This is a genomic window from Roseiflexus sp. (genome assembly GCF_057785375.1).
Genome location: NZ_JBYNRX010000038.1, coordinates 1 through 56198, shown reverse-complemented (window position 1 = coordinate 56198; position 56198 = coordinate 1). Strand labels below are relative to the sequence as shown.

General features: G+C 60.4%; 56 protein-coding genes and 1 pseudogene (1 of these 57 running past the window's edge). 30 read left to right on the top strand and 27 right to left on the bottom strand.

The annotated features are described in order from the left end of the window. The 7 genes from AC3EA7_RS07230 to mnhG all read left to right on the top strand — a co-directional run. On the top strand, nt 1–1144 hold the final stretch of the coding sequence (locus AC3EA7_RS07230) for a putative monovalent cation/H+ antiporter subunit A (protein WP_488613363.1). 1241 nt of this gene lie to the left of the window's left edge; the window shows 1144 of its 2385 coding nt (coding positions 1242–2385); its start codon lies off the left edge, out of view; its stop codon occupies nt 1142–1144. A gap of 12 nt (nt 1145–1156) precedes the next feature. Beyond that, the gene (locus AC3EA7_RS07225) at nt 1157–1573 is read left to right on the top strand and encodes a Na+/H+ antiporter subunit B (protein WP_488613362.1); all 417 of its coding nucleotides are present in this window, start codon (nt 1157–1159) and stop codon (nt 1571–1573) included. Nucleotides 1574–1577: 4 nt separating this feature from the next. Continuing rightward, complete coding sequence (locus AC3EA7_RS07220; protein ID WP_488613361.1) at nt 1578–1925, top strand: Na+/H+ antiporter subunit C; 348 nt, start codon at nt 1578–1580, stop codon at nt 1923–1925. 276 nt (nt 1926–2201) lie between these two features. Continuing rightward, nucleotides 2202–3716, top strand: coding sequence for a Na+/H+ antiporter subunit D (locus AC3EA7_RS07215; RefSeq protein ID WP_488613360.1), 1515 nt, complete (start codon nt 2202–2204; stop codon nt 3714–3716). A gap of 9 nt (nt 3717–3725) precedes the next feature. After that, nucleotides 3726–4196, top strand: coding sequence for a Na+/H+ antiporter subunit E (locus tag AC3EA7_RS07210; protein ID WP_488613359.1), 471 nt, complete (start codon nt 3726–3728; stop codon nt 4194–4196). After that, entirely contained in the window at nt 4196–4459 is a 264-nt protein-coding gene (locus tag AC3EA7_RS07205; RefSeq protein ID WP_488613358.1) for a cation:proton antiporter, read from the top strand. Before AC3EA7_RS07210 ends, AC3EA7_RS07205 begins: the two co-directional genes overlap by 1 nt. Continuing rightward, nucleotides 4456–4887 carry a monovalent cation/H(+) antiporter subunit G gene (gene mnhG / locus AC3EA7_RS07200; RefSeq protein WP_488613357.1) on the top strand — a complete coding sequence of 144 codons (432 nt, stop codon included), beginning with the start codon at nt 4456–4458 and terminating at the stop codon, nt 4885–4887. Before AC3EA7_RS07205 ends, mnhG begins: the two co-directional genes overlap by 4 nt. A gap of 380 nt (nt 4888–5267) precedes the next feature. Here the strand turns inward: mnhG and AC3EA7_RS07195 are convergent, their stop codons facing one another. The 4 genes and pseudogenes from AC3EA7_RS07195 to AC3EA7_RS07180 all read right to left on the bottom strand — a co-directional run bounded on the left by AC3EA7_RS07195 (nt 5268) and on the right by AC3EA7_RS07180 (nt 9427). Then, a complete protein-coding gene (locus AC3EA7_RS07195) occupies nt 5268–6845 on the bottom strand; it encodes a class I adenylate-forming enzyme family protein (RefSeq protein ID WP_488613356.1) in 1578 nt (525 codons plus the stop codon). Nucleotides 6846–6897: 52 nt separating this feature from the next. Next, on the bottom strand, nt 6898–7386 hold the full coding sequence (locus AC3EA7_RS07190; RefSeq protein ID WP_488613355.1) for an acetone carboxylase subunit gamma: 489 nt from the start codon (nt 7384–7386) through the stop codon (nt 6898–6900). Between the two features lie 17 nt (nt 7387–7403). Then, entirely contained in the window at nt 7404–7934 is a 531-nt protein-coding gene (locus AC3EA7_RS07185; RefSeq protein ID WP_488613354.1) for a hypothetical protein, read from the bottom strand. Continuing rightward, nucleotides 7865–9427 (bottom strand): annotated as a pseudogene (locus AC3EA7_RS07180) (hydantoinase B/oxoprolinase family protein). Before AC3EA7_RS07180 ends, AC3EA7_RS07185 begins: the two are co-directional and overlap by 70 nt. Nucleotides 9428–9707: 280 nt before the next feature. On the opposite strand from AC3EA7_RS07180, the gene AC3EA7_RS07175 reads away from it, so the two are divergent. From AC3EA7_RS07175 to AC3EA7_RS07165, 3 genes are all read left to right on the top strand, one after another. Then, on the top strand, nt 9708–10409 hold the full coding sequence (locus tag AC3EA7_RS07175) for a hypothetical protein (RefSeq protein WP_488613353.1): 702 nt from the start codon (nt 9708–9710) through the stop codon (nt 10407–10409). 6 nt (nt 10410–10415) lie between these two features. After that, nucleotides 10416–10577: a helix-turn-helix domain-containing protein gene (locus tag AC3EA7_RS07170; protein ID WP_488613352.1), complete on the top strand. Its 162-nt coding sequence runs from the start codon at nt 10416–10418 to the stop codon at nt 10575–10577. A gap of 255 nt (nt 10578–10832) precedes the next feature. Then, complete coding sequence (locus AC3EA7_RS07165) at nt 10833–10985, top strand: hypothetical protein (protein WP_488613351.1); 153 nt, start codon at nt 10833–10835, stop codon at nt 10983–10985. A 14-nt stretch (nt 10986–10999) separates the two neighbouring features. Here the strand turns inward: AC3EA7_RS07165 and AC3EA7_RS07160 are convergent, their stop codons facing one another. The 3 genes from AC3EA7_RS07160 to AC3EA7_RS07150 are packed head-to-tail and all read right to left on the bottom strand — an operon-like array spanning nt 11000 to nt 13362. Beyond that, nucleotides 11000–12361 carry a TrkH family potassium uptake protein gene (locus AC3EA7_RS07160; protein ID WP_488613350.1) on the bottom strand — a complete coding sequence of 454 codons (1362 nt, stop codon included), beginning with the start codon at nt 12359–12361 and terminating at the stop codon, nt 11000–11002. Continuing rightward, nucleotides 12358–13080 (bottom strand): potassium channel family protein, encoded by a 723-nt coding sequence (locus AC3EA7_RS07155; RefSeq protein ID WP_488613349.1) that lies wholly within the window; start codon nt 13078–13080, stop codon nt 12358–12360. The genes AC3EA7_RS07160 and AC3EA7_RS07155 overlap by 4 nt, the downstream gene beginning before the upstream one ends. Nucleotides 13081–13131: 51 nt before the next feature. Next, nucleotides 13132–13362, bottom strand: coding sequence for an Lrp/AsnC ligand binding domain-containing protein (locus AC3EA7_RS07150; RefSeq protein WP_488613348.1), 231 nt, complete (start codon nt 13360–13362; stop codon nt 13132–13134). A gap of 318 nt (nt 13363–13680) precedes the next feature. Here AC3EA7_RS07150 and AC3EA7_RS07145 point away from each other — a divergent pair, with 318 nt between their 5' ends. From AC3EA7_RS07145 to AC3EA7_RS07125, 5 genes are all read left to right on the top strand, one after another. Continuing rightward, nucleotides 13681–13851 carry a hypothetical protein gene (locus AC3EA7_RS07145; protein WP_011956813.1) on the top strand — a complete coding sequence of 57 codons (171 nt, stop codon included), beginning with the start codon at nt 13681–13683 and terminating at the stop codon, nt 13849–13851. 156 nt (nt 13852–14007) lie between these two features. Continuing rightward, a complete protein-coding gene (locus tag AC3EA7_RS07140; protein ID WP_488613347.1) occupies nt 14008–15786 on the top strand; it encodes a long-chain-fatty-acid--CoA ligase in 1779 nt (592 codons plus the stop codon). Nucleotides 15787–15876: 90 nt separating this feature from the next. Beyond that, nucleotides 15877–17103 carry a CpXC domain-containing protein gene (locus AC3EA7_RS07135; protein WP_488613346.1) on the top strand — a complete coding sequence of 409 codons (1227 nt, stop codon included), beginning with the start codon at nt 15877–15879 and terminating at the stop codon, nt 17101–17103. A gap of 1 nt (nt 17104) precedes the next feature. Then, nucleotides 17105–18271, top strand: a complete 1167-nt coding sequence (locus AC3EA7_RS07130; protein WP_488613345.1) for an iron-containing alcohol dehydrogenase — start codon at nt 17105–17107, stop codon at nt 18269–18271. A gap of 483 nt (nt 18272–18754) precedes the next feature. Continuing rightward, the gene (locus tag AC3EA7_RS07125) at nt 18755–20224 is read left to right on the top strand and encodes a sensor histidine kinase (protein ID WP_488613344.1); all 1470 of its coding nucleotides are present in this window, start codon (nt 18755–18757) and stop codon (nt 20222–20224) included. Between the two features lie 603 nt (nt 20225–20827). Here the strand turns inward: AC3EA7_RS07125 and AC3EA7_RS07120 are convergent. The 4 genes from AC3EA7_RS07120 to AC3EA7_RS07105 form a co-directional block, all read right to left on the bottom strand. Beyond that, on the bottom strand, nt 20828–21436 hold the full coding sequence (locus AC3EA7_RS07120) for a cation efflux transmembrane domain-containing protein (protein WP_488613343.1): 609 nt from the start codon (nt 21434–21436) through the stop codon (nt 20828–20830). Between the two features lie 9 nt (nt 21437–21445). Then, on the bottom strand, nt 21446–21685 hold the full coding sequence (locus tag AC3EA7_RS07115) for a hypothetical protein (protein ID WP_488613342.1): 240 nt from the start codon (nt 21683–21685) through the stop codon (nt 21446–21448). Between the two features lie 416 nt (nt 21686–22101). Next, nucleotides 22102–22314, bottom strand: a complete 213-nt coding sequence (locus AC3EA7_RS07110; protein WP_488613341.1) for a dodecin family protein — start codon at nt 22312–22314, stop codon at nt 22102–22104. A gap of 30 nt (nt 22315–22344) precedes the next feature. Then, nucleotides 22345–22836 carry an aminoacyl-tRNA deacylase gene (locus AC3EA7_RS07105; RefSeq protein ID WP_488613340.1) on the bottom strand — a complete coding sequence of 164 codons (492 nt, stop codon included), beginning with the start codon at nt 22834–22836 and terminating at the stop codon, nt 22345–22347. 345 nt (nt 22837–23181) lie between these two features. Between AC3EA7_RS07105 and tyrS the strand changes: the two genes are divergently transcribed. Further along, entirely contained in the window at nt 23182–24456 is a 1275-nt protein-coding gene (gene tyrS, locus AC3EA7_RS07100) for a tyrosine--tRNA ligase (RefSeq protein ID WP_488613339.1), read from the top strand. A gap of 21 nt (nt 24457–24477) precedes the next feature. On the opposite strand, the gene AC3EA7_RS07095 is transcribed toward tyrS, so the two are convergent. Then, complete coding sequence (locus AC3EA7_RS07095; protein ID WP_488613338.1) at nt 24478–27981, bottom strand: cyclic nucleotide-binding domain-containing protein; 3504 nt, start codon at nt 27979–27981, stop codon at nt 24478–24480. A gap of 873 nt (nt 27982–28854) precedes the next feature. Between AC3EA7_RS07095 and AC3EA7_RS07090 the strand changes: the two genes are divergently transcribed. The 4 genes from AC3EA7_RS07090 (at nt 28855) to AC3EA7_RS07075 (ending at nt 34278) form a co-directional block, all read left to right on the top strand. Further along, complete coding sequence (locus AC3EA7_RS07090; RefSeq protein WP_488613337.1) at nt 28855–29616, top strand: SDR family NAD(P)-dependent oxidoreductase; 762 nt, start codon at nt 28855–28857, stop codon at nt 29614–29616. A 5-nt stretch (nt 29617–29621) separates the two neighbouring features. Further along, nucleotides 29622–32567: a phosphoribosylformylglycinamidine synthase subunit PurL gene (gene purL, locus AC3EA7_RS07085; RefSeq protein ID WP_488613336.1), complete on the top strand. Its 2946-nt coding sequence runs from the start codon at nt 29622–29624 to the stop codon at nt 32565–32567. Nucleotides 32568–32740: 173 nt separating this feature from the next. Beyond that, the gene (locus AC3EA7_RS07080; RefSeq protein WP_488613335.1) at nt 32741–33559 is read left to right on the top strand and encodes a DUF1444 family protein; all 819 of its coding nucleotides are present in this window, start codon (nt 32741–32743) and stop codon (nt 33557–33559) included. Further along, nucleotides 33559–34278, top strand: a complete 720-nt coding sequence (locus AC3EA7_RS07075; protein ID WP_488613334.1) for a hypothetical protein — start codon at nt 33559–33561, stop codon at nt 34276–34278. Before AC3EA7_RS07080 ends, AC3EA7_RS07075 begins: the two co-directional genes overlap by 1 nt. A 3-nt stretch (nt 34279–34281) precedes the next feature. Here the strand turns inward: AC3EA7_RS07075 and AC3EA7_RS07070 are convergent, their stop codons facing one another. Further along, nucleotides 34282–34935: an O-methyltransferase gene (locus AC3EA7_RS07070; RefSeq protein ID WP_488613333.1), complete on the bottom strand. Its 654-nt coding sequence runs from the start codon at nt 34933–34935 to the stop codon at nt 34282–34284. Between the two features lie 249 nt (nt 34936–35184). Between AC3EA7_RS07070 and AC3EA7_RS07065 the strand changes: the two genes are divergently transcribed. From AC3EA7_RS07065 to AC3EA7_RS07050, 4 genes are read left to right on the top strand one after another with little or no spacing between them, the layout of a single operon-like run. Beyond that, nucleotides 35185–35904, top strand: a complete 720-nt coding sequence (locus tag AC3EA7_RS07065) for an esterase family protein (RefSeq protein ID WP_488613332.1) — start codon at nt 35185–35187, stop codon at nt 35902–35904. Between the two features lie 30 nt (nt 35905–35934). Then, complete coding sequence (locus AC3EA7_RS07060) at nt 35935–36930, top strand: ATP-grasp domain-containing protein (RefSeq protein ID WP_488613331.1); 996 nt, start codon at nt 35935–35937, stop codon at nt 36928–36930. Further along, nucleotides 36930–38339 (top strand): hypothetical protein, encoded by a 1410-nt coding sequence (locus AC3EA7_RS07055; protein WP_488613330.1) that lies wholly within the window; start codon nt 36930–36932, stop codon nt 38337–38339. Before AC3EA7_RS07060 ends, AC3EA7_RS07055 begins: the two co-directional genes overlap by 1 nt. After that, nucleotides 38336–39475 (top strand): carboxylate-amine ligase, encoded by a 1140-nt coding sequence (locus AC3EA7_RS07050; protein WP_488613329.1) that lies wholly within the window; start codon nt 38336–38338, stop codon nt 39473–39475. The genes AC3EA7_RS07055 and AC3EA7_RS07050 overlap by 4 nt, the downstream gene beginning before the upstream one ends. 87 nt (nt 39476–39562) lie before the next feature. On the opposite strand, the gene AC3EA7_RS07045 is transcribed toward AC3EA7_RS07050, so the two are convergent. The 8 genes from AC3EA7_RS07045 to AC3EA7_RS07010 form a co-directional block, all read right to left on the bottom strand. Further along, nucleotides 39563–40555: a beta-ketoacyl-ACP synthase III gene (locus AC3EA7_RS07045; protein ID WP_488613328.1), complete on the bottom strand. Its 993-nt coding sequence runs from the start codon at nt 40553–40555 to the stop codon at nt 39563–39565. Nucleotides 40556–40635: 80 nt separating this feature from the next. Further along, on the bottom strand, nt 40636–40833 hold the full coding sequence (gene rpmF, locus AC3EA7_RS07040; protein WP_488613327.1) for a 50S ribosomal protein L32: 198 nt from the start codon (nt 40831–40833) through the stop codon (nt 40636–40638). 28 nt (nt 40834–40861) lie between these two features. Next, entirely contained in the window at nt 40862–41410 is a 549-nt protein-coding gene (locus AC3EA7_RS07035) for a YceD family protein (protein ID WP_488613326.1), read from the bottom strand. 275 nt (nt 41411–41685) lie between these two features. After that, nucleotides 41686–42105, bottom strand: a complete 420-nt coding sequence (locus AC3EA7_RS07030) for a hypothetical protein (protein ID WP_488613325.1) — start codon at nt 42103–42105, stop codon at nt 41686–41688. Between the two features lie 21 nt (nt 42106–42126). Beyond that, nucleotides 42127–42609 (bottom strand): pantetheine-phosphate adenylyltransferase, encoded by a 483-nt coding sequence (gene coaD / locus AC3EA7_RS07025; RefSeq protein WP_488613324.1) that lies wholly within the window; start codon nt 42607–42609, stop codon nt 42127–42129. A gap of 54 nt (nt 42610–42663) precedes the next feature. Next, complete coding sequence (rsmD, locus tag AC3EA7_RS07020; RefSeq protein WP_488613323.1) at nt 42664–43278, bottom strand: 16S rRNA (guanine(966)-N(2))-methyltransferase RsmD; 615 nt, start codon at nt 43276–43278, stop codon at nt 42664–42666. Between the two features lie 2 nt (nt 43279–43280). Continuing rightward, nucleotides 43281–44627: an aspartate aminotransferase family protein gene (locus AC3EA7_RS07015; RefSeq protein WP_488613322.1), complete on the bottom strand. Its 1347-nt coding sequence runs from the start codon at nt 44625–44627 to the stop codon at nt 43281–43283. Further along, entirely contained in the window at nt 44627–45361 is a 735-nt protein-coding gene (locus AC3EA7_RS07010; RefSeq protein WP_488613321.1) for a metallophosphoesterase family protein, read from the bottom strand. The genes AC3EA7_RS07015 and AC3EA7_RS07010 overlap by 1 nt, the downstream gene beginning before the upstream one ends. A gap of 216 nt (nt 45362–45577) precedes the next feature. Between AC3EA7_RS07010 and AC3EA7_RS07005 the strand changes: the two genes are divergently transcribed. Further along, on the top strand, nt 45578–47200 hold the full coding sequence (locus AC3EA7_RS07005) for a GerMN domain-containing protein (protein ID WP_488613320.1): 1623 nt from the start codon (nt 45578–45580) through the stop codon (nt 47198–47200). A 1-nt stretch (nt 47201) separates the two neighbouring features. On the opposite strand, the gene AC3EA7_RS07000 is transcribed toward AC3EA7_RS07005, so the two are convergent. The 5 genes from AC3EA7_RS07000 to AC3EA7_RS06980 are packed head-to-tail and all read right to left on the bottom strand — an operon-like array spanning nt 47202 to nt 49743. Beyond that, a complete protein-coding gene (locus AC3EA7_RS07000; RefSeq protein WP_488613319.1) occupies nt 47202–47537 on the bottom strand; it encodes a hypothetical protein in 336 nt (111 codons plus the stop codon). Continuing rightward, a complete protein-coding gene (locus AC3EA7_RS06995) occupies nt 47534–47788 on the bottom strand; it encodes a hypothetical protein (protein WP_488613318.1) in 255 nt (84 codons plus the stop codon). Before AC3EA7_RS06995 ends, AC3EA7_RS07000 begins: the two co-directional genes overlap by 4 nt. Before the next feature lie 59 nt (nt 47789–47847). Next, on the bottom strand, nt 47848–48363 hold the full coding sequence (locus AC3EA7_RS06990; RefSeq protein ID WP_488613317.1) for a CRISPR-associated protein Cas4: 516 nt from the start codon (nt 48361–48363) through the stop codon (nt 47848–47850). Between the two features lie 3 nt (nt 48364–48366). Further along, on the bottom strand, nt 48367–48615 hold the full coding sequence (locus AC3EA7_RS06985) for a hypothetical protein (RefSeq protein WP_488613316.1): 249 nt from the start codon (nt 48613–48615) through the stop codon (nt 48367–48369). A 12-nt stretch (nt 48616–48627) separates the two neighbouring features. Continuing rightward, on the bottom strand, nt 48628–49743 hold the full coding sequence (locus AC3EA7_RS06980; RefSeq protein ID WP_488613315.1) for a M50 family metallopeptidase: 1116 nt from the start codon (nt 49741–49743) through the stop codon (nt 48628–48630). A 643-nt stretch (nt 49744–50386) separates the two neighbouring features. Between AC3EA7_RS06980 and AC3EA7_RS06975 the strand changes: the two genes are divergently transcribed. Genes AC3EA7_RS06975 through AC3EA7_RS06955 form a run of 5 tightly spaced genes read left to right on the top strand, consistent with a single transcriptional unit; the run spans nt 50387 to nt 54844 of the window. Further along, a complete protein-coding gene (locus tag AC3EA7_RS06975) occupies nt 50387–51004 on the top strand; it encodes an MBL fold metallo-hydrolase (RefSeq protein ID WP_488613314.1) in 618 nt (205 codons plus the stop codon). Between the two features lie 9 nt (nt 51005–51013). After that, complete coding sequence (locus AC3EA7_RS06970; RefSeq protein WP_488613313.1) at nt 51014–52243, top strand: PrsW family intramembrane metalloprotease; 1230 nt, start codon at nt 51014–51016, stop codon at nt 52241–52243. A 3-nt stretch (nt 52244–52246) separates the two neighbouring features. Further along, on the top strand, nt 52247–52861 hold the full coding sequence (locus AC3EA7_RS06965) for a Uma2 family endonuclease (protein ID WP_488613312.1): 615 nt from the start codon (nt 52247–52249) through the stop codon (nt 52859–52861). A 26-nt stretch (nt 52862–52887) separates the two neighbouring features. Further along, nucleotides 52888–53772, top strand: a complete 885-nt coding sequence (locus tag AC3EA7_RS06960; protein WP_488613385.1) for a carbon-nitrogen hydrolase — start codon at nt 52888–52890, stop codon at nt 53770–53772. Between the two features lie 10 nt (nt 53773–53782). After that, on the top strand, nt 53783–54844 hold the full coding sequence (locus tag AC3EA7_RS06955) for an agmatine deiminase family protein (protein WP_488613311.1): 1062 nt from the start codon (nt 53783–53785) through the stop codon (nt 54842–54844). A gap of 439 nt (nt 54845–55283) precedes the next feature. Here AC3EA7_RS06955 and AC3EA7_RS06950 read toward each other — a convergent pair whose 3' ends face one another. Further along, the gene (locus tag AC3EA7_RS06950) at nt 55284–56102 is read right to left on the bottom strand and encodes a DUF92 domain-containing protein (RefSeq protein WP_488613310.1); all 819 of its coding nucleotides are present in this window, start codon (nt 56100–56102) and stop codon (nt 55284–55286) included. Between the last annotated feature and the right edge of the window lie 96 nt (nt 56103–56198).

Below are 56198 nucleotides of genomic sequence, written 5' to 3'. Positions count from 1 at the left end.
GGTCGCCGCTGGTCTGGCGACGCTGCGGGTGTTCTTCGGTCCACCGGCTTCTACGCCGAAGCAGGCGCATGAGGCGCCGTTGAGCATGCAGATGGGACCGGTCGCGCTGGCGCTCGCCGGGCTTGGCGCCGGCTTGTTCTCGGTTCAGATCGGGAATGCCCTGATTGGACCTGCAACCAGCGCAGTGATCGGGAAGACGAAAGAGATTGAACTGCTCCTGTGGGCTGGCATCGAAGGGGCAGCTGGTCAGGCGCTGGCGCTGAGCGTGGTGACGCTCCTGGTCGGCGCGGGATTGTATCGCGCGCGCGGCATCTTCGGGCGTCTCGCCGCTGCCACGGCGCCGCTGGCGCCATGGGGTGCGGAGGGGTGGTATCAGCGCGCTGTCAATGGTATGCTCGCGCTGGCAGCCTGGCAGACGCGTGTGCTGCAAAATGGGTATTTGCGGTTTTACATCGGTCTGATTATCTTTACCGTTCTGGTACTGACGACATTGACGCTGGCGGTCGAGCGGGTTGTCATCACCATCCCGGCAGACTGGACTGATGTGCGTCTGTATGAACTGATGGTGGCGCTGATCATCATCGCAGCCACGCTCTTCGTTCTTCGGGCGACATCGCGTATGGCCGCCGTTGTCGGTCTGGGGTTTGTCGGGTATGGACTGGCGCTGGCGTTCCTGCTCTTCGGCGGGCCCGATCTGGCAATCACGCAGTTCGCCGTCGAGACCCTGGTTGCCATTCTGTTTGTGCTGGTGGTGTATCGTCTGCCGCGGTTCAACAATCTGTCGACCATGGGCGCGCGGGTGCGTTCCGCTGCACTTGCGATTGCCGGCGGTGTGCTGATGACCGTGCTCACGCTGATGGCGCTGAGCGCGCCGACCGAGTCGCGTGTGAGCGAATTTCTGGCGGAGAACAGCGTTCCTCAGGGTTTTGGCCGCAATGTGGTGAATGTTATTCTGGTCGATTTCCGCGCACTCGACACCCTGGGCGAGATCGTCGTGCTGGGATTGGCTGCAATCGGCATCTTTGCGCTGCTCAAACTGGTGATGGCGCCGGAACATGAGCCGCGCGAGGCGCCCGATGAACTGCACGATGGCGTCGCCGACAACGGGGCCCGACGAGAACGCGCCAAGACGATTGATGCATAACAGGTGACCTCGATGCCTTCGCTTATTCTGGCTACTGCAACCCGCCTGATCTTGCCGCTCATGCTGATCTTTTCGATCTTTCTGCTCATGCGCGGCCATAACGAGCCAGGCGGCGGATTTGTCGGCGGTCTGGTCGCCGGCGCCGCCTTTACGCTCTACGCTGCGGTGCACGGCGTTGCACAGGCGCAGAACGCCCTGCGGTTCGACCCAAAGAGCCTGATCGCGTCGGGATTGCTGGTTGCGGTCGTCAGTGCATTGCCCGCATTGGCGCTGGGATTGCCGCTCATGACCGGGCTCTGGTATCAGCAACCTCTGCCGGTGATCGGTAAAATCGGCACGCCGCTGCTGTTCGATGTCGGTGTGTATCTGGTGGTGATCGGCATTACCACAACGATCATATTCACCCTCTTCGAGGCGGAAGGAGAGTAGAGCGATGGAGTTCATCTGGGCGATTGTGATTGGCGTCCTGTATGCCGCCGGATTGTATATGATGATGCGTCGTAGCATCGTCAAGATGATTATCGGGCTGGCACTGCTGGGGTATGCCGCCAATTTGCTGATCTTCATCGTTTCACACCTGACGCGTGGTAACCCGCCGCTGGTTCCCGTCGGAGCGGAGGCGCCGATTGCGCCATACGCCAATCCGTTGCCGCAGGCGCTGATTCTGACCGCAATCGTGATCGGCTTTGGCGTCCAGGCATTCACGATTGTGCTCTTTCGACGTGCATACCGCAGTTGTGGCGTGGATGATATTGATGAGTTGAGGACGACAGAGCAATAAGAACCCGTCCGGTAAAACTCGTTGGGAGGACGAAGGCATTGCCTTCGTCCTCCCCGCTGCACGTCGCGTGGATATTGTTCGGATAGTCTCTCATAGAGCGATCATCCAAAATCTGGACCATCAAGACCGTGGAGCGGCTGACGTCGGCTGAGCCTGTCGAAGCCGGCTGAGCCTGTCGAAGCCAACGTCAGCCGCAGGACGGTCAACACGGGCAATGATTGGGCAACATCTGGCGGTTCGCTCTCTTAGTCAGTTGAGTTGTTTTGTGAGATGGTCATGGATATTCTGTTGATACTACCGGTTTTCATTCCATTTGTGACCGCCATTGTCATGCTGTTGTTTTGGGGACGGCGCGACGTTCACCGTCTACTGAACGTCGCCGGCGCCGCTCTGCTGCTGGCGGTCGGGGTTGCGTTGCTGGACGGCGTGTCACGCAATGGGATACAGGCGACGCAGCTGGGCAACTGGCCCGCGCCATTCGGTATTTCGCTCGTCGCCGACCTCTTCAGTGCGATTATGGTGGTCATCACGGGAGTGACGGCGCTTGCCATCGCGGTGTACTCGCTGGGCAGCATGGACGAGGCGCGTGAGCGGTTTGGTTATTATCCCTTGCTGCACCTGATGTTTATGGGCATCTGCGGCGCGTTCCTGACCGGTGACATCTTCAATCTGTTCGTCTGGTTCGAGGTGCTCCTGATGTCGTCGTTCGTGCTCATAGCATTAGGCGGTGAACGGGCGCAACTCGAGGGGGCGATTAAGTATGTGACGCTGAACCTGGTATCATCGGCGCTGTTTCTGAGCGCTATCGGGATCACTTACGGCGCGGTAGGAACGCTCAACATGGCGGATCTGTCCCAGCAGTTGTCGCTGCTCGATCAGCCCGGTCTGGTGACGACGCTGGCAATGCTGTTCCTGGTCGCATTCGGCATCAAGGCGGCGATGTTCCCGGTCTTCTCATGGCTGCCAGCATCGTATCATACGCCGCCCATCGCGGTGTCGGCCATTTTCTCGGCACTGTTGACCAAAGTGGGCGTCTATGCGCTGATCCGAGTGTTTTCGTTGCTCTTCACGCAGAATATTGCGCTGACCCATACGATTATTCTGGTGATTGGCGCATTGACGATGGTGACCGGCGTGCTGGGCGCGGTGGCGCAGAATGAGTTCCGCCGCATTCTCTCGGTGCATATTGTCAGTCAGATCGGCTACATGCTCATGGGGCTTGGGCTGTTTACGCCGCTGGCGCTGGCGGGTGCGATCTATTACATCGTGCATAACATTCTGGCGAAGATGAATCTCTTTCTGATCAGCGGGATTGTGCATCGGTTGCGTGGGTCCTATGAGCTGAAAGAACTCGGCGGCGTCTATGCATCGCATCCGTGGCTGGCGATCCTGTTTCTGATCTCGGCGTTTTCGCTGGCAGGATTTCCGCCGCTCTCCGGTTTTTGGGGCAAACTGATCCTCGTGCAGGCCGGGCTGGAGGTCGAGCAGTATGTCGTTGTCGCCGTGTCGCTTGGCGTGGGGTTGCTGACCGCCTTTTCGATGGTGAAGATCTGGGCGGAAGCCTTCTGGAAGAAGGCGCCCGCCGCGGAAGCCGCTTCTGCACAGCCCGCTGCCGCCGGGTCTTTTTCAGGATGGATGGTGGCGCCTGCCGTCGGCATGGCGCTGGCGACGATTGTCCTGGGTGTGGCGATCCAGCCGTTCTATGAGGTGATGGCGCGCGCTGCCGAACAATTGCTCAATCCGGCGGAGTATATTGCAGCGGTGCAGAGCGCTTCGCTGGCGCTCCGGTGAGGTGCGAACATGTTTTTGTTGAATATTCTGCTGGCAATCGCCTGGAGCGCGCTGACCGGCGTGTTCAGTCCGGTCAATCTGGCGTTTGGTTTTGTGCTCGGGTATGGCGTGCTCTGGGCGCTGCGCCGGCAGTTGCGCGGCGAACGCTATTTCATTAAGGCGCCGCAGATTGTCCGTTTTGTGTTCTACGTGCTGTGGCAGATCGTTCTGGCGAACCTTAATGTGGCTCGCGTCGTATCGCTGACGCCGAACGAGCAGATCAAGCCCGGCATTGTCGCTATTCCGCTCGATATTCGTTCCGATGCGGAAATTACGATGCTCGCCAATCTGATCACGCTAACGCCGGGCACGTTGAGTCTTGATGTGGCTGATGACCGCAGTTGCCTGTATGTGCACGCAATCGATATTGGCGATCCGGAGCAATTCCGGCGCGGGATCAAGGATGGCTTCGAGCGATTAGTGTATGAGGTGTTTAACTGATGGTGCAGATGATTGCGCTCTGGGTGATTCTGCCTTTGTTGAGCATCGCAGTCGCGCTGCCGGTCTTCCGCCTGGTGCGTGGACCAAGCCTGCCGGATCGGGTGGTGGCGCTCGATGTTATGGGAACGGTTGCGATTGCGATTTTTGCAGCATATGCGCTGATCAATGATAAGCCCGCCTTTCTCGATGCGGCGCTGGTCGTCGGGTTGATCGGCTTCATTGGCACTATCGCTTTTGCCTATTACGCGGAGCGACGCTTATGATCAGCCTGTTTCAGGATATTGTCAGCTCGGTGCTGTTGATTATTGGGACATTCCTGCTCCTGCTGGCAGGAATTGGCATCGTTCGCCTGCCCGACATCTTTCTGCGCATGTCGGCGGCTTCCAAGGCTTCGTCGCTCGGCGCCGGATGCATTCTGCTGGCAGTAGCGGTGTCGGCCGCCGATATTGCAATTACGGTGCGTGCAGTTGCGGGGGTGCTCTTTCTGTTCCTGACCGCCCCGGTCGCTGCGCATATGATCGGGCGCGCGGCGTATATGATCGGCGTTCCACGCTGGAAAGGGACGGTTATTGACGAACTCAAGGGGCACTACGATACCCGCCGCCATACCCTGAGCGGTGTCGATGGCGCATCACGACGCCCGCAGCGCGGCACCGGTCCGCTGGGGGATGTGCGGGACGCGGGCAGGTGATGCCAGTGATGAGTGACGAGTATTTGTAGTTTGTGGATCGGAAAATGGGAATCCACTCAGACCACGAAGGATCACAAGAAGAGAGAGCGTAGTGCTTCATGCTTCGTGCCCTTTCGTGCTCTTGGTGGAAGAAAAGAAGAGCATCCACGAAGGCCACAAAGGAGCACGAAGCGCGGGAACTGTGATAAAGCCTCATCCAAGGGCGCGGAGGTGCAAAGGGTTTCTCGATTGAGCGCCTTTATGGATGGCGGAGTGTTGAGCGTCATGCTTCACGCTCTCTCGTGATCTTCGTGGAGGATAAGAAGAACATCCACGAAGGGCGTGAAGGGAGGAGACAGCGCCGGCATCTCGTTACGCGATATTCGATCCTGAAGAGTGCGTCATGACGTCGCCCTCCTTTCAGCATCAGGCGAACAGTGTGCAGGAAGACTGGCGTACCGCTCCACCAGCCGGTTCTTCTGAATCTTTCCGGTTGCTGTTTTGGGGAAAGACTCCACGAACTCTACGACCTGTGGACACTTGAAATCAGCCAGATGCTCCCGGCAGTATGCGATAATCGCCTCGGCGCCCGCTGGCACGCCGGGGCGCGGGACGATGAATACAGCGACCTGCTCGCCCCAGATTGGATCGGGTAACCCGACCACGGCTGCTTCCGCCACTGCCGGATGCCGGTAGAGCACTTCCTCGATTTCCTTGGGGTAGATATTCTCGCCGCTGCGGATGATCATTTCCTTCTTGCGCCCGACGATGAAGAAGTAGCCATCGGCGTCGCACGAACCGAGATCACCGGTATAGAGCCATCCATCCCGGACAGCGGCGGCAGTTGCTTCGGGGTTCTTGTAGTATCCCTGCATCACGTTTGGACTACGGATGACGATCTCCCCCACGACTCCTGGCGGCACAGGCTGTCCCTGGTCATCCACGATCCGCACCTCCTGTCCGGGGAGCGCCACACCAATCGAGCCGATCTTGCGCGGACGACCGTCGAGGGGATTGAGGGTGCTGACGCATGTTCCCTCGCTCAATCCATACCCTTCCAGAATGAAGGCGCGATACATCCGCTCGAAGCGCTCGAAGACCTCGACCGGCATTGGGGCGGCGCCGCAGATGCACACGCGCAGGCTGCTCAGGTCGTACTGTCCGGCATCGGGAAGGTTGTTCAGAATAGCGTAAATTGTTGGCACGGCGCTGAAACTGGTGGCGCGGTAACGCGCCAGCGCCGGCAGGAACTCACGCGGTGAGAAGCCTTCCAGGAGAATCAAGGCGCCGCCCTGGTGCAGCGCCGAGAGCACACTGGCGACCTGCGCATTGACGTGGAACAGGGGCAGCATGCAGAGCAGCCGGTCCGCTGCGCTGATCTGACAGGCTGTTGCATACGACCAGACATCGAACAGGTAGTTGCCGTGCGAAAGCAGAACGCCTTTTGGATGCCCCGTGGTGCCGGAGGTGTAGATAATACTGGCGATGTCGTCTGGTCCGACAGCCGCGCTGACGGGATGATCGGCGGCTGCGTAGAGGCTGGCAAAGGGATGCGCCGGCAGACCGATTGACAGTTCCGGAATGTCGCCGACGATAACGATATGGCGCAGCAATGGGCATCCATCGAGTGCCGGAGTGATGACCGGCGACAAAGCATCGGCGATGACCAGCAGCACACTATCGGAGTTCTGCAGGATGTACTGCACCTCTTCCGCCTTCAAGCGCGGATTGATTGGCACTGCGATTGCGCCGAGCGCTGTACAGGCGAAGAAGATGGTCAGAAACTCCGGGCAGTTGCCGAGCAACAGCGCTACCTGGTCGCCGTGACCTACGCCGAGCCTGCTTAATCCATGAGCAGCCTGGCGCACCCGCCGGGCAAACGCTGCATAACTGACTTCCTCGTCGCGCCAGTAGAGATAGATCTGCTCGCCGCGAGCAGCAGCCTGCCGTTCCAGCAGTGCATAGAGTGATGTGTCCATAGATCCTTGAGTCAATCCTGCGGGAGGATAAGCTCCTCCCGCAGGGTTCTGGCTACAATTCTCGTCCCAGCCACTCGCGATAGAATGTCTCCAGATCGGGCTGAAAACTGTGGATGATCGGATACCTCGGCGGTACCGCCTCAACCTCGAGGAGTGTGCCGTCGAGCGGATCGATGTACTCGCGCAGCTCCATCCAACCCGGAGTGCAGTGCATCATTGCCGGGTAGAGTTCCTGAAGGCTTGCCTCTGTATCGCGCACGCGAATGCGCGCCTTCAATTTCCAGTTCTGCCGGTAATCGCCAAACTCATATCCGCTGCGGCTCTTCGTCACAATGCTGCCATCGGCTTTGCGCACGACAAACAGGTGCGGTCCCAGCGGCAACAGGATCTGGTCATCCCATGGAACCCGTTCGTGCAACACCGCGATATACGTGTCGAACCGGTCGGGATCCTTGAAATTGCTCATCATCGCCTTGAGTTGCGGCCATTCCAGCCTGCCGTCAACCAGATCGGCGATGGTCGATTTATCGTAGTGCGTCATGGCGCTCCTCTGCAACTTTACAGCGACCAGTCGTCGTCCAGACCCCAGAACGAGCGGAAGTGGGCGGCCCATGTCGGGCTAAGGCTCATGCTTTCCTGGTACATCTGTCGCACCGGTGCGATGAAGTCCTTCTGCTCGACCCTGATTCGTTGCTGAGCGATCCACTCTTCCACCGGGATGCTCTGCTCGATACGCTCGCGCCGCATGGCTGCCCGGCGCTCTTCCGTTGCCTCGGCATCCAGTTCCCATTCGCCCTCAGCATTCTGGAACGCAACCACGCCATAGGTGCTGGCAGCAAAGCGCGGCAGCAGATATCCTTCGTTCAGATCGCGCACGACTGCCGTCGGATCGCGTTCCAGCACATCACCCAGACCATTGCCGCCGCGCAGCACGCTCAGGTAGAGATCGTACTCGGCGTGGGGGTCGGGCAGGTGAATGGTGCGCTTATCGCGTTCGCGCACACCCTCGACGTGGGCGATCATCTGGCTATTTTCCGGATCTTCATCGCTGATCGGATAGGGCAGGTGATGGGCAATGCGGCGCGCCATGTCGGTGTGCTTGATGCTCTGACGATAGCCCGCAAACGCCGGGTATCCACCAAAGAGACCCGTACCGAGGAAAACGTTGCCTCACCAAGGTTGTACAGCACCTGATTGGGGGTGTTGTACACCATGCGGATCGACTCAAACCCGCTGCCGCCGCGGAACTTGCCTGGACCGAACGAGTTGGGGCGAATGCGCCGACCCAGGTAGAGCAGCGGTTCGAGGATCTCCCACGCCTCCACATCACCCATGTCGCCTTCCGGGTTCCACATGGCTGCGCAGGTATCCTCGCCATCCATAACATAACGCGCTGACGTGCCGCACGAACTCATCTCGAAGTTCGTCCAGCCGCCTGGTTGCCCGTAGTGATTGGGTCCACCACCCTAGGTCATGTTCCAGGTGCCGGGGTGTCCAGCGATGACCTCTTCCAGGTAGCCCCGACCGACATACGCCATGCTCAGAGCGCGGAAGATGCCCGAATAGCCGGGGATGAGGTAGACCCAGGCGATACTCACCGAACAGAACTTATTGTCGGGATTTGCCCACGATCCATAGGGCAGGTTGTTCTGGATGGCGAAGTAGGCGCCATCGTTGACTTTGTCGTTGGGCACGAGCGTCTGGGTCAGCAACACCCACAACCCGCCCTGTATCGCGCTTGGCGGCGCATTGAACGAGTGATAGCCCCACTTGCTCGCGCCCTCGAAACTGACCTTGAATTCGCCTTCGGAACCAATCTCCACCGTCAGCGGCGCATGCATCAATGTGTCCTTCGCCGCTTCGGGCGGCAACCGGCCCGCCTCGCCGCCAAAGGTCACATCCATAAAACTCGGCACGCTATATGTGCCGGGAATGGTCAATTCCTTCACCCGCTGCACGAACGAACGGCGCCCATCTTCGATGACTTCTCGGATGAACCGTTTGTAGGTCTCGATGCCTTCCTCACGGATGACACGGTGCACGGCTTCTTTGATCATCTGGCAGCCGGCGATGCGCGTCTGCTGGTCGAGCATCCAGTAGAACGGCAGGCGCACGGCGGTCTGGCAGCGTAGTTCATAGTCGCGGTGCAGCCGGTTCTTCGAGCCGACTTTCTGCGCCGAGAGCATGAAACCATCTTCGTAGCGATGAATGGGACCCATCGGCATACCAGAGGGCAACGGCGCGCCCACATCGATCACATGGGTCACGCCCGCCGCCCAACCGATCAGCTCCCCTTCCCAGAAGATCGGTAGAATGTCCTGAACGTCGGCATTGTGGACATCGCCGATGAAAGCGTCGTTATTGCAGAAGATGTCGCCGTCTTCGATACCAGGATTCTCTTCGTAGTTGTTGCGGATCCTCCATTTGATCGCATCGGACATGGTATGCACGTGGACCATAATTCCGGTCGAGAGGGTAATGCTGTCGCCTTCAGGGGTGTAGAGGGCGAAGCACAGTTCGCCGATCTCGCGCACAATCGGCGATGCAGAGATGTTCAGCGCCGTTTCACGGGCATTGACCATGCCGCCGCGCAGACGCGAGAAGAGTTTCTCGTAGCGAATCGGATCTTCTTCCTTGAGCGTCAGGCGCTCGATGCCATAATAGCGCCCGGTTTCAGCAAAAAGGCGCTCACTCTCCTCCAGCATCGACCGAAGCGATCGTTTGCCCCAGCCAATCCCGACGCCCGCAGTTGTGTCGCTTGTCATCTCGACCAGGTGGAACGACCAGGGTGTATGCGGGCGCTTCGATAATCGCCGGCTCGCGCACAATCTCCGCGAACGGTTGGCTGGCAACGGAGACAGTGTGAAGCGGCACAACGATGTGGAGCCTGCCCCGTGGAACTATGGGGCGATTGAGGTGGCATGGCTGGAGCAGGCGGCCCATTTTACGCCTGCACCGGCATCCGAACCGCGCACAATGATGCTGGTGCTGGCTGATGGCGGTGCGCTAGCGATCAGCGTCGAAGAGTCAGGATCAACGTATCAGAAACAGCACACTGAATTGGAACCCGGCGCTGGCTGGTTGTGGGATGGGGGCGCTTCACTGACGCTCGCGCCGCGTCCTCCAGGGCGCGCTTTGCTCGCGCTGCTTCCCGCAGCCACGCTGACCGCCCGGCTCGGCAGCATCATGGATCTGACCGGGAGGAGGCTGTCGGCTGCCCAGGGAGGCGGCGCCATCTGCGCCCGTATGCTGGCAGCCTTTGCGTCGCAGGCGCCATTGCTCAGCGATGAGCAGCGCCAGGCGCTGGGAGATGGCGCAATTGACGCGATCATTGTGTGGCTTCGCAGTGAGCAGACGCTTGGCGGTCGTCTGTCGACTCATCGCCGCAAGTTGCTTACCGCTATCTGCGCCTACATCGAACGTTGCCTCGATGACGATCAACTCAGCCCGCAATCCATTGCTGATCGATTTGGAATCTCCGTTCGCTATCTGCATACGCTCTTCGCGTCAACCGGCATCACGGTCGCTCGCTGGATCGCGATTCGCCGTCTGGAAGCGATCTGAAGCGAATTGCTCCGGCACGGCGGCGACCGTGGCAGCATTCGCGACATCGCCACACGCTGGGGTTTTCACGATCTGCCCCACTTCAGCCGCGTCTTCCGGCAACACTTCGGCGAGCCGCCGTCGGTCTACGTTCGCCGGCGCATCAGAACGAATCGCTCTGGATTGTGAGGTTATGGGCGCGAAAGCGACTTGCCTCATGACGCTTTCGCGTAAGCGGATAGGCTATCCGAAAAATCGCCGCATAACGTGCAGCAGGGTGGGCAAGGCATTGCCTTCGCCCACCCTGCCAGATGTTCCGGGCAGTCTCTCACAACGAACCTCTCACGCCGCCGGGAAGTTTTCCCCGCTTGTGTCCGGGATGCCATGCCCTTTTCTCGTGACGAATGTACCAGTATGCTAAAAGAAAAAACAGGAGGGATGCCAATGGTACAGTCGTCGCCGGAAGTACGCAAGACATCGCTGGTGGCCGTTCGATCACTGCCCTTGGGCGTGGCACAGACGATTGCCATTCTGCTCACCGCTCTGGTGCTGATCGGATTGACCCTGCTGCTCAATACCTTTGTCTTCAACGCCTGATACGATGGCCCGCGTCACCCGATGAGCACCTGCTCCTCCGGGTACGCCACCAGTTGCGGGCGCTGGCGCGCTAGAGCAGCCACCAGCGTCAGCGCCCCCAGTCGCCCCCAGAACATCATGACACAGATGACCAGTTGACCAAACACGTTCAACTTACCGGTCAAGCCTAGCGATAAACCACAGGTTGCAAACGCCGATACCACCTCGAACAACGCCTGGTCGAGCGACGCTTCGTGGGTCGCCAGGATAAGCCAGGTCGCCGTCAGCGCCACCAGGAGCGAAATGGTCAGGATAGCCGCCGCTTTGCGCACCGTCTGCGCCGCCAGGGTGCGCCCGCCAATCTGCGGCGACGCCAGACCGCGCGCATATGCGCCAACTGCCAGCATCAACACTGCAAACGTTCCGGTCGTAATGCCACCGCCCATCGATGCCGGCGCACATCCGATGAACATCAGTACAATCGTCAGCAACTGACCGGCGGGCGATAGATCATCGAGTGGCTGCAATGCAGTGAACCCGGCAGTGCGGGTCGAAATGGATTGAAAGAGCGCCAGGGCGACCTTCCGGTCCAGCGGCTCGTGTGCCAGGGGATGGGCAGGTTGCTGTTCCGTCAGGAATAATCCGCACGCGCCAATCAGCACCAGCGTGATGACGACGGTCAGCGTAATGCGGGTATGGAGCGAAAAGCGGATGCGCCAGAAGGTGAGCAACTCCGCCAACACCGGGATGCCCAGACCGCCGAGAAAGATCAGCGCCCCCAGGATTGCCAGCGTGACGCTATCGTTGGGAATGCCGTACGGGTGCTGCGGCAACCCGCTGAACAGGTCGAAACCGGCGTTGCAGAAGGCGGATACCGAGTGGAAGATCGCATACAGCAGGGCGCGTTCCGGTCCCAGCATATCGCGCCAGTGGAGCCAGAGCAATGCCGCGCCGATGGATTCGATCAGCAGCACCGTCAGCAGTACGCGCTGCACCAGTTGCACAATTGCGCCAGGCATCAGCAATCCCATGGAGTCGGTCAGCGCCAGGCGATCGGTGAGGGTGATCCGTCTTCCCAGCAACTGAAAGACAATCACTGCCATGACCATGAACCCGACGCCGCCGATCTGAATCAGCATTAAGAGCACGATCTGTCCGGCGAGGCTGAGGTCGTAGACGGGGGTAATAATCGAAAGACCGGTCACGCTCAAGGCTGAGACTGCGGTGAACAGCGCCTCGTTCCAGTGCAGGGACCGCTCTGCGCCCATCCCTGGCAGCATGAGCGCCAGTGTGCCTGCAGCAACCAGGATCGCCAGGCCGATCACCAGGCGCAACGCAACCGGTATGGGACGCCGTCGAGGGGATGGGCGCGCCGATGAGCGCGGCAAGAAGCTCATTTCAATTCGGCAATCCGTGCAACGCTCTGATTCTCACCGATAACCGCCAGCAGATCGCCATGCGCAAAGGTAAAATCCGGCGCCGGAAAAACTGTCAGATGCTCGCCGCGCTTGACTGCCAGTACGGTCACCCCGTAGCGGCGACGTAGATCGCATTCGCGCAATGTATGGCCGACGAACGATGGCGGAACGCGCAATTCAGTGATGCTGTGCTCGACACCCAGCGCGATCTGATCGACCATGCCCGGGGCGGCGAGTTCCTGCGCCAGACGGCACCCGGCTTCGTGTTCCGGCAGAATGACGCGGTCGGCGCCGACCCGCAGCAGGATCGTTCGCTGGCGATCAGTGGTCGCTTTGCAGATAACGTGTGGCACCCCCAGCGATTTGACCGCCACGGTGGTGAGCAGGTTCGCCTCGAAGTTCGATCCGATGGCGACAACGACGGTATCGAACGAAGGAATATCAACGGCGCGCAACGCATGCTCATCGGTCGAGTCGAGGGCCACGGTTTGGGTCAAACGATCAGCCAGCGACTGAACGATGGCACGGTCGCGGTCGATGCCCAGAACGCTGAACCCGCGTTCAGCGAGCGTCAGCGCCAGACTGCTGCCGAATCGCCCGAGACCGATCACCGCAAACTCTGGTTTTCCGTTGAGCCGGGGCACCGTATCACCCTGTTGCAGTACGTCGAACAGCCGCAAACCTGTCGCATCTGGCAACAACCCGTTCTTCGACAGTTCTGCGCCCTGGGCGGTATCCGTCTTTCGATTTCAGATCGCCAGACACGTCACTGTGCGCTTGATTCCTGGAATGCCGTGCAGTTCATTCATCACCAGACGACCAATGTCGCGCTGGTCGGGAACTTCGATCGTCACGATAATGTCGTATGGACCGGTCACCGGATCGGCAAGGGTGATGCCTTTGATCGCGCGCAACGTGGCAAGGACTGAGCTTACATGTCCGGCTTCGGCTTCGATCAGTACATAGGCTCTGGCAAGCATGACGCACCTCCGCCTTTGTTTATGCCTGGACGAAACCCGTCCTCATGGAGAAGACGCGCCTGGGAAAAGCGGCAGGTCAGCAACGATGGCGCCGGCGCCGTGTGTCGTCGACTCTCCAGTGAGTTCGGGGCGACCGACATGTATTATAGCACAGCGCTGTTTGATGCGAACACAACCGCGCATTCCGGGCCGCCCTGCAGATGACGCGCCGCGTCCGAAAGCAGTTGACGCAAGGGCGCGCTGTGCGGTATCATACGGGTGCACCTGTTCTCAGGCAAGCAGGGTGAGGCTTAGGATACCGCGAGAGGAGTTTCGGTCATGCGCAACGTTGTGGGCGCACTAGCGTTTCTTATCGGCCTGGGTATCGGCATGATCGGTGGAGCGGCGCTGCTGGCGTACGCCTATCAGGCTGCCGGTCTGTACCCGCCTGATGATGCCACCATCAAGTTTATTGCGCGTGAGCGCGGTTGGTTGCGCGACGACGTGTAAACGTCACGGGCGCAGAGACATGGCGCTGCCAGGCGCATCCGCCTGGCAGCACAGCGGGTGGAACGTTCGCTTGACGGCGCTAATTTCGTCTGATTGAGGTAAAAGAGTTGATGGGGTCTGGTGCGCCGCCTGACGCCATGCAAAGGAGCATGTATCATGAACAACAGTATGGATCGCCTCTGGTTTGCGAGCTATGAGCCGAATGTGCCGCGTTCTGTCGAAATCCCCAACGTCACCCTGAACCACTTTCTGGCGGAGAGTACGAGAAAGTATCCGTACAACACAGCAACCAATTTTGTGTTGAGCTATCTGGCGCGCGGTCTGTATACCGTCGGCGGTAAGATGACCTACCAGAAGCTCAATGAAATGGTCGATCGCTTCGCCAATGCCCTCTATCAACTGGGAGTGCGCAAGGGTGATCGCGTCGCGCTGATGCTGCCCAACTCGCCGCACTATGTGATTGCGTTCTTTGCGGCAATGCGTATCGGCGCCATCGTCGTCAATAATAATCCAACGTACACCGCGCGCGAATTGAAGCATCAACTAGTCGATAGCGGCTCTGAGACGATCGTGCTGCTGAACCTGTTCTATCCGCGCCTGCAGGAAATTCGCGCCGAAACGCCGCTCAAGCGCGTTATTGTGGCGTATATCTACGATACCCTTGGTCCCCTGTCGCGCTTCCTGGTGCACGCTAAACAGAGCAAACAACCGGATTGGGTCGATGTCTCGAAGGACTCGAGCGTGTACCTGTTCCAGCATCTCCTCGAACGCTATGGTCCCAATCCGCCCGCAGTCGATGTGCAGCCCGAAGACGTTGCGTTGTTCCAGTATACCGGCGGGACGACGGGTTTGCCCAAGGCGGCGATGCTGACCCACTACAATCTGGTGGCGAACACGGTGCAGGTCGCCTCTTGGCTGACGAAGACCGACTATGGCGCCGAAAAGATGATGTGCGCCATTCCGTTCTTCCACGTCTATGGCATGACCGTTGCAATGATTTATGGCCTCTACCTGGGTGGCGAGTTGACCATCGTCCCCAACCCGCGCGAACTCGATCATGTGATGGATGTAATGCAGCGCGAGCGCTCGACCCTCTTCCCCGGCGTGCCGGCGATGTATATTCGCATCGTCAACCATCCGCGCATCAATGAGTATGATCTGAAGTCGATCAAAGCCTGTATCAGCGGCTCGGCGCCGCTGCCCATCGAGGTTCAGGAGAAGTTTGGGCAGATTACCGGCGGGCGCCTGGTTGAAGGCTTCGGTATGACGGAACTCTCGCCGGTCTCGCATTGCAACCCGGTGTTCGGCAAGCGTAAGAAGGGGTCGATAGGCATTCCGCTGCCGGATGTCGATGCAAAGATCATCGATCTGGAAACAGGGGAAGACATTCCGTTTGGCTCGGACAAAGAAGGCGAACTGGTCGTCAAGGGTCCGATGGTGATGAAGGGGTACTGGAATCGCCCTGAGGAGACCGAAGCGACGTTTACCCGCGACGGATGGCTGCGTACCGGCGATATTTGCAAGGTCGATGAGGAAGGGTACTTCTACATCGTTGATCGCAAGAAGGATATGATGATCGCGTCGGGCTACAAGGTGTTGCCGCGCGATGTCGAGGAAGTGCTCTTCACGCATCCCAAGGTGCTCGAGGCGGTGGTCGTCGGCATTCCGCATCCAACGCGCGGCGATGATACGATCAAGGCGTTCATCGTGCTCAAGCCGGGCGAGAGTGCAACGCCGGACGAGATTCGTGAGTTCTGCAAACAGCACCTCGCGCCGTACAAGGTGCCGCGTGAAGTCGAGTTCCGCGCCGAATTGCCCAAGACTATGGTGGGCAAGGTGCTGCGGCGCGTGCTGGTCGAAGAAGAAAAGGCGAAACTCGCGGGCGCGCCGGCGCAGGCGATGGAACCAGCAGGCGCACCGTCCGCCAATTCATGATGCTGTGCCGTTCCCGCGCAGCGTTTGATGGAGGGAAGGCGACAGACGCTCAGTCGACCGGTTGGGTGGGGTCTGTCGCCTGTTACTGGTATGTCGATCTCGTATGCCGAACTTGCTTCGCTGACCTGTCCGGTCTGCCGTATGCCGTTCGAGGCGGAAATCTGGACGCTCCTCGATGCGCGGGAACGTCCCGATCTGGCCGACATGCTGCTGTCGGGCGAGCTCAATGTGGTGGTCTGCCCGCAGTGCGGCCATCAGGCGGATGCAGGCGGTCCTCTGCTCGTCCACGACCCGGACGGGCGGCGCGTCTATTTTGCGGCGCCTGCCGACGCTCCGGAGCATGTGTGGCGCGAACGGGCGCAGGAACTGCTGTATGTGCTGGTCGGCAGCCTTCCCGAAGAGGCGCGTCTCCCCTACCTCGGCGATGTGCAGGTGGAAGTTGAAGCCGGTGGCGTGCGCAAAGCGATGCTGCGTCGTGGCAGACGCTTCGCTCCGCGTTCGCTGGAGACCCCGGATCGTTCCCGCACTGTCCAGATGCCTCCTCCGCCGGTTGAACCGTTGGACGCCTCTTCCGCGCCCGATGCCATCGTCCTGGCCATCGAGGAACTGATTGCAGCCGATACCGCTGCAGAGGTTGCTGCAGTGGTTGATCGGCATCCCGCACTCGCGACGCCAGATGCCGATGCTGTCATCGAACAACTCATCGGCGCTGCACGCGCTCAGGCGGAGCACGACATCGCTCGGGCGCTGACAGAGGCGCGCGTCCTGCTCAATGATGTGCGCGCCGGCATCTTGTCCGGCGATCGGCACGATCATTCCGCCGCTCTTCTGACCGCTGCGTCTTCTAGCCCTGAGTCCGCAGCGTTGCATCTCACGGATCAGGCGTATCAGGTGTTTTTGCGCGCCGAAAGCCTGCGTGTGCTACGTGAAGCCGTCTCCGATTATCCGACGCTGCTCGAGCCATGGGTGGACGATGAACTGGCAGCGCGTGTCGATGCAGCGCTGGATGAAGGGAACGAACATCTGGCGCAGGCGATCGAACTGCGCCGCGATGCGCTTGCGCGCCTGCGCGCCGATATGACCGGCGACGAAGGGCTGCGTCAGGCAATCGATGCGCTCTTGCGCGCCGGTCACGAGGCCGACGCACTGGTGGCGGTCGTCAGCGAGTATCCTGCACTGCTGACAGATGCGGCGCATGCTGCGCTGTTCGAACTGGCTGCCGGCGCTCGCGCTCGCGGCGATCACGCGCTGGCAGAGTATGCGGTCGAGTGCCGCGCTTTACTTCGTCGAGTTCGAGAGGGGCTTCAGGAGGAGTGACATGATCGACTTTTTCGAGTACCACATGCGCACCCGATTGATGTACAAGATCGGCCTGGCGCGTGAATTTGCCAACGAAGTTTCGCAAATGGGCGTTCAGCGTGCGCTACTCGTTGCCGATCCCGGTGTCGTGCAGGCGGGATTGCTCGACCGGGTGCGCGAAGGTCTGGAAGGCTCTATCGCTGTCGCCGGCGCCTTTACCGATGTTCCGCCTGACTCGTCGGTGGCCACGGTCGAGCAGGGCGCCGCCGTGGCGCGCGAGGCGGGCGCCGACGTGCTGATCGCGGTTGGCGGCGGTTCTGCTATCGATACCGCCAAAGCAATGCGTATCCTGTTGACCGAGGGCGGCGCCCTGTACGACTATCAGGGCGCGAATTTGCTCACGCGCCCGCTCTTTCCTATGATTGCCATTCCGACGACAGCCGGCACCGGCAGCGAAGTCACGCCGGTCGCAGTCATTCGTGATGAGCAGTCCGAACAGAAACTCTTCTTCCTCAGCCCATACCTGGGACCCGAACTGGCCATCCTCGACCCGGAGATGACGCGCACCCTGCCGCCGCGCCTGACGGCAGCCACCGGTATGGACGCGCTCAGCCACGCCGTCGAGACGTTCGTCGGCGTCGGCGCCAACCCGATTACCGACAGCCTGGCGCTGCAGGCGATCGACATGATCTCGAACTACCTGCGCGCAGCCACGCACAACGGCGATGATCTCGAAGCGCGCGGCAATATGTTGATCGCTGCCGCTATGGCGGGGATTGCGTTTTCAACAACAGGCATTGGTGTTAATACCGGCATCATTCATGCCGCCTCGCACACCGTCGGCGCAACATATCACGTCCATCACGGTACGGCCAATTCGATTCTCCTGCCGCACGGCATGCGCTTCAACGCTTCGGTTGTTCCCAATCGCATGGTTCGGATTGCGCGGGCGATGGGCGTCAACGCAGGCGGGCGCCCCGAAGAGGATGTCATTGCTGACGGGATCGCCGCTGTCGCTAAACTTGCCGATGATTGCGGCTTGCCTACGCGCCTGCGCGACGTTGGCGTGCCCGAGGATGCGTTGTCTGCGCTCGCCGAGGGAACCTTGATGGATGGCGCCATCATGAGCAACCCGCTCCCGGTGGAGTATGAAGACGCGCTGGCTATCCTGCGCGCTGCCTGGTGAGATTTCGGCATATTCGCCTTCCGCCGATGGCGTTCATGTCTCATAGAGCATCAACCCGATGGTGCATAATCATTGCCCGTGGTGACCGTTTTGCGGCTGACGTTGTCCAGCAACTCGCACGGCGGGTCTCAGACCCGCCCTGCTGCTGTACAAAACGCTCCACGTGAGAGGTCCCTTTCTCCTCCCGCAGGAGAAGGGAACCGCTGGAGCGAGGCAGCGCTTCGTCCGTACCGGCATTCTGATGCGCGCAATGGGCGATAGAACGCAAGAGCGCGCCGGAACAACCTGCCTCCATAAGACCGAGGGGCGCCCCCCCTGATGCTGCCAGGATGTGCTGGCGGTGTTCGCCTCACCCGATCGTCACCTTCGCCTCCCGTCACATGGCGATCTTTCGGATAGCCTCGAAAGCAGGGACTTCATCGTACCTGCGACAATCCATAGTGCGTTTTCTTTCATGCGGGGAACTATGCGTGAGAGAGAACCATGGAGCGCAGATCGACCCTGGTTGATACATATTTGCGGGCGCGACTGCTTGGCATGGTCGTGGTCAATGTCAGTCTGGCGCTCCTCCTGATCGCCCTGTACCTCGGACTGATGACGATCCTGCGCCGGAGCGGCGTCCAGGACCAGATGACGGTGCATATGCTGGCGTCGGTTGGGATAGCCGTTTCGGTCGTTCCCTTGCGGCGGCGGTTGGTCACTCTGAGCAACCGGCTGCTGCGCCTGCGCTGGCAAGATAGCGAGGAAATCCTGCGCGAATTCAGCACTGCGCTCAGCCGTACGATCGAGCCTGCTGCGTTGTGCGTCCTCCTCATCGATGATCTCCCGCACCGGTTACGGTTGTACCGTGCGACCCTCTGGATGCTCGAGCCGCTGGAAGATCAGATGTTCGTCGCAATTGGTCAGGAAGCGCATCTACCAGGTGCAACGATCCTGGCGCAGGGAGCGAGCATCGGTAAAGTGCGTCGCTGCACGGATTATCTGCGTATTCCTGCCCATGCCGAGGATGAGTGGGCGCGCCCTTTCGTTGCGCAGGGCATAGGGCTTCTTTTTCCGCTGCGGATTGGCGGTCGTTTGGTTGGAATGTATGGGTGCGGATGGCCGATGAGCCGCCGGGGCTATTCGCGCCAGACGATCAGCCTGCTCATCACGCTGACGCCTGCCATCGCCAGCGCTATCGAGAATACGCGCGCCTATACCGAGATTGCGCGTCTCAACAATCAACTACGCCGACTGGACAAACTGAAAGACGAGTTCATCGAGCATGTCGGGCACGAACTGCGCACACCGGTCACAAGCCTTTCGCTTGCATTGCAACTGCTCACGCATCAACCTGAACTGATGCGCGACCTTAGCCACGTCGTGCGCAACAGTATTCTGCAGCTCGAAGCCCTGGTTGATCGCGTGCTTCTGCTCGATCACACCTTCGAGAATGCCACAGCCCACATGCATCGCCCCTCGTCATCGATTGAACTGCTGCCATTGCTCGAAGAGATGGCCGAGTCATTCATGCCCTCTGTGCGCGCAAAAGGGCTGTGTCTACAAATGCAGGCGCCAGAAGGACTCGCAGTCTGGGGGGAGGTCACCAATCTGCGTCGTGCGTTGCATGAGGTGATCGATAATGCTGTTCGGTATAGCGACAAGGGAACAGTGATCATTACCGCAGATGTGCGGGACGGTCTTGCCATTATTACGGTCAAGGATCAGGGACCTGGCATTCCGCCTGATGAACGTGATTTGTTGTTCAACGCATTTTATCGTGGTCGTCGCACCCGCGCGCTGGCGGAGCAGCCGGGTGTTGGTTTGGGGTTGAGCCTGGCGCGCCGTGACATCGAGATGCTCGGCGGTCAGATCTGGCTCGAGCACACCGGGAGTGACGGTTCGGTGATGTGTATCGCTCTCCCTGCCGTGGAACTGTCGTATGAGGAGGTGGGCAAATCAACACCTCCGTGAATGGAGCAGAGTGACACTGTGAAGAGTTGAAGGTAATCGTTACCTGTGGAATGGCGCCCGTTGACCGCGTGGGACGGCGGACGGCAAGCGTGGTGTGCGGTGGCGCCCGTTGACCGCGTGGGACGGCGGACGGCGAGCAAGTTCCAGGTGGGCAGATGTGCAGGTTCCCCTAACCCCTCAGTTCTCATACGAATACGCGGTCATTTGTACAATATATGGTTTTTGAGCACATCATCCGGTATCGCCTGGTTGAACTCGTGCAGGCGGGCTTTGCAGCAGTAACCCGCAGCTTCAGCTGCCGGGCGGACGAGTGGCTGGCGGAATACGTATTCAAAAACCATGATTGAGTCCACTGCACATCGGCTTCACCACCAGGGACGCGAAGTGCACGAAGGGGAAGCACCATGAAGCGCAGTTCCTTTGTGTCCCTTGGTGACCTTCGTGGTCGCTGCATAGAGGCTTCACCACCAGGGACACGAAGTGCACGAAGGGGAAGCACCATAAAGCGCAGTTCCTTTGTGTCCCTTGGTGACCTTCGTGGTTGCTTGTTGCGTGGATCGTTGCGTCGTGCGAACATCTTGTCTGACTGACCGCACGTTAGTATCAGTTCTCAGCACGAACCTCACGTCGCGCCGCGATCCAGACCTGTCGCGCCGCATCGGCATTCATTGCCAGGATTCCCAATCCCACGATGAGGTCAGGCCATCCCGAAAGAATGACGGCGGTCAGAAGCCCTGCCACGACAATGGCGATGTTCGCCAGCGCATCATTTCGTGCCGAAAGAAAAGCGGCTTTTGCCAGACTCCCGCGATGCTTCCGATGACGGGCAAGCACCAGCGCACAGGTCAGGTTGATGACCAGGGCGCCCGCTCCTGCTACAGCCAGCCACGTCGGGTCGGGCGGGGTGGGATGCAGAAATTTCTCCCATGCTGTCTGAATCGTCGCAAGTCCGGGGATCAAGAGAATGGCGGCGAGGATCATCCCCAGCCGTCCGCGCCAGACAGGTGACCAGCTCAGCCCGACAAGAATGAGCAGGTTGAGCACCGTATCTTCGAGGAAGTCGATACTGTCGGCAAACAACGCCACTGATCCAATTGCGAGGGCTATAGCGAATTCGATCCCAAAATAGACGAAGTTTGCCAGGGCTACGAAGAGCACAGCGCCACGCAACGCCGTATCCGACGTTTGAAGGGATGTGTTTTCAACGCTCATGATGAAATCCTATGGAGTTGCCGGCACAGCACTGATGTCCTGGCTCAGGATGACATGACGCGGCAGGCGTGTGGTAAGACGATCAATGAGGAGTGTTTCGTCGTAGCACTGCCCGGCATAGAGACAGCTGAGCGCCCAGAGGTGTTGCAGGTGTAAACGAGTGAACACGCGACCGTCGCCAAGATCACGATCGGCAAGCACACGCGGCAGAAGACGGTCGATAAGTGCGTCCAATTCAACAGTAGACATCCGCATATCTCCCTTGAACAAGCGGTTTCAATTTTCTGTCAGATGTCTATCAGAAGGTGGTCATATTGTAGCACAAACCTCGGAAGAGTCCAGTTGGCGGCACGCCCGCGCGACGAGCCTGATTCTGATGAATATGAGGAATTAAATCCGGGGTAGCCTGTGCAGGCAGGCTTCGCAACCGTGGATCGCGGCTTTAGCCGCCGGGCGCAGAGCGAATGCCGGATTCTTTTGTAAATGTTCATCAGCGTGGGGCGGGGGTGTGGGTTGGCGCGGGGCGGAGCGGATCCCCGGCTTCGGTCGCCTTCCATCTCATCGGTCGCAGCCATGCCGTGAATGGTTTGTTCCTCATCAGGGCGTGTCTAAAAAGTCAATTGGGTGGGCGAAGGCACTGCCTTCGCCCACCCAATTGCACCTTCTCAAATATCTTCGTGGTACTTGAACGATACCTTCAGTTTCGTGCGATACATGATCTTGCCATCTTCCAGGTGAATGTCCATCTCGGCCACCTCGCCAACCCGGAGATCCTTCAGGTGGCGTGATGCGGTCTCGATGGCGTTTACCGCTGCTTTCTCCCACGACTCAGAACTTGTGCCGACCAATTCGATGATCTTGTACACGCTCTCGGACATGGCTTTCCTCCTTACTACATAACGACCTGATCAAAAATGACCTGCCAGCATCCGCACGTCGCGCTCGAATGAGGCAATGAATGGGCGTACAAGACGGATGAAATCGTCGCTCCGCATACTGATGGCATCCTGGTGTGTGCCTGCCTGAAAGGTGATCGTTTCGCATGCAGTGAGATCGCGATCCAGATATACCGGCAGGTTGTATAGATTGCCGAATGGCGGCATCGCACCAGGCTCACAGTCGGGAAACACCGGCGCGAATTCGCGCTCGTCTGCCAGACAGACCTCTCGCGCTCCGATGATCTCGGCGAGCCGTGCCAGGTCAGCGCGGGCATCGGCGGGTACGACGAGCATCGCCAGCCGTCCGTCGATGAAAACCATCACGACTTTGGCGAAGGTGTGGGGCGGCACGTGTTCGTAAGCGGCGACAGCGGAAGCGGTATACGCGGTGGGATGACGGTGAATTGTGTACGAAACGCGATTTTCGCGCAAATACGCGCCGAGGCGTTCGAGACACGTCATTGCAGCACCTCCTTGTGCCTGTTGGTCTCACAGTATACACGACTCCCTCGTGTCAATCCGGGCAGAAGCGACGACTCAGAGGGAATTTTCGTTCACTTTTTGACGATCTGCGCCATTGCTGGTATGCTAGCAGACAGGTATGAGGCGCGAGGCAAGAGGCGCGAGGCAAGAGGCGCGAGGCAAGAGGCGCGAGGCAAGAGGCGCGAGGCAAGAGGCGCGAGGCAAGAGGCGCGAGGCGCGAGGCAAGAGGCGCGAGGCAAGAGGCGCGAGGCAAGAGGCAAGAGGCGCGAGGCAAGAGGGGCACAAAGTGTTTAACCCCTAATCCCTGGTTCTCATCTCAGTGCTATGACAACAATTCTTGACGAACTACGCTGGCGCGGGCTGCTGTACGAAAGCAGCGAAGGGCTGGAAGAATTGCTGGAGCGTGAGCGTGTAACGCTCTATATCGGCTTTGACCCCAGCGCTGATAGTCTGCATATCGGTCATTTACTGCCATTGCTGACCCTGGCGCGTTTCCAGCGCTGGGGGCACACGCCGATCGCGCTGGCTGGCGGCGGTACCGGGCTGATCGGTGATCCAAGCGGCAAAACCCAGGAACGTCCCCTGCTCAGCAAAGAACAGGTCGCTGCAAATGTCGAGGCAATCAAGCGCCAACTTGCTCAGTTTCTCGATTTCGATGCCGGCGACTATTCCGCCAAACTTCTCAATAACGCCGAATGGCTGACGCGCATGTCGCTGATGGATTTTCTGCGCGATGTTGGCAAACATCTGACCGTCAATTACATGCTGGCGAAAGACTCGGTTCGCTCACGGATGACCAGTGAAACCGGCATTTCGTTCACCGAGTTCAGCTACATGCTGCTCCAGGCATACGATTTTGCCTATCTTTTTGAGCATCATGGCTGTAAACTTCAGGCAGGCGGCAGTGACCAGTGGGGAAACATTACTGCCGGCATCGAGCTGATCCGTCGCACGCTCGGGCAGAAGGCGTATGGGCTGGTTTATCCGCTGGTGACGAAAGCAGATGGCACGAAGTTCGGCAAGACCGAGTCAGGGGCGGTGTGGCTTGATCCGAAGCGCACGTCGCCCTACCACTTCTACCAGTTCTGGTACAACATCGATGATGCGGATGTCGGCAAGTATCTGCGATACTTTACCTGGTTGAGCGCCGCCGAGATCGAAGAACTAGAGCAGATCACGGCGCATCAACCGAAGCGTCGCGCCGCGCAGCAACGCCTGGCGCGCGACGTGACGCGCATGGTGCACGGCGAAACAGCGCTGGCGCGCGCCGAAGAGGCGTCACAGGCGCTGTTCGGCGGTTCGCTGGTCAGCCTCAGCGCCGATGATGTGGCGGATATCTTCGAGGATGTGCCGTCGACCACGTTCCTGCGCCAGGACCTCGAAGGTGATGGGATGAGCCTGATCGATGCGCTGGTGCGCTGCGGCGTCGCTACGTCGAAAAGCGACGCGCGACGCGCCGTTGAAGGTGGCGGCATCTACATCAATAATATCCAGAGCGTCGATCTGGGGCGCCGGCTGACACTGCAAGACAGTATCGAGGGACGGTTTATCGTGGTGCGCAAAGGGCGCAGGCATTACCACCTGATCCGGCTGGTATGAGTATCTGTCGGGATCGATCCTTTAGCTGCCCTCCAACGCCTTCAGCCTCCCGGTTCCGACCCGTTCGAGCCGTTGTGAAACGCCGCCGTCGCTGTGTACCAGCGCCTGAATCGCAGCGTGCGGCAGCGCCAAAACCGTAAGTGGGGTCAGAGCGATGACGCTTGCCACCGGAGGTGCGGTGCGCAACAGTTCGAGTTCGCCGAAGAACTCCTGCGGTCCTAGCCGCGCAACCGGCCGCAGGTTCGGTTGCGATCCATTGGTTGCTTTGTCGCGCCGGACAACAGCCGCTGTCCCTTTGCGAATGACGAAGAACGTGCCACTCGGCGCTCCCTGGCGCACGACGACGGTGCGCGCCGGATAGGTGCGCTGCTCGGCAATCGCCGCCAGGCCGCACAACGTGTTGCGCGGGAGATCGGCGAACAGCGGCACACGTTCGAGCAAGCGGAGCACTTCGGCGGACTCCAGTCCGGTTGCGGCGTGCGGAGCGCGATCCGCAGCAAGGCGAAAGAACTCATCTGCCGGCAGGTAGAGCAGGCTCGATGCCATGGTTGCGCGATAGGTATACTTACTGGAAGTGCTTCCCAGCACTTCTTCGGCGCCGACCGTGTCGCCGCGATGAAGTTCTGCGACGATCCGACTGCCGTGCCGTGCAACAATTTCTCCTGCTTCGATGATCCAGATTCCTGGCGCTGATGCGCCGGCGCGCAGCACTGTTGCACCTGCGGAGAAGGTTTGCGTGATAGCGCTTGCGACCAGCGCCTCCAGCTCGTCATCGTCACAGTGCAGGAAAACATCGACCTGCCGCAGCAAGCGCAAACGCGCAGCGCGCACATCACCGAACGAACTCGACAACTCGCGCGCCCACGGCGTGTCGGGGAAGCAGAGCCGGCTTGCCGTTTCACGTTCGGGCCAGGGTAATGCGTCGTATGCCGCCTGAATGCCGCGCCGCGCAAATGCAGCGCCTGCGATGTTCTCGATCTCGGCAACGGTGTAACGCAACACTTCGGCGAATCGTGCGCCCTGTTCGGCAATTGGGAGCATGGTGACCTGCCGCCCGATTCGTGCATGTTCGTGATCCAGGGTGATCTCCCAGTTTGCTGTGGCTGCCAGAATGTCCATTCGATCATCGAGGGCGCGCGCGCGGCGTTCGCCATACACCGAATGCAGCAGATGATAACAACCGCGATAGGTCAGTTGGAAGGCGCGTGCCAGACGTTCGCTTTCGTTCATGCTCGGAATGTGCTCCCAGCGAAACTCGCGCAGCGTCAGATGGCGAAGTGTGACCAGATGCACCAGCCATGCCGTCGTCCACAATCCTGCCCCCAGCACATCGAGCGCCAGCCCGTTTCCGCGCAGGTCGGCAATGTAACCGGCAGTTTTGACCAGCGCGCCTGCCCAGAGTAATGCCCATGCCCAGACCAGCCGCGAGTCCGCCAGCCCAAACAGATGCTGCAACAACAACGCCAGCGCCAGCGCGCCAAAGTAGGCTGGCGCCGCCATTGCCAGCCACGCAAACGCGCCTGCGGCAGGGTAGACGCTTTGGGCGCTGAAGAGCGCCGCTCCGCCAATTGCGAAGGCGATCATCAACAAGACAGCCGTTCCGAGCAACTCGCGCAGCGGTGTCGCGCGCAGGTCCACGTCGAGCAACGCCGTGAACCCCGCGACCAGCAACCCGACAAACGCCAGACTATCCAGTGTGACCCAGATGCCGGACGGCAGCGGCAATGCCCGCGCGACGCCTGCCAATCCGGCAAGACCTGTCGTTGCGATCAGCGCCAGCACTGCCGGGTAAATGGCCGCGCCGCGATAGTACGGGCGAATGGCCAGCAGTGCATTGAGCGCTACAAGCCAGAGCGCCGGTCCAAGCGCCAGTGCGATCCACCTCCAGGCGCCATACTCGGTTGTCATAACGATCAGCGCCGCGATCAGCGCCAGCAGCACGCCGACCGTCGAGAGAAGACCAGGTTGTCGTCCATACCCGCGCCGGACCAGCCAGCCAACGATGGTCTGACCGGCTTCCCAGATCGCAAGCAGAATGGCAGCGACCGCCGGTAATACAACCACCAGGATCAGCGCTACGCCAATCAGTTGTTGCCACCAGGCGCCGCGCAATAACTCCAGAGCCGGTTCGAGGATCTGTTGCTGCCAGAACCATACTGCGCCAATGATTGCCAGCAGGGTATAGAGCGCCGTTGCCGCACCATAGATTGCGTAGATGCGTTCTTCGCGGCTGAACGGCAAGATGCGCTCATCGAAATGAAGCGTTGTTGCCGCCGGTTGTTTACCCGCGCGTTGTCGCCGGCGCGTGTAGCGCATACGCATGTGCGCACCGAGTTTGCTCCACAGCGGACCACGCACATACGCTAGCGCCGATCGCCGGAGGTCCGGCATGCGCAGCAGATCGACGAGAATATAGTAGCCGTCGAGTTCGAGGAGTGGATTCAGGTTGAACACGCTCGACACAAAACTGGTGAACGCCAGCTTGTAGGCAATCGCACCGACGGCGGTATCTGGCAACAGGTAGGCGGCAATCGCCGCCAGACTGCCGACCAGCAGGTCTGCCGCAGGACCGACGGCTGATACGATGATCCGCGCACGGCGTGGCGAGCGCCAGATATCGCTGGTATCGACAAACGCGGCAGGCAAGCCGTAATACAGCATCACGCCACCACGAGTCAGGGTTCGTCCGAAATGCTTCACTGCCAATGCGTGTGCGCTCTCGTGGACCACAAAGGACAGAAGCGTAACAGCCCATAGCGCAGCCAGTCCCAGTGTCACCGAGTCGTTGAGCCGGATGATCTCATAGGTATCGGAGTTGCTGCTCATTGCCAGCCCAAACGCGATCATGCCAATGATTGCGATGATACCGGCAAGGAAAGCAAAAACGCGGCTGAAGAGCAACCTGCCGCCCCAGCGATACATCGTGTCGTAAAAACTGTCGATTCCAGGCAGCGCCAGTGTTGCACCGGTCAGGACTCGTTGTAGCCGGCGTCCCCAGGCGCCGGTCGTGCCCCTGGCGAGCGCTTCGTTGATGGCGCGATAGACGCCGGTTGGCTGGTCGAAGAGCAGCCCTTCCGCTTTGAGCCCCGCAACCAGTTCGCCGATTGGCAGGATCAGTCCACGTCGGCGAAAGGCGGCGAGTCCCAGTTCGGAGACAGTGCGTGTGCCGTCCATTGCGCGCCAGACCTCGTGTTGCGCTTCGGTCAGACGAAGGTAATTGCCGCGCGGACTGCGCACGATGTAGAGAGTCTGGTCGCCTTCGCATATTGGTTCGGCAGCAACGTCGGGAATGGCATGGGGGCGATACAGCGCCGGATCGGTGCGGTTGCGCAGGGTCGTCCAGAGAGCATTCGATCCTGATCGGTGAGCGGTCCGTTCCCGAAGGAGCGTATATGTCTGAGTCGTTGCGGTGGACGGTGTGGCGACGCCCTGCCGCACTGCCGCCCAGATGCCGCCGGGTAGCGGACGGGAGACGGCTTCGGTTGTGCTGGAGTCCAGGGTTGTTGTAGCATTCAGTGTTGCCATCGCTCTTATTCTAGCATGGCGTGCCAGTGGCTCGAAGACGCTGTGCGAGGGTGGGTGGTACGGTTGCAGGTGTGAAGGTTGCAGGTTGACATGGCACGTGGGCATGCCCGGTAGGAACGTGGCGGCGTGCGCCCGACGCCCGTGGGTGCGTTGCAGGCGACGGTGCGTGGAGGGTCACGGCACAACGCCTCGGATTGGGGGTTGCGGCGTGGTGTAGGGGCGTGGCGCGACGCCCAGAGGCGCCGTTGACAGGTAAGGACGAACGGCATGCACCCGCGCGCCCGCGCCATGTTGCATGCGCTAACAGAAAAAGGACGCCCTGATTTTTTCACTCAGCGTGGTTTGCCTTTACTTAACCCGACTGCTTCAATCAGCTGCTTCGCATGCTCGTACCCGAGACATAACGACATCGCTGATCTTTGAGATGATATGGTACGTTTTCACGTTACCGTAATCATCTCGAAGCGCCGCACCCGGCTCCTAGCGCGACGGTTTTTCACATTACCGCGCGTATTTGCTGGTCTCCCCGAGCAGATCCAAAACCTCTCGTTTCCCTCAGCTTACGACAGACCTTTGCAGTGCTATCGCTTGCCAGGTGCGGGTGCGTCGGGTTGTTCAAGTGCTTGCCCTTCGCTGAGTTACTCTACCAGGGCGGTAAAGATAGTATACTCCATGCCAGATGATTTTACAAGCCCTTAATATGATGCAATTCAGTGCAGTTCGCTGTGCAAAGGGTGTGCTTAAAGAAATGGTACAATAGTGGCGTCGCTGTGTGGTTTGACCACATCCAAACGCTGCGGTAGACTACAGATACTATCGACCCCTCGGACGGATCGAAGGTTGTGTGTGGGTGATGAGGCAGTGAGGTCGCTGATGAGTACGCTCAATGAAAAGACGGCATTCATTACAGGTGGTGGGCGTGGAATTGGACGGGCGATTGCGCTTACTTTCGCCGGCGCCGGCGCCGCTGTTGCGATTGCCGGGCGCAACCGAGAGGCGCTCGACGAGGTGTGCGCCATTATCGAACAGCGTGGCGGGCGCGCGGTCGCTGTCACGTGCGATGTTGCCGATGCCATGCAGGTCTATACCGCCGTCAGCACCGCGCGTGCAGTGCTTGGTCCGTTTGATATTCTGGTGAACAATGCCGGCATGACGTACAGCGCCAAATTGACCGATACCGATGACGCGCTATGGGAGCGGGTCGTTCAGGTGAATCTCAATGGGGCATATTATTGTTGCAAGGCGATCGTTCCCGATATGATTGCACGCGGCGGCGGGCGGATTATTAATATCGCGTCGATGGCGTCACTGGTCGGGATGCCCTTCTCGGCGGCCTATAGCGCCGCAAAGCATGGGTTGCTTGGTCTGACGCGCTCGCTGGCGCTTGAGTTGCAACGGTACCACATTACATCGAATGCGATCTGTCCTGCCTGGGTCGATACCGATATGATGGCGGACGCGATCAATGCCCTGGCAGCGAAGACTGGTCGCACACCGGAGGAAGCGCGTGAGGCGCTGCTGTCGCGCGGTGGTCAGCAACGGGCTATGTCGCCGGAGGAAGTCGCTATCGCTGCGCTGCGTCTTGCCGGTCCTGAAGGCGCCTCTACCACCGGCGAGGCAGTGGTGCTGCACTGAGCCGTATGCCTGCATATCTCGTCACCGCTTATACGCGCCACGACCCCGCCGCTCCTGATCATCTCTTCTTGCTCGACGGTGATCTCGACCACACGGCCGTGGCGCGTCTGACCGCCGATCTGCTCCACGATCCGGTGGTGCAGGAGGCATCCTGGACCCGGCTCGATGATCTGGTTGATGAGCCGGTCGCTGACGCTGATGGGACGCTTCGGGTCGAGGTTGCGTATCGCCCCGGCGTAACCGATAACGAGGCGGAGAGTGTTCGCGCCGGCGCTGCCCGCCTCGGCATTACCGGTCTGCAGACGGTGAAGACGCTGCGGCGCTATCGAGTGGCGCAGCCGGGTGATGAACGCGACCTGTACAATGACCTGATCCAGACGGTGTTGCGCTACCCTGCCGGTGCGGGCGCGGCTGAGCGTCGCGCATGGTATGCGCATTTGCTTCAGCCGCCGGCGGATCATCAACCATTCGTGGCGCGTGTGCCGATCACGACCGCGTCTGACGATGATCTGCTGCGTATCAGTCAGGAAGGCATCCTGTCGCTCGATCTGCATGAAATGCGCGCGATCCAGGGGTACTATCGCAACGAAGGGCGTGAACCCACCGACGCCGAACTCGAGACGCTGGCGCAGACCTGGAGTGAGCATTGCAGCCATAAGACGTTCAAGGGTCGCATTATCTACAAGAATCTCGTCGCGCTGGATGCCGATGATGCAGCCCTGCCTGCAGAGGTCTACCCATCGCTGCACCGGTTGATGCGCGATGGCGAAATCGATAGCCTCATCCGCACGTTCCTCATGGCGGCTACGCAGCATGTGCTCGAGCAGCGCAAGGATCGCGATTTTGCGGTGCTCTCGGCGTTTGTCGATAACGCGGGCATTGTGGCGTTTGATGAGCACTACGAGGTCTCGTTCAAGGTCGAAACGCACAATCACCCATCGGCGCTTGAACCATTCGGCGGCGCGAATACCGGCGTCGGCGGCGTGGTGCGCGATGTGCTCGGCGTTTCTGCACAACCTATCGCCAATACCGATGTGTTGTGCTTTGGTCCGCTCGATCTGCCACAAACCGATCTCAGCCCGGGCGTGCTGCACCCACGACGCATTGCAACCGGCGTGGTCGCCGGTGTCCGTGACTACGGCAATAAACTTGGCATTCCGACCGTGAATGGCGCGGTGCTCTATGACCGCGGGTATGTAGCGAATCCGCTCGTCTACTGTGGCACCGTCGGTCTGGCGCCGCGCGATGCGCATCCGCATGCGGTGCGCCCCGGCGATGCAATCGTCGTGATTGGTGGGCGCACCGGGCGCGACGGTATCCACGGCGCGACCTTCTCATCGGTGGAGTTGACCCATACCACGGCGGAGGAGGTTGGCAGCGCCGTGCAGATCGGCGACCCGATCACGGAAAAGAAGATGATGGACGTCATCCTTCAAGCGCGCGACCGGAAACTCTACAGTGCGATTACCGACTGTGGCGCCGGAGGATTGTCGTCGGCCATCGGCGAAATGGGAGCGGAGTGCGGCGCTGAGGTGGAACTGGCGCATGCACCGCTGAAGTACGCCGGTTTGCAACCCTGGGAGATCTGGCTCTCCGAAGCGCAGGAGCGCATGGTGCTGTCAGTGCCGCAGCAGTGCCTGGCAGACTTGCTGGCGCTCTGTGCGAGCGAGGATGTGGAAGCGACGGTCATTGGACGCTATACCGATACCGGTCGTCTGGTGGTGCGCTACCACGATATGCTGGTTGTCGATCTGGCGATGTCGTTCCTTCACGATGGACGACCGCAACGGGTTTTGGAAGCGCACTGGCACGGCACAGCACTGCTTGAGCAACAACATACGGATGATGGCGACCGCTCGGCAACAGATGCTGCGGACCTGCTGCTGGCGTTACTGCGCCATCCCAACATTGCTTCCAAAGAGCCGATTGTTCGTACCTACGACCACGAAGTGGGCGGTCGTACAGTCGTGAAACCGCTCATCGGCGAGGGACCCGGCGATGCTGCGGTGCTGCAACCGCTGCCGTCATCCATGCGCGGCATTGCCGTCGGGTGTGGCATTAACCCGCGCTATGGGCGGATCGATCCGTACTGGATGGCGCTGGCGTGCGTCGATGAAGCGTTGCGCAATGTGGTCGCCGTGGGTGCGGACCCAGCTCGCGCCGCCATTCTCGACAATTTTTGCTGGGGCGATCCGCGCCTGCCGGATCGCATGGCCGGGCTGGTGCGCGCCGCAGCCGGATGCTATGATGCAGCCGTTGCATTTGGTGCGCCGTTCATCTCTGGGAAAGATTCGCTCAACAATGAGTATCGCGACGCCGAAGGACGCCGCACGCCGATCCCGCCAACCCTCCTCATTTCAGCACTGGCGTTGGTTCCCGACATCCGGCGCGCCGTGACCTCGGATCTCAAGGAAGCAGGCAACGCTGTCTATCTGGTTGGAATGACGAAGGCGGAGTTGGGTGGGGCGCATCTGCTTGATGTTTTACCGCCGTCATTCGGCTCTTCCACGCTGTTTGATGCGCAGAAGCGACTGCCCAGGGTGGATCTGGCGCAGGCGCCGCGCTTGATGGCAGCGCTGCATCGGGCGATCACGGCGGGTCTGGTGCGCGCCTGCCACGATCTGAGTGAAGGCGGGTTGGGGGTGGCGGCAGCAGAGATGGCGCTTGCCGGCAATCTTGGGCTGACCCTGGACCTGCGCGCAGTGCCACGCGACCCTGCTGTGGACGATGACCTGACGCTGCTGTTCAGTGAGTCGCCGACCCGTTTTCTGGTGGAAGTGCACCCCGCCGACGCCGCTGCATTCGAGGCGACGCTCGCAGGGTATGCACACGCGCGGGTTGGCGCGGTTGCAGAGAAGGACTTGCAGATCATCGGATTAACCGGCGTCATGACGGTTCAGATTACACTGTCTGCCATTGCATCCGCGTGGCAGGGCGCAACCGTCGTCTGATAGGAAGATTATCCTGAACCTGGACAATCACGCCTGCACCTGTGGAGCGGTTGGCGTTGGTTTCGACAGACTCAACCGGCGTTGGCTGAGCCTGTCGAAGCCAACGCCGATCACGAGATTGTCCACTGTCTGGTTGATCTTCCTACTATGACGCAGCGATGAGGGAGGCAGAGATGCGAAATGGTGATACGCCGCTTATGGAGGCTGAGCAGTTTGCTGCGTATATCGAGCGACGTCTGAGCCTGTATGATGACGTACTCGAGGTGCGAGAGCGCCGGGGTTCGCTGCTCGTCGTCCGCATTCGCGATCACGACGTCACCATTAATCTCGATCGCTTCTATCACGCCTACGCCCAGGACCCTGCGAAACTCGACGTTATTGTCCAGACCATCGTCAGTGTGTTGACTCGCGACATCCCGGCGCGTGATCGCACTGATTTTGCGTCGCTGCGTGATCTTATTTTTCCAATGCTCAAACCGATTGGTCTGCTGGCGTTTGTGCGTGAACGCAACCTGCCAATACTGGTCTATCGTCCTTTTCTGGTCGATCTTATTATTACATATGTGGTGGATGAACCGCAGAGTGTGGCGTATATCAACGAACAGCATGTGGCGCAGTGGGGGGTAAGCGAACGTGAGATTCACGAGTTGGCGCTGCGTAATCTGCGGCGACGCACGGATGAGCGCACGCCGTATGTGAAGGTCGGCGAGGATGAACAGCAACTCTTTATCTACAACAGTAATGACGGGTACGATGCCACGCGCCTGTTGCTGACCGATATTCTGGCAGATTGGGCGAATCGTGTGCACGGCCATCTGGTGATTGGCATACCGAACCGCGATTTTCTGATCGCTTTTGGTGACGCCAACCCCGATATTCTTCGCAGCGTGGCGGCGCAGATTCAGATCGATGCAGTGCAGCGCGATCACGGGTTGACCGATCGCCTGTTCACCCTGGTTGGCGATCAGATCCGCGAGTACGAGATGGTTTGATGGAACTTGGTATTCTGTTGTTCACGATCGGCGCCTTTGGGATTGCCAGCCTGCTTGCCTGGCGCGACCGTCATCCTCACTATCTGATCGCCCTGGCGTCCGGGCAGATCGCCACGCTCCTCTCGCCGCTCTGGCAGCGTCTGTACGGATTTTCCTACGACCCGTCGTTCAGCCCTTTGTTTCGCGCGTTTGACTATCCGTTGCCGACGGCGATCTTTCTGGCGGGATGGACGCTCATGCTGCCGCCGCTGGCGATTTTCTTCCTCTATCAGCGGCGCTGGTGGATCTCCGGTTATGTTACAGGTGCATTGACATTTGTGCTGTTTACGCTCTACCACATTCTGATCGAGACAATTGGCGTTCGCGCCGGCTGGTGGCAGTATGCCGACGGTGGCGCGCTGCCGTTCGATATTGGCGTCAACGTGCTTGCCGGTTTGATGAATGGGCTGGTATCGCTTGGAGGGCTGGCGGTGCTGCTGATCACGCGCCACTATGCCTGGCCCATGCTCCTGGCAGTCGTGCTGCCCACGCCGCTCTTGATGAGCGTGCTGGTGCATGGGTTACTCGGCGCCCCGTTGTATACCGTGCTGCTGCTCCGCGCCCAATCGTGGGCTGCGGCGATCGGGATGATCGGAACCCTTGGGCTGCTCCTCTGGGGAGTGCACATTATCGCCAGCGAACTGGGGCGCCGTCCGGTCATCGGCCGCACAACCATGTAAACGTCAATCGCGTTTGCGGCAAATGCCGACGCCGTCGCGCACCGGCACTATGACCGATTCGAGTTGCGGGTGGGTCATGATCGCGCGGTTGAACTCCTGAATGCCGCGCACGATCGGCGCTGCGTCGTCCTCCAACACCAGCGCATTACACAGCACATTATCGGCAATCAGCAGGCCGCCGGGTCGCAGACGCGACACGCAGAGGTCGAGTGCGCGCAATGACTCGCGCTCGCCGGTCAGATGGCGGAGAATATCGAGAAAGATCAGGTCGTAAGGACCTTCCGTCTGCTCCAGTGTACTGAACCATTCGCCCTCAATAACGGTGAAATGGTCGCCATAGCCGGCGTGCGCGACATAGGTGCGCGCCAGCGTGATACGCTCTGGGTTGCGCTCGATCGCCGTCAGGCGACCGCCGTTTGGTGCAATCGCCCGCAGCAGCCAGATAGCGGCATACCCGGTGGCCACGCCGATTTCCAGCGCCTCGCGCGCGCCATGCATCTTTGCCAGCAGGTAGAGCAATTGCCCTTCGACCGGACCCACCAGGGGCCAGCCATGCTCGCGCGCATGGCGCTCCAGTTCTGCCAGTGCCTGCGGTCGCGGCGGCATCAGTTCAGCCAGATAATCCTCGATTGCGATGTTTGTGATATCGTCACGCATACTGCGCCCTCCTTGCACGATGGACGTGATCTGCATTGCCTGTCGATGAGCGCGACAGCGGTCGTCACCATTGCCCACCGCGAACACGCGCTGCATGGCAGCATGAAAATTGTACCATACATGCACGAGGAATTGACAGGCGGCGCACGATTACGGTATCATTGCGAACCACACAACGCGTACACGAGGTAAAGCACGTCTCTGCCGCCATCCGCTGGCGTGCGTCTTTCCTCACACAACGGAGTTTTCATGCAACGTGCATATCATCGCTGGGACAGCCCGGCGCTTGGCAGACCAATGGAACTGCTGGTCTTTGGTCATGCCGGTGCGCCGGTAATTGTGTTTCCAACGTCGTGCGGTCGATTCTTCGACTACGAAGACCGTGGCATGGTCGCCACGCTTGGTCATCATCTCGAACAGGGATGGATTCAATTGTACTGCGTGGACAGCGTGGATGCGGAAAGCTGGTACTGTGGCTGGATCCACCCGCGCGACCGTCTGCGCCGTCACGATCAGTATGAACGCTACATTCTCGATGAGGTGCTGCCGTTCATCCGCAACCAGAATCCTAACCCGTTCATTATGGTTCATGGCTGTTCCTTTGGCGCAACGCACGCCATGCTCTTCGGATTGCGCCATCCAACGCGCTTCAGCCGCATCCTGGCGTTTTCCGGCTTGATGGATATTCGCTCGTTCATGGATGGCTACCACGACCAGGAGGTGTACGTCCACAATCCGGTCGAGTTTATCAGCGGGTTGCAACCTGGACAGTATGCCGATGCGCTACGGCGGCTGGATATCATTATGGCGATCGGACGCGACGATGAACTGGTGCCGAGTAATGCCGCGCTTTCGGAGGCGCTCTGGCGCAAAGGCATCTGGCATGCCACGCGCTGGTGGGACGGTTGGGCGCACGATTGGCCCTACTGGCAGCAGATGATCCGTATTTATATCAACGGTGCGGACTGATCCTCCGCGTTTATGCCCAAGGAGCGATGTGTGACTCTGAAAATCGGCATTCTGGTCGGGCGGGAAAATACCTGGCCCCCCGCGTTTATCGAAGAAGTCAACCGGCGCAACGCAGGCGTGACGGCTGAGTTTGTCAAACTGAGCGGCACCTGCATGGCAGAAGAGCCACGCTATGCAGTCATTGTTGATCGCATCTCGCACGAGGTGCCGTACTATCGCACCTTCCTCAAAACAGCGGCGATCGGCGGAGCGCACGTGGTCAATAATCCCTTCTGGTGGAGCGCCGACGAGAAGTTCACCGGCGCGACTATCGCCACGCGTCTTGGCATCGCTCACCCGCGCACAATCGCGTTGCCGTCGCACTCCTACATCCCTGCTATTCACCCGGTCGAGTCGCTGCGCAACCTGGAGCCGCGCATTCCGTGGGAACAGCACGTGGAGTATGTCGGCGGCTTCCCGCTCATTCTGAAGCCGCACGCTGGCGGCGGGTTCAAGCAGGTCTACAAAGTGTACGACTTGCAGGGATTGTGGTCGGCATACAACGAGAGCGGCGCCGAATGCATGATGATGCAGGAGTTCATCCACTGGGACAAGTATGTCCGTTGCCTGGTCATCGGGCGGGAACACGTGCTGGTGATGAAGTTCGACGTGAGTGCGCCGTATCCGCACCGGTACTTCGACGAGCCGGATTACCTGACGCCCGAAGAGCACGAGCGCGTGGTGCGCGACGCGCTGACCCTCTGCCGCGCGCTTGGCTACGATATGAACACGGTCGAGTTCGCCATTAAGGACGGCGTGCCCTACGCGATCGATTTCACCAACCCGGCGCCGGATATGGATTACTGGTCGCTCAAGGAGAAGTTCTTCCGCTGGGCAGTCACGAAGATGGCGGATATGTGCATCGCAAAGGCGCTCTCCGGTCCCGCAACACTCGACGAGATCCACTGGAGTCGCCTGCTCAACCCGTCTGATGCCGGCGCCGGGTCAAAGAAACGCGCCGCTCGCAAGAAAAAGAATGATACCTGATGGGGGCGTCTATGCTGGAGCAGGCAATCGCCGATTACCACGCGCTGCTGGAGGACGACGGGCTTGCACGCGCCACCTGGGAGACGTTGACCGAGGGGCAGCGCGAGCGTCATCTCTTCTTCGGGACCCGTCCACTCGCCACTGTGATGCGCCCGCGCTTTCTGACCCGGCAGCAATATGAACTGCTGCAACGCGGCGTCGGGCTGGTCGTTGCGGCGCTGCAACGCCTCGGCGATGCGCTGCTGGCGGATGCAACGTTGCGCTCCCAGATCGCGCTGACGCCGCAGGAAGAGGCGCTGCTGGCATACGATCCCGGCTATCCGCAGCACAGCGCCCATTCGCGCATGGATGCGTTCCTCACCCTCGATGGCGCGTCGCTGCGGTTTGTTGAGTACAATGGGGAAAGTCCGGCGGCAATCGCTTACGAAGATGTGTTGTCGGAACTCTTCAGTGCGCTCCCTGCGATGCAGCAGTTTACCCGGCGCTACACTGTCACGCCGCTGCCAGCGCGCCACCGGTTGCTCGCCACCTTGCTGGACGCCTGGAACCAGTTCGGCGGCTTTGGGACGCCACGGATCGCAATTCTGGATTGGAGCGGCCTGCCGACGCATTCGGAGTTCGTGCTGTTCCAGCGCTACTTTCGTGACCATGGCGTCGAAGCGGTCATCTGCACGCCCGACGACCTGGCGTACCGCGAAGGGCGCCTGGTCGCCACGCGCTTCGAGGCGGCTGAACCGACGGCGGCGACCGAGTTTCCCATCGATCTGGTGTACAAGCGAGTGCTGACCAGTGAGCTTCTGGTGCGCTATGGCGACGCGGCGCTCGACCATCCGTTGATGCGCGCCTACGCGGACGGTGCGATCTGCATGGTCAATTCCTTCCGCGCCAAACTGCTGCACAAAAAAGCAATCTTTGCGTTGCTAACCGATGAAACGATCCATGACCTCTTCACGCCCGAAGAACGCAACGCGATCACGGCGCATGTGCCCTGGACGCGCGTGGTGCGCCCTGGGATGACAACCTACCATGGCACGCCGGTTGACTTAATGGCATTTGTGCGTACTGAACGCGAGCGCCTGGTGATCAAACCCAACGACGAGTATGGTGGCAAAGGAGTGGTTATCGGCTGGGAGACGCCGCCGGACGAGTGGGACCGCGCGCTCGGCGACGCGCTGCGCTCGCCGTCGATCCTGCAGGAGCGCGTGACCATCGCCTATGAGGAGTATCCCGCGATGGTCGATGGCCGGGTGCAGATCGGGCGGCGCCTGGTGGACAGCGATCCGTTCGTCTTCGGCAGCGACGTGCACGGGTGTTTGTGCCGTCTTTCGACGGTCACGTTGTTGAATGTGACGGCTGGCGGCGGATCGACGACACCGGTCTTTCTGGTGGGGAGAGGAGCAGAGCCATGACATCGTACAATCCTGCGTCGCCCGATTTTCCGTTCACCATCGGCATTGAGGAAGAGTATCAGGTCGTAGATCCGCAGACGCGCGAATTGCGCTCGTACATCACGCAGATTCTCGACCGCGGACGCATGATCCTGCGCGAGCAGATCAAACCGGAAATGCACCAGAGCATGGTGGAAGTCGGTACACAGCCGTGTCGCACCGTCCAGGAAGCGCGCGCTGAGGTGGTGCGGCTGCGCAGCACGATTGCCGGTCTTGCCCGCCAACACGGATTGACGATCATCTCCGCCGGAACCCACCCGATCTCATCGTGGATGAGCCAGGAAATCACCCCCTTTGAGCGCTACAAAGGCGTCGTCGAAGAAATGCAGCAACTGGCGTTGCAACTGCTCATCTTCGGCATGCACGTCCACGTCGGCATGCCGGACGACGAGGTTGCCATTGAACTGATGAATGTTGCGCGCTACTTCCTGCCCCACATCCTGGCGCTTTCGACATCGTCGCCATTCTGGATGGGGCGCAACACCGGTTTCAAGTCGTACCGTTCCGCCCTGTTCTCGAACTTCCCGCGCACCGGTATTCCGCCAAGTTTCCATTCCGCCGCCGAGTTTCAGAACTATGTGAACCTGCTGATCAAGACGAACTGCATCGATGATGCGAAGAAGATCTACTGGGACCTGCGTCCGCACCCGTATTTTGGCACGCTCGAGTTTCGTGTCTGTGACGCCGCCACACGGGTGGACGAGTGCATCGGATTGGCGGCGCTTATGCAGGCGCTGGCAGTCAAACTGCACCTGATGTTTTCCGAAAACACCACCTTCCGCGTCTACCGGCGCGCCGTCATTATGGAGAACAAGTGGCGGGCGCAGCGCTGGGGTCTGGACGGCAAACTGATCGACTTCGGCAAGCGCGCCGAAGTGGAAGCGAAGGCGCTCATGCACGAACTGGTCGCTTTTGTTGATGAAGTCGTCGATGAACTCGGCAGCCGCCACGAGGTCGAATACCTGCTCAAGGTCGCCGATGGCGGATCGAGCGCCGACCGGCAACTGGCGGTGTTCCGCGAGACCAACGATCTGCATGCCGTGGTAGACCGCCTGATCGTCGAGACGCTGGAGGGAGTGCCGGTGTATCAGGGGTGAATGCGGAGAACAATGCAACGGTTGCAGGTGGCGGGGCGCTCCCTCCGCAGTCGCCTGGCGGGTGACCGTCTTCTTCACCCGGCAGCCCTACTCCGCACTCCAGCGGATCACCGCCGATGCCCAGGTGAGGCCGCCGCCAAACGCGGTAAGGAGCGCATAATCGCCTTTGCGTAGCCGCTGCTGCTCCACGGCTTCGACGAGCGCAATCGGGATGCTGGCAGCCGAGGTGTTGCCGTAGCGGTCGAGGTTGACCAACACGCGATCCATGGGCACTTCGAGGCGTTTCGCGGTCGCCTCGATGATGCGCAGATTCGCCTGATGGGGAATGACCAGCGCGATGTCGCTGGTGGACAGCCCGGCAGCCTGAATGGCGTCGAGCGCGGATGCAGCCATTTCACGAACCGCGTGCTTGAAGATTTCGCGCCCGTTCATGGAGACGTACTGACGCCCCTGTTCAAGCAGTTCCGGCGTGGCGGGGAGGCGCGTCCCGCCTGCTTCGACCGCCATGAGGTCTTCCTGCTCGCCATCGGCGCCGAGTGCGCACGAGAGGAGGCCGGCCGGTTCGTCGGAGGGCTGGAGCACCACGGCGCCGGCGCCATCACCGAACAGCACACACGTATTGCGGTCGTTCCAGTTGATAAAGTGAGTAAAGATATCGCAGGCGACGAAGAGCACGTTGCGCGCCGCGCCGCTGCGGACCATACTGGTCGCCACTTGCAGGCCATAGACAAAGCCGCTGCATGCCGCGACTACATCGAAGGCAGCGGCGCGGCGCGCGCCGATCCCCGCCTGAACCGTGCAAGCCGTCGCGGGGAACGGCCGATCCGGCGTACAGGTCGCCAGGATCACCGTATCGATGTGAGCGGCGTCAAGACCGGCGCGCGCAAGGGCAGCGCGCCCTGCGGCAATCGACAGCGCCGAGGTATGTTCACCAGGACCTGCAATGTATCGTGTACGAATACCGGTGCGGGTCTGGATCCACTCGTCCGACGTTTCGACCATTCGCGCAAGATCGGCATTAGTCAGCACACGTTCAGGAATTGCCATGCCCCATCCAGTGATTGCAGCAAAGTTTGCCATACCCGCCTCGATAATACAAAAAGGGTTACTGACACGCCAGAATGGCAGTCAATAACCCCTCACGACGCGCACGTGACGTGTTATTCCTCTCTGGCTTCGCTTTTCGGCTCGACGACCAGGCGGCCCCGGTAATACCCGCACGACTTGCAGACATAATGTGCGCGCATCAGTTCGCCACAGCGCGTGCATGGCACGAGCGTCGGCGTATCAAGGCGCTGATTGCGACGGCGGTTGCCGCGTCGATGGCGGGAAACTTTTGTTTTTGGTACAGCACCCATGACCTGTTTACCTTTTTGCTCCTATGCTTTATTCTGGCTTCAAAAGCGCGCGTAGCGCGGCAAACCGTTCGTCATCGCCGGAACTGCCGCATGAACACTGCTCGACATTCAGATCGGCGCCGCATTCCGGGCAGAGACCGCGGCAGTCGGGACGGCAGAGCGGTTGCATTGGCAATTCGAGCAGCACATACTCGCGCAGCATCTCACCAATGTCCGCCATATGCAACTCGTCGAGGTAGAACGGGTCCTCCTCGTCCGGCTGCGGCAACGGCGCTCCGGTCATCACGTCGATCCGCGAATGGAACTCATCGCGGAAGCGCACCTCGATATGCTGCACGGCTGGATTGAGGCAGCGGGCGCACTGCATCTCCACGGTTCCGTGGGCCTGCACATCGACCAACACGCCGCTGGCGGTGCGGGTGAATCGAACGCTCCCAACCACGTCGCGCATCTCGAGCAGATCGTCGAGGCGCAAGACAGGCTCGGTAAAGTCGTACCTGCGCGATGCGCCGACATACTCACGCAACAGTTGGGCGACGTTGAACTTCAAATCGGTGATCGGTTTTGACATGTGCATGGTGGAGCCCTCGGCGCTCACAGAGAGTGCATTATAGGTCAGCGGCGTCACGCTGTCAAGATGACGTGCAGCCTGCACGCCGCCCAACGCTGAACCGGCGGGTTGATTGCGCCAGGGGAAGCGCCACGCCTTCTGCGTTGCGCAGCCCCGCGACGGCAGGGCTTGATTCACTCAGTATGGATGGTCATGCCCGCGCGCGCATTGTCGGTCGAGGGTAGCTGTACGACGCAGGGGCGGCAGGTGATGAGGAGCGGTTTCTATTTCATGACGACGCCCTATCTTCTGGGAGAGGGCGGTTCGCGCGCCACGCCAAGCTCTTGCAGACCGTTCTGCACGCTGGTGATGACTTTCAGCAAGCGTTGTTCGAGTTCCTCGAGCACCTGACGGGCATATTCATCGGCGCCGGCGCGCACGGCGCGCGCCTCGCGCTCGGCTTGATCCAGCAACCGCGCGCGTTCCGCCTCGATTGCCGCCAGCAATCCCTGTTCGTGCAGCACCTGCTGCACCCGTTCCTGCGCTTCGCCGATCAACCGTTCCTGCTCGCTAATGATCCGGCGCGCCTGGCGCAATTCTTCCGGGACTGCCACGCGCATCCGATCAATGATGTCGAGCACGCGATCCTCGTCGATCAAGAGCCGACCGCTGAACGGCACCCGTTTGCCCTCGGCAATGACATCTTCCAGTTCATCGATCAACTGATCCAGTTCGATGGCTCATCACCTCCTGCCATAGACGCGCTTCAGCGCTTCCACTACCGGACCGGGAACCAGCCAGGAGACGTCGCCGCCAAGCGACGCGATTTCACGCACTGTGCTCGAACTGAAGAAGGTATAGCGATGGCTCGCCATAAACAGCACGATATCAATGTCGGGCGCGAGCGTCTGATTGATCTGCGCCAGTTGAAACTCCGCCTCGAAGTCGCCGACGGCGCGCATGCCGCGCACGATGACCGACGCGCCAACGCTGCGCACATAGTCAACCGTCAGGGTCGAATACGTATCGACCTTAACGCGCGGGAGGTGCCGGGTCGACTCGCGCAGCAGTGCAACCCGTTCTTCGGTGCTGAAGAGCAACTGCTTGTTAGGACGATCAAAGACGGCCATGATCACCGTATCGAAGATGCGCGACGCGCGCGCGGCAATGTCCAGGTGTCCATTCGTAACCGGATCGAAGCTTCCTGGATAGACGGCAATCGTCACCCCTTCTCTCCTTCACTGGTGCAACGCAAATCCGCAGAACGTTGCGCCGTTTTATCAGTGATCAGCCAGCGGCACAGTGGGCTGATGCGTCTCTTCGCAATCAGAGGCGCTATTGTCCGGCGCCAGTTCATAAATCGAAAAGCACGAATCTCCCAGACGGCGGAATTTTCGGCGGCGGAAACGCTGGTAACGGTCACTGAGTTCGACGCGCGGCGAGTGACCGACGACCAGGATACCCGTATCGGTAAGCAGGTTTGCGTCGTCCACGGCGCAAATCGTCGCCTCAATCGCAGGATCAGCATAGGGCGGGTCCATAAAAATTATATCATACCTTTCATGCTGACCGTGCGTGCGCAAGAATCGCGCGACCGACATAGGAAAGATGCGCGCCCGATCCGCCAGACGGGTGTGTTCCAGGTTCTCGCGGATGATCTGGCAGACATGCGTTTTGTGTTCTACGAAATCCGCCCGTGAAGCGCCGCGCGACAGGCATTCGATCCCCAGCGATCCGGTGCCGGCGTACAGGTCGAGCACACGCCCGCGAATGGGTCCATACCCTTCAATGACCGAAAAGAGCGCCTCCTTGACCCGATCCAGCATGGGGCGCGTGCCGAGACCCTCGGGCGCTTTCAGCCGACGACCTTTGGCTGTTCCGGTAATGACGCGCATCGTTAACCTGTCACGGATCCCTCTGCCGCCATCGCATCGAGCGTGGCCGCGAACGCTGCAATCGTCGCGTCGATGTCGCCCGGCGTGTGGACTGCCGATACAAACCCGCTCCGGCCGCGCATCAGATCGACGCCGTGGTTGATCATCCCCAGGCGCAGCAACTGCACCAGGCGCGGATCGCCGCCGCGCTTCAGTTCGTCCGGCGGCGCCGCCGGATCGAGTTCACCCGGCGGGAAACCGACGGAGCACCCGGCGACGATATGGAAGATCGAGCCGTCGCCGTAGACAGCCCAACCGGCGAGGCGTCGTTTGCGCAACTCAGCGTTCATCCCGGCGACGAGCCGCTCTCCCAGCGCAGCGGCATGCGCTCCTGGCGCGTCATTGGCGACGATGTTGAGCATCGCCACTCCTGCGGCTGCGGAGAGCGGCGCCGCGTTGAAGGTGCCGAAATGCCGGATTTTGTGCGCCTGGTTCCATTCCGCATCGCCAAACGCCAGATGCTTCAGAATATCAGCGCGACCGCCGACCGCGCCGCCAGGCAACCCGCCTGCCAGAATCTTCGCCAGGGTTATCAGGTCGGCAGTGATGCCCGCGCGCTGCTGCGCGCCGCCAGGGGCGACCCGAAAGCCGGTGACGATCTCATCGCACATGAGCAGCACGCCGTATCGCAAGGTCAACTGCCGTAGATCGCGCAGGAAGCCGGCAGGCAGCGGGACGGCGCCGTATGATGCGCCGGTTGGCTCAAGGATGACTGCCGCTATATCGGTGCGGCGGCGCAGAATATGCTCAACATGATCCAGATCGGTCGGCGCCACGATGATTGAGCCGAGCATACCGTCATACAGACCGGCAGGGGCGACGGCATTGTCCGTATCATGCGCCAGCATATCGTGCCAGCCGTGGTAGTGCCCGGCAAAGCGGACGACAACCGGTTTGCCGGTGAAAGCGCGCGCCAGACGTAGCGCCATCATCGTCGCTTCGGTGCCGGAGGCGGTGAAGCGCAGCAGTTCGATGCCGGGGACCAGCCGCCTGACCAGTTGCGCCCATTGCAGGCTGAGTTCGTGTTCGGCGCCGTAGTGCGTGCCGCGTTCCGCCTGGCGCTGCACCGCCGCAACGATTGCCGGATGCCCGTGCCCAAGCAACAGCGCGCCATGCCCCATCCAGTAATCAATCAGGCCGTTCCCGTCGGCATCCCATTTGTGCGCTCCAGCGCAGCGTTCGACATACAGCGGAAACGGCGCAACATATCGTCCATCGTGGGTGACGCCACTGGGAAACAGCGTCTGCGCCTGGCGGAACAACGCCTGTGAGCGTGGATGCCGCTGAATGTACGTTTCAATGATGGTCATCAGATACCGTACTCCAGCCGGGTGATAAGCGCGTCGGGCAACCGTGCCTCGCGCATCTGGCGCTGCGTCAGCCCGATGTCATACGGAACGCGATGAAAGGTGATCGTATCGGCAGCAGTGTTGAAGATCGCAAATGCGGCGCGCGAGTCCTGGTTTCGCGGCTGCCCGACACTCCCAGGATTGATAATATACCGGAACCCGTCTTCCAATATCAGTGTCGCGCCGTCGTCTGGCGATGATGGTCCTTCGCAGCGTCCTTCGGGAGTCAGACGGAAGACCAGCGGCACGTGAGAATGACCGATCAGACAGACCTGCTGCTCAAAGCGGCGAAAATTGTCGAGCGCCTGATAGCGCGTCAGCAAATATTCCCATACCGGTTCACGCGGGCTGCCGTGCGCCGCCAGAAAGCGCTCATTGATCGGCTGAATGGGTTCGAGTTCTTCCAGCAGCATCCGATGGTCGTCTGTCAACTGATCGCCGTTCCAGACGTTGGCAGTGCGTGCGTCCGGGTTGAAGTCGCTCAGATCGAGCAAGCCGAGACAGGCGAGATCGTGGTTGCCTGCCAGCATCATGCTCGCCACTGTACGGATCGTCGCCACGCATTCATTGGGGCGCGGACCGTATCCGATGGTATCGCCCAGATTCCAGACGGTATCATAAGGTCGAGCAGCAGACAGCACGGTTTCGAGCGCCACAATGTTCGAGTGAATATCCGAAAGGATCAGGATGCGCATAGGTCCTGCCGATTCCTCACAACCACCTGAGCAGGTTGTAGCACATATACCGAATATGATACCACGTTGGGCGCTCCAATGCCGCCTGAGGGTGAAGCAAGACGCAATCTGGCTGTAAGGTTTCGGTAATGCCAGGACTTTGCATCAATTCCTGTCCACTCCGTATAATACGCCTGAATATCGTAGCGCTCAGCGTTCAAGGAGACCCGGCGCGCTATGAGCGAGCCAATGCCAACCGGTCCAGGGTATTGCCCGTATCTGGGTTTGAAGCAGAATCGCGCGATTCGATTCTCGTCGCCGACGCCGGAGCATCGCTGCTACGTTGGCGGCGAACCGGTCGAAATACCGGTCGATCAGAGTGCATTTTGCCTTTCTCGCAATCATGTTCAATGCCCATTATACATGGGTTTAACACTCCCCTCAATTCCCGCACCTGGCGCTCCATCAGACGCCGCAACCGCCGCGTCCGGCGGGTTGCGTGGCTGGCTACGAACGCTGTCGCCGCGCGACCGCGCGATCTATGCCCTGATGCTGGGTATGCTGGCGATCATTATATTAGTGTATGCCATTGCGGGGTGGCAGGCGCTGACGGGTGGCACGCCGACTCCGGCTGCTCCTTCACCGACGACCGTGGCTGTGCTCGAGACGGCGACTTCAACCCCCTTGCCCGAACCGCTCCCCTCGGCAACAGCGACGCCGCTGCCGCCGACCCCTACGCCGCTGCCGACCAGTACGCCCTCGCCGCAACCAACGCCGTCGCCAACCTCGGAACCGCTGATCATCGTGCCAACGGCCATCCCGACGCAACCAGCCGATGTCGCAACTGTCGCCGCTGCGCCAACCGTCGGCTTGACGGCTTTTCCTTCCCCAACGGAACCGGTCCAGCCATCGCCCACTGTTGCGGTCACGGCGTCGCCACTGCCGACCGCGCAGCCAGCCCAACCATCGCCAACTCCCACCGCGACCGCAGCGCCGACCACACCGCCGACGGCGCCGCCGCGACCTCCCGCGCCGACGGCGGCGCCTGCGGTTCAGCAGCAGCGGTTGTGGCTCTACTTTGGTGACGCGACCGGCGCCCTCTTTGTGCCGGTTCAGCGGCTTGTGCCTGTGGAAGATCGCAAAGTGGCAGCGGCTGCCATCAATGCCCTTATCGAAGGTCCACGCAACGGCCTCGAACGTCTAATCGATCCGCAGGCGCGTCTGTTGAGCATTACAATCCACAATGGGCTTGCGACGGTCAACTTCGACCGGCCGCCGCATCTGAACGGCGATCCGCGCGGCTTGCAATCGATTGTTCTGACGCTGACCCATTTCGAGACGATCAACCGGGTGCAGTTCCAGGTCAATGGTCAAAACATCGGCATTGACGGAAGCGGTCCAATTGGGCGACCGGTGGTCAACCCATTGAACCCGGATAATCTGCCAGTCGATTATGCCATCACCGAGTTTCTACCGACGTACTACCTGGCGAACGATGGGTATCACACCATCCGCATCATTCGCATGACGCCGAAGACGCGCCAGGTGGCTGAGGGAACGGTGCGCGCCCTCATCGAGGGACCGGGAATCTATGAGTATGCAGTGCAGCGCACTATTCCGTCGGGAACCGAACTCCGCTCAATCAGCATCAACCAGGGGGTGGTGCGGGTCGATTTCAGCGCCCAATTCGCCGAGGCGACCGATCGCAACGCCGCAGTGCGCACGCTGGTCGAATCACTGACTACGCTGCCGCGTGTGACCGGGGTGCAGATCTTTGTCGAGGGTCGCTCACTTGCGGAGTGGTGGGGTGAACCATATGGCAAGGTTTACCCGAAGCCGCTGATCAACCCGGAGGGATGATCTACCACCAGCGCCACCAGACGTAGTGGTGTTCTTGTGGTGGAACAACGCGGCACTGAGCGCATACACGAAATGGAATGCCGGTCTCACGCTCGAGGTGGAGATTGTCGCGCCCGCCGCAGTAGCGACACACGCTCAGATTTTCGATATCGTCGGCGCGCCAGAGTTGGGGGATGAGGGTCAATTTCAGCGGATGAACGCCATCGATCGCGGCGATCTTGACGCACACCGCCGCCGGAAAGACCGCTTCAACGCGCGCGAACAGGTGATAGCGGTACGAATACACCTCGTCGCCGACACAAATGGCGCCTATTCGCGGATGGGTCCGAATCTTCATGGCATCCTCAGCAGCGCAGCCAGCCTGCGCAGTTCCTCTTCGTTGAGACGAAACGCCTCGTGATCGCTGAACATGAGCGCGTCAAGCATATCAGCGATGCGCTCCCCGGCGCCCGCTTCGAAGCATGCCAGACCAAGTTCTACGGCATAGAACTGGTCGAATGCCCACGATGCTAGCGCGTCGTCGGTCATGGCGCCGGATAATCGTTGCTCGATCTGATCCGCTACCGCGTTGCGTGTAATGACCGTCATTAATCTCGGTCTGATGATTGGGCGGAGCCGCTGCATTGCAACGGCTCTGCCTGAATGAATTACGAATCCCGCAGCGCCTGATCGCACATCGAGGCAAACCCGCATCCGAAACAGCGTGCGGGATCATCGTGACTCCGATCACACTCGTTGTCAAGCGCCGCGCGCATCTCTTCGATCAGCGCCAGCGTCTCTTCGCGCACGCGCGCTGTATACGATAGCCGAAACGTTCGATCGGCATACCGCAACAAGCCATACGGCGGGGCAGTGCCGGTGGTTTCCTCGATCAACAGACAATACGCCGCCAGTTGCATCAGATCGGATTCATACGGGCGTGTTGCGTTGCGTCCTGGTTTGATCTCCATCGGAATGAGATGTCCGTGTTTCTCGATCAGGTAATCCGGTTTTCCCACCAGACCAAGCCGGCGGGCCACAAGCGGTCGTTCCGGTGATCGGGCGTTGGTGTCGCAATACGCTACCGGCGCCCATGGCAGCCCGGTGGCGGCGCGGAGGCGGAGGGCGCCGATCAGAGCGACGAGTGCGAGCAGAAGCAGCGCCAGTCCAATGGTGATCGCCATAGGTCAGCCCGCCATCCCGCCGCCAATCAGCAGCGTCAGCGCGAGTGCGCCAAAGAGCACTGCAATGATCAACAACAGGCGACTCAGGGCGACTGATCGAGCATGGCGGCGATGCAGCATTGCGCCGTGCTCGCGCCGTTCGCGTCCTTCCGGTTCGAGACCGGCGACGCGGCGTAGCCACCAGGCGCGGGCACAGTACGCATATTCGCCGATTTCGCTGGCGCGTATCGTCGGTAACCGCTGATCTGGCATTTTTCAGGAGACCTATCCGCCGCCCAGCACCGGATTGCCACCGATCCAGTTCGCCACATCAGAAACGGTAATAACGACCATCAAGCCCATGAGCATCATGAACCCGATGGCATGCACCATTGCTTCGCGCTCAGGCGGGATCTTCTTACCGCCACGGGCGATCTCGATCAGTGAAAAGAGGATGTGGCTGCCATCGAGCGCAGGAATGGGCAGCAGGTTGATCAGGAACAAATTGAGACTGATAAGCGCCGTCCACTGCCAGAAGCCGATCCAGCCGTCGCGCTGAATGACCTCGCCGGTACCGCGGGCAATGCCGACCACCCCGGCGACCCCGCCCTGCGGCGCTTCGTTTATTCCCAGCAGGCTGCCGAGCATCTGACCAATGCCGGTGATGAATCGCCCCAAAATATCGAAGGTGTAGGTGAAGCCCGTGCCGAGCACCGTGAGCGGTGTTGCTGGAACAACCCGAACGTTTGGCGTGTAGGCGAAGCCAAACCCGTTCTCGAACTTCACGTCGTCGCGCTCCCAAGGTCCAGGGGTGATCGCCAGCACAGCGCGCACCCCCTCGCGCTCAACGACCGCCTCGATCGTGCGACCGCGGTTTTCTGCTGCAATCAGGCGGATCACGCTCAGATCGGTGTCGAGCGTGCGCCCGCCAAGTGCAACCAGAAGATCGCCGCTGCGCAAGCCGGCGCGTTCGGCAGGGGTGGCCGGATAGACGACATCGATGCGTGCGCCGTCGAAAACCGCCGGAACGCCGCGCGCCATAAAGATGCCGCTGAAGATGAGGAACGCCAGTAGCAGGTTCATCAGCGGTCCGGCGAACAGAACGGCGATTTTCTTCCACGGCGATGCTGCGGAAAGGCTGCCGACGCCGTAGATCTGATCCCCTTCGCCGCTGAAGCGCACAAACCCGCCAATAGGCAGCCAGTTGAGCGTATACTTAACGCCATTGCGCTCAAAGAGCACCATTGCGCGCGGTGGATATCCCAGTCCGAACTCTTCGACTTTGATGCCAAACCATACTGCCGTCAGAAAATGCCCCAACTCATGAACCAGCACCAGCAGCCCGAGCATGAGCAGGAATGCGGCAATGGTAACCAGACCGTCGGGCAAACTCTCGAACACTACGCTTCTCCTCTGATACAGAGCGGCTGCTGTACCGCCATTGAACATGCGCACCGCGTACAGAGTAGTGTACCGTATGGCAGAAGCGTCTGTCAACCGCGAAAGCCGTCAGGCCGTCAGGCCGTCAGTCGCCGGAAACATCACACGTGGAGCGTTTGTAGACGCGACGCGCGTTTTCCGTGTGCCGATGCGTTGTCCCCCACATCCCCGCCGCCCGCCTGCTTCCACACGGGGCGAGGCGGGGTGTTTTCCCCTCATCCCCCTGCCCCCCTTCTCCCACGATGGGAGAAGGGGGGCGTGGTGGTTGAGAACAGAACCCGATGTAGCCTGCGGAGGCAGGCTGCGCACCTGTAGCCCACGGCTTCAGCCGCCGGGCGCTTTGCGTCTTCGCGTGGTTGGGTTGATGCCCATGACCAATCCGGTCTCGCCTGTGGAGGCGGGCAGCGCAGCGGGCGACGTGCGGCAGCCCGCACTCCTTTCGGGGCAGCGGGCGGCGTGCGGTAGCCCGCACTACGCTTCCGGGGCAGGGCGGCGTATCATCTGTGCCGGCGTCCCAATTTTGACACCTATCGTTGCAATACGCTAAGATGTAGAAAGATTGCTTCGCTTGCAATAATACTGAACTGGCAGGCGGACAGGCTCTATGGAACTACACACGAGAGCGGTCGGTCCCTGGCCCATGAACAGTTACGCACTGGTCTGCCCGACGACGCACTACAGCGTCCTGATAGATCCTGGCGCAGAACCGGACGAACTTGCCGCTATGCTCGACGGCACGACCCCGATCGCCATTCTGCTGACGCATACGCACCCGGATCACATTGGCGCGCTCGAAGAGATGCGCAACAGGCTAGGCGTACCGGTCTTCGCCCATGCCGGACCTTACGTTGCCGGTGCGACGTTGCGCGTGGATCGGACGCTGGCGCATGGAGACGTGGTGACCGTCGGCGCTTCGACAATCCGGGTATGGCATACCCCCGGTCACACCGCCGATATGGTGTGTTACCTGGTCGATGGCGCGCCAATTGCCATCGTCGGCGATACCCTGTTCGACGGCGGACCGGGGCGCACCTGGTCGGCGGACGATTTCCGCATCGCCTTGACAACCTTGCGTGCCATCGTGTTGACCTGGAGCGATGACGTGATCTGCTACCCTGGTCACGGTCCGTCCTTCCGGCTTGGCGACCGGCGCGTTGCTATCGAGCGTTTCCTGGCGCGCGCGCCAGAAGGGTTTTTCGGCGACGCAACATGGGATATGTGAGAGGAGTCTATGCCTGCTTCGGCGAAACTGGTTGCGCGCGCGATGGTTGGGTCCCCCATTGAGCGGCCTTTTGGCGGATGCCTGTTTGTTGCAGGAATGCTGGCGTTGCTCGGCTTTGCCTTCCTGGGGCACCTGGCGCTCTGGATTCTGGAACCCATCACGCGCGTCGGCATTTTCCTGATCGGCATCACCATCGGCACGATTGCGTCGCTGCCGCTCCTGGCATTTTTGCGCTGGCTCGACCGGCGCGAGCGCGAGTCGCTGTGGCTGGCGATTGGCGCGGTCGTGTGGGGCGCGGTCATCAGCACCGGGCTGTCTGCGATCTTCAATGCGCTTGGCTTTGGCTTCATCGCCGTCAGCCTGGAGATTGTCGGCGGAGTCGACGCTGAATTGCTCGGACAGTTGCTCGCAGCGGCGCTGGTCGCTCCACCGGTCGAAGAGGCGTTCAAAGGGCTGGCGATCCTGGTGCTCTTCTGGTTTCTGCGCGCTGAGTTTGACAATGTGCGCGACGGCATTATCTATGGCGCGCTGGTCGGTATCGGGTTCAATATCGCCGAGTATGCGCTCTATGTGATGCAGGGGTACGCCGAGAGCGGCGTGGCGCCGTTCGCCGAGCAGTTCGCCGGTCGTTTCGTCTTTCTCGGCTTCAACGGGCATATGCTGTGGAGTGCGATCTGCGGCGCCGGCGTCGGGTTTGCGCGTCAGTCAACCACCAGAGGTTGCGCCTCGCTCGGAGCGCCGGTCGCCGGGTATCTGACCGCAGTATTTGGGCACGCGCTCAACAACTCGGTCGGGGTGTTTCTCCTTGCCGTCATTCTCGTGATGATGGGGTACGATGTCGAAAGCGGGCTTATGAGCATTCCGCCGTTTGCGCTCTGGACGGCGGCGGCGATCATGAATGTGCTGGTGCAGGGCGTGCTCTACATCGCGCTGCTCGTGCTCCTGGCGCTGACCTCGCGCTGGGAGCGGGATGTGATCTGTACCTACCTGGCGGACGAAGTTGGCATCAGTGTCACACCCGAAGAATTTACCGCAATTGTGAATGACCGTATGTTCGGCGCACTGGGGAACCGTGGCATCCCATGGCAGCTGGCGCTGGCGCAGAATGAACTGGCCTTCCGCAAATGGCATGTTGCGCGTGAAGGCGGCAACCCCGCAACTGACCCGCTGGTTGCAGCATGGCGTCAGGATATTGCGGCGCTGCGCGAAGAGTGGCTGCGCTCCCGACGAACGAGGTGAGGTATGACAGTTGCGACCGATCAGCGTCTCGCGCTGGCAATGACCATTCCCGGCGCGCCGGTCTGGCGGTTAAGCCTGGAGCAGTACCATCGCATGATCCAGACCGGTATCCTCACCGATGATGATCCCGTCGAGTTTCTCGAAGGGTTGCTGGTGGCGAAAATGCCCAAAAATCCGCCGCACAGCCTTGTAGCCCATCTGATGCGCAACGCGCTTGCGCAGGTTGCGCCAGCGCAGTGGTACGTCGATGCGCAGGAGCCGTTCACCGCTGACAATAGTGAGCCGGAACCGGACGTTCTGGTTGTTCGTGGTGAGCGCCGTCAGTATCGCAATCACCGCCCGCTAGCGCAGGACGTTGCGCTGGTTGTGGAAGTGGCAGATACGACGCTCCAGCGTGATCGAACCTTGAAGAAGCGGATCTATGCACGCGCAATGATCCCGATGTACTGGATCGTCAATCTTGTGGAGCGCAAGGTCGAATGGTATGCCCACCCTTCAGTTTCCGAAGGGGAAGCCGATTACGCACAGCGCCAGGGTGGTACTGAGGACGATGTGATTCCGGTTGTCCTCGACGGCGTGGGGATCGCGCGTCTTCCGGTGCGCGATCTGTTGCCCTGAACGTATTTCACGAAAGTGAGAATATGATGGCACGTCCTGTCTCTGTCGGTCTGGTGCAAATGCGGATGACCGACGACCCGCAGCGCAACTTCGCCGCCGCCGTGGAAGGCATCCGCGATGCTGCGGCTTGCGGCGCACAGATCGTTTGTTTGCCGGAATTGTTTCGTTCGCTCTACTTCTGCCAGAGCGAGGATCATCGCTATTTCGCCCTGGCGGAGCCGATCCCCGGTCCGTCCACCGAAGCGTTGAGCGTTCTGGCGCGCGATCTTGGCGTGGTAATCATCGCCAGTCTGTTCGAGAAGCGTGCCAAAGGGCTGTACCACAACACTGCCGCTGTGATCGACGCCGACGGGCGCTATCTGGGCAAGTATCGCAAGATGCACATTCCTGATGATCCGCTCTACTACGAGAAGTTTTACTTCACCCCCGGCGATCTCGGTTTCAGAGTGTTTGCAACGCGCTATGCGCGGGTTGGCGTGCTCATCTGCTGGGATCAGTGGTACCCCGAAGCGGCGCGCCTCACGGCGCTGCGCGGCGCCGACATACTCTTCTACCCCACAGCCATTGGCTGGCATCCCAAAGAAAAGGATGAATACGGCGCGGCGCAGCACGCAAGCTGGGAGATCATTCAGCGCTCCCACGGCGTCGCCAATGGGTGTTACGTCGTCAGTGTCAACCGTACCGGGCACGAAGGCGACCCGGATGGCGGCATCGAGTTCTGGGGGCAAAGTTTCGTTTCCGATCCGTCTGGAACGATTCTGGCAAAAGCAGCGGTTGATCGTCCAGAAGTGATGGTCACACCGGTTGACTTGGCGCGCATCGACGAGCAGCGCACCCACTGGCCCTTCCTGCGCGACCGGCGGATCGATGCGTATGGCGAGATCACCAGGCGCTACATTGATGAGGCGTGACGGAGCAACGATGACGACTTCCCAACCAACGCCAGCCCGACTTGGCTACCGGATGCCTGCTGAGTGGGCGCCACACCAGGCGACCTGGCTCTCCTGGCCCCACAATGCGGAGTCGTGGCCCGGCAAACTGCACGTTATTCTGCCGATCTACGCGCGCATGGTCGCAGCGCTGGCGCACTCCGAAACCGTCCATATCAACGTCAACGACGAGGCGATGGAAGAGGAGGCGCGCCGGTTGCTGCGCAGCGCCGGCGCAAACGGCGACATCCGTTTCCACCGCTTCCCGACGAACGACGCCTGGTGCCGCGATCACGGCGCAATCTTCGTCGTGCGCGACGGCGACGATCCGCTGGCGGCGATCAACTGGGAGTACAACGCCTGGGGTGGCAAGTACCCGCCATACGATCTGGATCAGCAGATTCCCCGGCGTATGGCGGAGGCGCTTGGCGTGCCCTGCTTCGACGGCGGCATGGTGCTGGAAGGCGGCTCAATCGATGTCAACGGCGAGGGGCTGTTGCTGACGACCGAGGCGTGCCTGCTCAACCCCAATCGCAATCCGCATCTCACCCGCGAGCGGATCGAGTGGCGCCTGTGCGAGTATCTGGGCGTCTCAAACGTGCTCTGGCTTGGCGATGGCATCGTCGGCGACGATACCGATGGACACATCGACGATCTCGCCCGCTTCGTTGCGCCCGACACGGTGGTGACGGCAGTGGAACACGACTCGTCGGACGAGAACTATGACGCGCTCCAGGAAAATCTGCGCCGCTTGCGCCGCATGACCGATCTGCGCGGAGGGGCATTGCGGATTGTGGAGTTGCCTATGCCGCCGGCGGTGGTGTACGAAGGACGGCGCCTGCCTGCCTCATACGCCAACTTCTACATTGGTAATCGGGTCGTGCTGCTTCCCACATTCAACCATCCGAACGACGAGCGCGCAGCGGCGATCCTGGCGGAACTCTTTCCGACACGCGAGATTGTAGGGATTGACTGCACCGACATGGTGTGGGGGCTTGGCGCCTGGCACTGCCTGACCCAGCAGGTGCCCGCGGTTCACGGCATTTCATACTAACTTGGTCAGTCCGCCCGGCGGCTGAAGCTGCGGGCTACCGTTGCCAAGCCCGCCTGCGCGAGCTTCAGCGGGCGATGCCGGATTCTTTGCTCACAAACCATGATCGACTTCACTGCAAAAATCTGTAAACCACGAAGGTCGCCAAGGGACACGAAGGACATGCGCTTCTGTTTCTTCCCCTTCGTGCGCGTCGGGTCCCTGGCGGTTCAGCCGGTGTGCAGTGGACTCATGATTGCCCCAATGACCGCGCATGAGAGCCTATCCGAAAAATCACGACTAAAGTGCGACCGGGTAGGCGAAGGCAAAGCCTTCGCCTACCCAATGAGCTTTTCCAGATAGGCACTTAGTATCAGATTGACGCAAAGGCGCAAAGCTTCGCAGTCAGCAGTCCCTTTGCGTCTTCGCGCCTTTGCGTGAGCCTTTCCGAGAAACTCTCCAGTCACCCGCCAATCCATGCATACATACCGGCCGCAACGGCGCCGCCTGCCAGGGAACTGAGGAAGTTGACCATGTCGTTATTCATCCAGCGCCAGCCGCGCACCAGAGGAAAGGTGCGCCCCTCGCGCGACGCGCGTTTCTCGGTTTCACCGGTTGGCGCAAGATACATTGCCTGTACCGTTGCGCCGAGCAAACTATCGAATAGACTGCCGACGACCCCGCCGCACAGCGCTGCCGGCGCCAGGAGAAGAAGCAAGACCCTGCGTTCGACGGCCATGAGCGCCAGCGCCGCCACGCCGATTAGCAGCGCGCCCCCAACTGAAGCGCCGATACCATAGAGCGTTACACCGCCGGATGTGCCAGGCGGCACAACCCTGCCAGAAGTGATCAGACGCGGCGGATGCGGACTGAGGACGCCGATCTCGGTTGCCCAGGTATCGGCGGTCACCGTCGCCATGATGCCGACATACGCTGCAAGCAGCATCACCGGCTCGCCGGTCAACCCGTAGACCAGGGCAAGCGCCGCGCCTGCGCCGCCATTGGCGAGCGCCTGCCAGAAATCGCGACGCCCACCTTTCTCGAACTTCTCACCGGCGATGCGCTGCTTCTGCGCCTGCCGAAAATGGGAGAGCGCGCTGGACGTTACAAAAAAGACGATCAGCACACATCCCCACGTCCATCCCCCAAAACCAAAGGTCAACGTGCCGGTGACAACCGCGCCGAGCCAGCCGCTGAGATCAAGCGATTGCCGGCGATAGGCGACGGCGCCAATCGCGGTGCTCAACACCAATCCAGCCGTAATGCGAGGAATATCGATCATGGCGTTTTATGTCGGAAACGGAACGCCACGCATCATACCACAGGTGCAAGGCAAAAGGTGAGGGGCGTGAGGCGTGAGGCGTGAGGCGTGAGGCGC

Excerpts from the sequence above, each read along its gene's own strand:
- AC3EA7_RS06960 (WP_488613385.1), top strand. The coding sequence starts at position 52,888 with ATGGCACGTCCTGTCTCTGTCGGTCTGGTGCAAATGCGGATGACCGAC.
- AC3EA7_RS07090 (WP_488613337.1), top strand. The coding sequence starts at position 28,855 with ATGAGTACGCTCAATGAAAAGACGGCATTCATTACAGGTGGTGGGCGT.
- AC3EA7_RS07095 (WP_488613338.1), bottom strand. The coding sequence starts at position 27,981 with ATGGCAACACTGAATGCTACAACAACCCTGGACTCCAGCACAACCGAA.
- AC3EA7_RS07130 (WP_488613345.1), top strand. The coding sequence starts at position 17,105 with ATGATCGACTTTTTCGAGTACCACATGCGCACCCGATTGATGTACAAG.
- AC3EA7_RS07210 (WP_488613359.1), top strand. The coding sequence starts at position 3,726 with ATGTTTTTGTTGAATATTCTGCTGGCAATCGCCTGGAGCGCGCTGACC.
- AC3EA7_RS07070 (WP_488613333.1), bottom strand. The coding sequence starts at position 34,935 with ATGCGTGACGATATCACAAACATCGCAATCGAGGATTATCTGGCTGAA.
- AC3EA7_RS07075 (WP_488613334.1), top strand. The coding sequence starts at position 33,559 with ATGGAACTTGGTATTCTGTTGTTCACGATCGGCGCCTTTGGGATTGCC.
- AC3EA7_RS06975 (WP_488613314.1), top strand. The coding sequence starts at position 50,387 with ATGGAACTACACACGAGAGCGGTCGGTCCCTGGCCCATGAACAGTTAC.
- AC3EA7_RS07220 (WP_488613361.1), top strand. The coding sequence starts at position 1,578 with ATGGAGTTCATCTGGGCGATTGTGATTGGCGTCCTGTATGCCGCCGGA.
- AC3EA7_RS07015 (WP_488613322.1), bottom strand. The coding sequence starts at position 44,627 with ATGACCATCATTGAAACGTACATTCAGCGGCATCCACGCTCACAGGCG.
- AC3EA7_RS07190 (WP_488613355.1), bottom strand. The coding sequence starts at position 7,386 with ATGACGCACTACGATAAATCGACCATCGCCGATCTGGTTGACGGCAGG.
- AC3EA7_RS07165 (WP_488613351.1), top strand. The coding sequence starts at position 10,833 with ATGGTACAGTCGTCGCCGGAAGTACGCAAGACATCGCTGGTGGCCGTT.
- AC3EA7_RS07080 (WP_488613335.1), top strand. The coding sequence starts at position 32,741 with ATGCGAAATGGTGATACGCCGCTTATGGAGGCTGAGCAGTTTGCTGCG.
- AC3EA7_RS07055 (WP_488613330.1), top strand. The coding sequence starts at position 36,930 with ATGGGGGCGTCTATGCTGGAGCAGGCAATCGCCGATTACCACGCGCTG.
- AC3EA7_RS07145 (WP_011956813.1), top strand. The coding sequence starts at position 13,681 with ATGCGCAACGTTGTGGGCGCACTAGCGTTTCTTATCGGCCTGGGTATC.
- rpmF (WP_488613327.1), bottom strand. The coding sequence starts at position 40,833 with ATGGGTGCTGTACCAAAAACAAAAGTTTCCCGCCATCGACGCGGCAAC.
- AC3EA7_RS07195 (WP_488613356.1), bottom strand. The coding sequence starts at position 6,845 with ATGGACACATCACTCTATGCACTGCTGGAACGGCAGGCTGCTGCTCGC.
- AC3EA7_RS06995 (WP_488613318.1), bottom strand. The coding sequence starts at position 47,788 with ATGACGGTCATTACACGCAACGCGGTAGCGGATCAGATCGAGCAACGA.
- rsmD (WP_488613323.1), bottom strand. The coding sequence starts at position 43,278 with ATGCGCGTCATTACCGGAACAGCCAAAGGTCGTCGGCTGAAAGCGCCC.
- AC3EA7_RS07125 (WP_488613344.1), top strand. The coding sequence starts at position 18,755 with ATGGAGCGCAGATCGACCCTGGTTGATACATATTTGCGGGCGCGACTG.
- AC3EA7_RS07110 (WP_488613341.1), bottom strand. The coding sequence starts at position 22,314 with ATGTCCGAGAGCGTGTACAAGATCATCGAATTGGTCGGCACAAGTTCT.
- AC3EA7_RS07185 (WP_488613354.1), bottom strand. The coding sequence starts at position 7,934 with ATGGCGCGCCGCATTGCCCATCACCTGCCCTATCCGATCAGCGATGAA.
- AC3EA7_RS07045 (WP_488613328.1), bottom strand. The coding sequence starts at position 40,555 with ATGGCAAACTTTGCTGCAATCACTGGATGGGGCATGGCAATTCCTGAA.
- AC3EA7_RS06970 (WP_488613313.1), top strand. The coding sequence starts at position 51,014 with ATGCCTGCTTCGGCGAAACTGGTTGCGCGCGCGATGGTTGGGTCCCCC.
- AC3EA7_RS07160 (WP_488613350.1), bottom strand. The coding sequence starts at position 12,361 with ATGAGCTTCTTGCCGCGCTCATCGGCGCGCCCATCCCCTCGACGGCGT.
- AC3EA7_RS07120 (WP_488613343.1), bottom strand. The coding sequence starts at position 21,436 with ATGAGCGTTGAAAACACATCCCTTCAAACGTCGGATACGGCGTTGCGT.
- AC3EA7_RS06990 (WP_488613317.1), bottom strand. The coding sequence starts at position 48,363 with ATGGCGATCACCATTGGACTGGCGCTGCTTCTGCTCGCACTCGTCGCT.
- AC3EA7_RS07225 (WP_488613362.1), top strand. The coding sequence starts at position 1,157 with ATGCCTTCGCTTATTCTGGCTACTGCAACCCGCCTGATCTTGCCGCTC.
- AC3EA7_RS07140 (WP_488613347.1), top strand. The coding sequence starts at position 14,008 with ATGAACAACAGTATGGATCGCCTCTGGTTTGCGAGCTATGAGCCGAAT.
- AC3EA7_RS06985 (WP_488613316.1), bottom strand. The coding sequence starts at position 48,615 with ATGCCAGATCAGCGGTTACCGACGATACGCGCCAGCGAAATCGGCGAA.
- AC3EA7_RS06965 (WP_488613312.1), top strand. The coding sequence starts at position 52,247 with ATGACAGTTGCGACCGATCAGCGTCTCGCGCTGGCAATGACCATTCCC.
- purL (WP_488613336.1), top strand. The coding sequence starts at position 29,622 with ATGCCTGCATATCTCGTCACCGCTTATACGCGCCACGACCCCGCCGCT.
- AC3EA7_RS07105 (WP_488613340.1), bottom strand. The coding sequence starts at position 22,836 with ATGACGTGTCTCGAACGCCTCGGCGCGTATTTGCGCGAAAATCGCGTT.
- tyrS (WP_488613339.1), top strand. The coding sequence starts at position 23,182 with ATGACAACAATTCTTGACGAACTACGCTGGCGCGGGCTGCTGTACGAA.
- AC3EA7_RS07065 (WP_488613332.1), top strand. The coding sequence starts at position 35,185 with ATGCAACGTGCATATCATCGCTGGGACAGCCCGGCGCTTGGCAGACCA.
- AC3EA7_RS07115 (WP_488613342.1), bottom strand. The coding sequence starts at position 21,685 with ATGTCTACTGTTGAATTGGACGCACTTATCGACCGTCTTCTGCCGCGT.
- AC3EA7_RS06950 (WP_488613310.1), bottom strand. The coding sequence starts at position 56,102 with ATGATCGATATTCCTCGCATTACGGCTGGATTGGTGTTGAGCACCGCG.
- AC3EA7_RS07150 (WP_488613348.1), bottom strand. The coding sequence starts at position 13,362 with ATGCTTGCCAGAGCCTATGTACTGATCGAAGCCGAAGCCGGACATGTA.
- AC3EA7_RS07000 (WP_488613319.1), bottom strand. The coding sequence starts at position 47,537 with ATGAAGATTCGGACCCATCCGCGAATAGGCGCCATTTGTGTCGGCGAC.
- AC3EA7_RS06955 (WP_488613311.1), top strand. The coding sequence starts at position 53,783 with ATGACGACTTCCCAACCAACGCCAGCCCGACTTGGCTACCGGATGCCT.
- AC3EA7_RS07135 (WP_488613346.1), top strand. The coding sequence starts at position 15,877 with ATGTCGATCTCGTATGCCGAACTTGCTTCGCTGACCTGTCCGGTCTGC.
- mnhG (WP_488613357.1), top strand. The coding sequence starts at position 4,456 with ATGATCAGCCTGTTTCAGGATATTGTCAGCTCGGTGCTGTTGATTATT.
- AC3EA7_RS07205 (WP_488613358.1), top strand. The coding sequence starts at position 4,196 with ATGGTGCAGATGATTGCGCTCTGGGTGATTCTGCCTTTGTTGAGCATC.
- AC3EA7_RS07035 (WP_488613326.1), bottom strand. The coding sequence starts at position 41,410 with ATGCACATGTCAAAACCGATCACCGATTTGAAGTTCAACGTCGCCCAA.
- AC3EA7_RS07010 (WP_488613321.1), bottom strand. The coding sequence starts at position 45,361 with ATGCGCATCCTGATCCTTTCGGATATTCACTCGAACATTGTGGCGCTC.
- AC3EA7_RS07215 (WP_488613360.1), top strand. The coding sequence starts at position 2,202 with ATGGATATTCTGTTGATACTACCGGTTTTCATTCCATTTGTGACCGCC.
- AC3EA7_RS07005 (WP_488613320.1), top strand. The coding sequence starts at position 45,578 with ATGAGCGAGCCAATGCCAACCGGTCCAGGGTATTGCCCGTATCTGGGT.
- AC3EA7_RS07050 (WP_488613329.1), top strand. The coding sequence starts at position 38,336 with ATGACATCGTACAATCCTGCGTCGCCCGATTTTCCGTTCACCATCGGC.